General features: G+C 72.1%; 52 protein-coding genes and 1 pseudogene (1 of these 53 only partly in view). 30 read left to right on the forward strand and 23 right to left on the reverse strand.

All coding sequences use genetic code 11. The annotated features are described in order from the left end of the window. Positions 1 to 458: 458 nt before the first annotated feature. Complete coding sequence (locus tag ACZ4WQ_RS16185; RefSeq protein WP_398370783.1) at positions 459 to 2,555, reverse strand: WD40 repeat domain-containing protein; 2,097 nt, start codon at positions 2,553 to 2,555, stop codon at positions 459 to 461. 401 nt (positions 2,556 to 2,956) lie between these two features. On the opposite strand from ACZ4WQ_RS16185, the gene ACZ4WQ_RS16190 reads away from it, so the two are divergent. After that, the gene (locus ACZ4WQ_RS16190; protein WP_398370785.1) at positions 2,957 to 5,716 is read left to right on the forward strand and encodes a hypothetical protein; all 2,760 of its coding nucleotides are present in this window, start codon (positions 2,957 to 2,959) and stop codon (positions 5,714 to 5,716) included. 175 nt (positions 5,717 to 5,891) lie between these two features. On the opposite strand, the gene ACZ4WQ_RS16195 is transcribed toward ACZ4WQ_RS16190, so the two are convergent. Together ACZ4WQ_RS16195 and ACZ4WQ_RS16200 are read right to left on the reverse strand one after the other, a co-directional pair. Next, complete coding sequence (locus ACZ4WQ_RS16195; protein ID WP_398370787.1) at positions 5,892 to 6,161, reverse strand: hypothetical protein; 270 nt, start codon at positions 6,159 to 6,161, stop codon at positions 5,892 to 5,894. Between the two features lie 362 nt (positions 6,162 to 6,523). Continuing rightward, the gene (locus ACZ4WQ_RS16200) at positions 6,524 to 7,216 is read right to left on the reverse strand and encodes a TetR/AcrR family transcriptional regulator (RefSeq protein WP_398370789.1); all 693 of its coding nucleotides are present in this window, start codon (positions 7,214 to 7,216) and stop codon (positions 6,524 to 6,526) included. 53 nt (positions 7,217 to 7,269) lie between these two features. Here ACZ4WQ_RS16200 and ACZ4WQ_RS16205 point away from each other — a divergent pair, with 53 nt between their 5' ends. Beyond that, complete coding sequence (locus ACZ4WQ_RS16205) at positions 7,270 to 8,388, forward strand: FAD-dependent oxidoreductase (protein WP_398370791.1); 1,119 nt, start codon at positions 7,270 to 7,272, stop codon at positions 8,386 to 8,388. Positions 8,389 to 8,431: 43 nt separating this feature from the next. Here the strand turns inward: ACZ4WQ_RS16205 and ACZ4WQ_RS16210 are convergent, their stop codons facing one another. The 4 genes from ACZ4WQ_RS16210 to ACZ4WQ_RS16225 all read right to left on the reverse strand — a co-directional run bounded on the left by ACZ4WQ_RS16210 (position 8,432) and on the right by ACZ4WQ_RS16225 (position 10,065). Beyond that, positions 8,432 to 8,785, reverse strand: a complete 354-nt coding sequence (locus ACZ4WQ_RS16210; protein WP_311726426.1) for an antibiotic biosynthesis monooxygenase family protein — start codon at positions 8,783 to 8,785, stop codon at positions 8,432 to 8,434. Positions 8,786 to 8,880: 95 nt separating this feature from the next. Next, positions 8,881 to 9,354, reverse strand: coding sequence for an HD domain-containing protein (locus ACZ4WQ_RS16215; RefSeq protein ID WP_398370794.1), 474 nt, complete (start codon positions 9,352 to 9,354; stop codon positions 8,881 to 8,883). A gap of 1 nt (position 9,355) precedes the next feature. Beyond that, positions 9,356 to 9,604, reverse strand: coding sequence for a hypothetical protein (locus ACZ4WQ_RS16220; protein ID WP_398371794.1), 249 nt, complete (start codon positions 9,602 to 9,604; stop codon positions 9,356 to 9,358). A gap of 5 nt (positions 9,605 to 9,609) precedes the next feature. Then, positions 9,610 to 10,065, reverse strand: coding sequence for a hypothetical protein (locus tag ACZ4WQ_RS16225; RefSeq protein ID WP_398370796.1), 456 nt, complete (start codon positions 10,063 to 10,065; stop codon positions 9,610 to 9,612). Between the two features lie 83 nt (positions 10,066 to 10,148). On the opposite strand from ACZ4WQ_RS16225, the gene ACZ4WQ_RS16230 reads away from it, so the two are divergent. After that, positions 10,149 to 10,490 carry a PadR family transcriptional regulator gene (locus ACZ4WQ_RS16230; protein WP_352128115.1) on the forward strand — a complete coding sequence of 114 codons (342 nt, stop codon included), beginning with the start codon at positions 10,149 to 10,151 and terminating at the stop codon, positions 10,488 to 10,490. After that, complete coding sequence (locus tag ACZ4WQ_RS16235) at positions 10,487 to 11,200, forward strand: hypothetical protein (RefSeq protein ID WP_398370798.1); 714 nt, start codon at positions 10,487 to 10,489, stop codon at positions 11,198 to 11,200. Before ACZ4WQ_RS16230 ends, ACZ4WQ_RS16235 begins: the two co-directional genes overlap by 4 nt. Positions 11,201 to 11,215: 15 nt before the next feature. On the opposite strand, the gene ACZ4WQ_RS16240 is transcribed toward ACZ4WQ_RS16235, so the two are convergent. Then, on the reverse strand, positions 11,216 to 11,878 hold the full coding sequence (locus ACZ4WQ_RS16240; RefSeq protein WP_311726421.1) for a hypothetical protein: 663 nt from the start codon (positions 11,876 to 11,878) through the stop codon (positions 11,216 to 11,218). Between the two features lie 111 nt (positions 11,879 to 11,989). Beyond that, on the reverse strand, positions 11,990 to 13,237 hold the full coding sequence (locus ACZ4WQ_RS16245; protein ID WP_468022239.1) for a hypothetical protein: 1,248 nt from the start codon (positions 13,235 to 13,237) through the stop codon (positions 11,990 to 11,992). A 52-nt stretch (positions 13,238 to 13,289) separates the two neighbouring features. Between ACZ4WQ_RS16245 and ACZ4WQ_RS16250 the strand changes: the two genes are divergently transcribed. Genes ACZ4WQ_RS16250 through ACZ4WQ_RS16260 form a run of 3 tightly spaced genes read left to right on the forward strand, consistent with a single transcriptional unit; the run spans position 13,290 to position 14,961 of the window. Then, positions 13,290 to 13,814, forward strand: a complete 525-nt coding sequence (locus ACZ4WQ_RS16250; RefSeq protein ID WP_385342620.1) for a S1 RNA-binding domain-containing protein — start codon at positions 13,290 to 13,292, stop codon at positions 13,812 to 13,814. A gap of 57 nt (positions 13,815 to 13,871) precedes the next feature. After that, complete coding sequence (locus ACZ4WQ_RS16255; RefSeq protein ID WP_311726418.1) at positions 13,872 to 14,297, forward strand: DUF6210 family protein; 426 nt, start codon at positions 13,872 to 13,874, stop codon at positions 14,295 to 14,297. Between the two features lie 25 nt (positions 14,298 to 14,322). Then, entirely contained in the window at positions 14,323 to 14,961 is a 639-nt protein-coding gene (locus tag ACZ4WQ_RS16260) for a hypothetical protein (RefSeq protein ID WP_468022240.1), read from the forward strand. Here the strand turns inward: ACZ4WQ_RS16260 and ACZ4WQ_RS16265 are convergent. The 3 genes from ACZ4WQ_RS16265 to ACZ4WQ_RS16275 all read right to left on the reverse strand — a co-directional run bounded on the left by ACZ4WQ_RS16265 (position 14,939) and on the right by ACZ4WQ_RS16275 (position 17,119). Next, on the reverse strand, positions 14,939 to 15,967 hold the full coding sequence (locus ACZ4WQ_RS16265; RefSeq protein ID WP_468022241.1) for a hypothetical protein: 1,029 nt from the start codon (positions 15,965 to 15,967) through the stop codon (positions 14,939 to 14,941). The two genes, ACZ4WQ_RS16260 and ACZ4WQ_RS16265, sit on opposite strands and share 23 nt — an antisense overlap. A gap of 163 nt (positions 15,968 to 16,130) precedes the next feature. Then, positions 16,131 to 16,505 (reverse strand): VOC family protein, encoded by a 375-nt coding sequence (locus tag ACZ4WQ_RS16270; RefSeq protein ID WP_311726416.1) that lies wholly within the window; start codon positions 16,503 to 16,505, stop codon positions 16,131 to 16,133. After that, a complete protein-coding gene (locus ACZ4WQ_RS16275) occupies positions 16,502 to 17,119 on the reverse strand; it encodes a TetR/AcrR family transcriptional regulator (RefSeq protein WP_394816793.1) in 618 nt (205 codons plus the stop codon). Before ACZ4WQ_RS16275 ends, ACZ4WQ_RS16270 begins: the two co-directional genes overlap by 4 nt. A 243-nt stretch (positions 17,120 to 17,362) precedes the next feature. Here ACZ4WQ_RS16275 and ACZ4WQ_RS16280 point away from each other — a divergent pair, with 243 nt between their 5' ends. Next, positions 17,363 to 18,532 (forward strand): trypsin-like serine peptidase, encoded by a 1,170-nt coding sequence (locus ACZ4WQ_RS16280; protein ID WP_468022242.1) that lies wholly within the window; start codon positions 17,363 to 17,365, stop codon positions 18,530 to 18,532. 65 nt (positions 18,533 to 18,597) lie between these two features. Further along, positions 18,598 to 19,113, forward strand: a complete 516-nt coding sequence (locus ACZ4WQ_RS16285; protein ID WP_311726414.1) for a DUF1269 domain-containing protein — start codon at positions 18,598 to 18,600, stop codon at positions 19,111 to 19,113. Between the two features lie 204 nt (positions 19,114 to 19,317). Here the strand turns inward: ACZ4WQ_RS16285 and ACZ4WQ_RS16290 are convergent, their stop codons facing one another. After that, positions 19,318 to 19,794 (reverse strand): GNAT family N-acetyltransferase, encoded by a 477-nt coding sequence (locus ACZ4WQ_RS16290; RefSeq protein WP_398370807.1) that lies wholly within the window; start codon positions 19,792 to 19,794, stop codon positions 19,318 to 19,320. Positions 19,795 to 19,860: 66 nt separating this feature from the next. Between ACZ4WQ_RS16290 and ACZ4WQ_RS16295 the strand changes: the two genes are divergently transcribed. From ACZ4WQ_RS16295 to ACZ4WQ_RS16305, 3 genes are all read left to right on the forward strand, one after another. After that, on the forward strand, positions 19,861 to 20,658 hold the full coding sequence (locus tag ACZ4WQ_RS16295; RefSeq protein WP_352128103.1) for an exodeoxyribonuclease III: 798 nt from the start codon (positions 19,861 to 19,863) through the stop codon (positions 20,656 to 20,658). A gap of 32 nt (positions 20,659 to 20,690) precedes the next feature. Beyond that, positions 20,691 to 21,194, forward strand: a complete 504-nt coding sequence (locus ACZ4WQ_RS16300; RefSeq protein WP_358843285.1) for a tetratricopeptide repeat protein — start codon at positions 20,691 to 20,693, stop codon at positions 21,192 to 21,194. A gap of 365 nt (positions 21,195 to 21,559) precedes the next feature. Continuing rightward, complete coding sequence (locus tag ACZ4WQ_RS16305; protein WP_468022243.1) at positions 21,560 to 22,390, forward strand: barstar family protein; 831 nt, start codon at positions 21,560 to 21,562, stop codon at positions 22,388 to 22,390. A gap of 7 nt (positions 22,391 to 22,397) precedes the next feature. Here ACZ4WQ_RS16305 and ACZ4WQ_RS16310 read toward each other — a convergent pair whose 3' ends face one another. From ACZ4WQ_RS16310 to ACZ4WQ_RS16325, 4 genes are all read right to left on the reverse strand, one after another. Continuing rightward, positions 22,398 to 23,312, reverse strand: coding sequence for a helix-turn-helix domain-containing protein (locus tag ACZ4WQ_RS16310; RefSeq protein WP_468022244.1), 915 nt, complete (start codon positions 23,310 to 23,312; stop codon positions 22,398 to 22,400). A 78-nt stretch (positions 23,313 to 23,390) separates the two neighbouring features. After that, on the reverse strand, positions 23,391 to 23,621 hold the full coding sequence (locus tag ACZ4WQ_RS16315) for a hypothetical protein (protein WP_311726408.1): 231 nt from the start codon (positions 23,619 to 23,621) through the stop codon (positions 23,391 to 23,393). Beyond that, on the reverse strand, positions 23,618 to 24,073 hold the full coding sequence (locus tag ACZ4WQ_RS16320) for a winged helix-turn-helix transcriptional regulator (protein WP_468022245.1): 456 nt from the start codon (positions 24,071 to 24,073) through the stop codon (positions 23,618 to 23,620). Before ACZ4WQ_RS16320 ends, ACZ4WQ_RS16315 begins: the two co-directional genes overlap by 4 nt. Positions 24,074 to 24,143: 70 nt before the next feature. Further along, positions 24,144 to 26,282 carry an amylo-alpha-1,6-glucosidase gene (locus tag ACZ4WQ_RS16325; RefSeq protein ID WP_311726406.1) on the reverse strand — a complete coding sequence of 713 codons (2,139 nt, stop codon included), beginning with the start codon at positions 26,280 to 26,282 and terminating at the stop codon, positions 24,144 to 24,146. Positions 26,283 to 26,420: 138 nt separating this feature from the next. Here ACZ4WQ_RS16325 and ACZ4WQ_RS16330 point away from each other — a divergent pair, with 138 nt between their 5' ends. The 7 genes and pseudogenes from ACZ4WQ_RS16330 to ACZ4WQ_RS16360 all read left to right on the forward strand — a co-directional run bounded on the left by ACZ4WQ_RS16330 (position 26,421) and on the right by ACZ4WQ_RS16360 (position 35,795). After that, complete coding sequence (locus ACZ4WQ_RS16330; protein WP_311726405.1) at positions 26,421 to 27,545, forward strand: LacI family DNA-binding transcriptional regulator; 1,125 nt, start codon at positions 26,421 to 26,423, stop codon at positions 27,543 to 27,545. Positions 27,546 to 27,624: 79 nt separating this feature from the next. Further along, a complete protein-coding gene (locus ACZ4WQ_RS16335) occupies positions 27,625 to 28,869 on the forward strand; it encodes a sugar ABC transporter substrate-binding protein (protein WP_311726404.1) in 1,245 nt (414 codons plus the stop codon). Between the two features lie 237 nt (positions 28,870 to 29,106). Further along, a complete protein-coding gene (locus ACZ4WQ_RS16340) occupies positions 29,107 to 30,093 on the forward strand; it encodes a carbohydrate ABC transporter permease (RefSeq protein WP_394816797.1) in 987 nt (328 codons plus the stop codon). Next, positions 30,090 to 30,992: a carbohydrate ABC transporter permease gene (locus tag ACZ4WQ_RS16345; RefSeq protein WP_311726402.1), complete on the forward strand. Its 903-nt coding sequence runs from the start codon at positions 30,090 to 30,092 to the stop codon at positions 30,990 to 30,992. Before ACZ4WQ_RS16340 ends, ACZ4WQ_RS16345 begins: the two co-directional genes overlap by 4 nt. Before the next feature lie 61 nt (positions 30,993 to 31,053). Continuing rightward, positions 31,054 to 33,252, forward strand: a complete 2,199-nt coding sequence (locus tag ACZ4WQ_RS16350; RefSeq protein WP_468022246.1) for a glycoside hydrolase family 9 protein — start codon at positions 31,054 to 31,056, stop codon at positions 33,250 to 33,252. A 115-nt stretch (positions 33,253 to 33,367) separates the two neighbouring features. After that, positions 33,368 to 33,553 (forward strand): annotated as a pseudogene (locus ACZ4WQ_RS16355) (NAD(P)-binding domain-containing protein); the annotation flags it as partial. 499 nt (positions 33,554 to 34,052) lie between these two features. Next, positions 34,053 to 35,795, forward strand: coding sequence for an immunity 49 family protein (locus ACZ4WQ_RS16360; protein ID WP_468022247.1), 1,743 nt, complete (start codon positions 34,053 to 34,055; stop codon positions 35,793 to 35,795). 14 nt (positions 35,796 to 35,809) lie between these two features. On the opposite strand, the gene ACZ4WQ_RS16365 is transcribed toward ACZ4WQ_RS16360, so the two are convergent. Next, a complete protein-coding gene (locus ACZ4WQ_RS16365) occupies positions 35,810 to 36,559 on the reverse strand; it encodes a MerR family transcriptional regulator (protein WP_468022248.1) in 750 nt (249 codons plus the stop codon). Positions 36,560 to 36,705: 146 nt separating this feature from the next. Between ACZ4WQ_RS16365 and ACZ4WQ_RS16370 the strand changes: the two genes are divergently transcribed. The 4 genes from ACZ4WQ_RS16370 (at position 36,706) to ACZ4WQ_RS16385 (ending at position 40,429) form a co-directional block, all read left to right on the forward strand. Continuing rightward, the gene (locus ACZ4WQ_RS16370; protein WP_468022249.1) at positions 36,706 to 38,247 is read left to right on the forward strand and encodes a flavin-containing monooxygenase; all 1,542 of its coding nucleotides are present in this window, start codon (positions 36,706 to 36,708) and stop codon (positions 38,245 to 38,247) included. Continuing rightward, entirely contained in the window at positions 38,244 to 39,215 is a 972-nt protein-coding gene (locus tag ACZ4WQ_RS16375; RefSeq protein ID WP_398370826.1) for an alpha/beta fold hydrolase, read from the forward strand. The genes ACZ4WQ_RS16370 and ACZ4WQ_RS16375 overlap by 4 nt, the downstream gene beginning before the upstream one ends. Next, positions 39,212 to 40,120, forward strand: coding sequence for an SDR family oxidoreductase (locus tag ACZ4WQ_RS16380; protein WP_398370828.1), 909 nt, complete (start codon positions 39,212 to 39,214; stop codon positions 40,118 to 40,120). Before ACZ4WQ_RS16375 ends, ACZ4WQ_RS16380 begins: the two co-directional genes overlap by 4 nt. A 102-nt stretch (positions 40,121 to 40,222) precedes the next feature. Next, positions 40,223 to 40,429: a hypothetical protein gene (locus tag ACZ4WQ_RS16385; RefSeq protein WP_398370830.1), complete on the forward strand. Its 207-nt coding sequence runs from the start codon at positions 40,223 to 40,225 to the stop codon at positions 40,427 to 40,429. A 63-nt stretch (positions 40,430 to 40,492) separates the two neighbouring features. Here ACZ4WQ_RS16385 and ACZ4WQ_RS16390 read toward each other — a convergent pair whose 3' ends face one another. Continuing rightward, the gene (locus ACZ4WQ_RS16390) at positions 40,493 to 43,930 is read right to left on the reverse strand and encodes a S41 family peptidase (protein ID WP_398370832.1); all 3,438 of its coding nucleotides are present in this window, start codon (positions 43,928 to 43,930) and stop codon (positions 40,493 to 40,495) included. A 163-nt stretch (positions 43,931 to 44,093) separates the two neighbouring features. Between ACZ4WQ_RS16390 and ACZ4WQ_RS16395 the strand changes: the two genes are divergently transcribed. From ACZ4WQ_RS16395 to ACZ4WQ_RS16420, 6 genes are all read left to right on the forward strand, one after another. Next, entirely contained in the window at positions 44,094 to 44,699 is a 606-nt protein-coding gene (locus ACZ4WQ_RS16395; RefSeq protein ID WP_311726383.1) for a TetR/AcrR family transcriptional regulator, read from the forward strand. 149 nt (positions 44,700 to 44,848) lie between these two features. Continuing rightward, positions 44,849 to 47,095, forward strand: a complete 2,247-nt coding sequence (locus tag ACZ4WQ_RS16400) for an MMPL family transporter (RefSeq protein WP_361183054.1) — start codon at positions 44,849 to 44,851, stop codon at positions 47,093 to 47,095. 196 nt (positions 47,096 to 47,291) lie between these two features. Next, positions 47,292 to 48,479, forward strand: coding sequence for an energy-coupling factor ABC transporter permease (locus tag ACZ4WQ_RS16405; protein ID WP_398370835.1), 1,188 nt, complete (start codon positions 47,292 to 47,294; stop codon positions 48,477 to 48,479). Position 48,480: 1 nt separating this feature from the next. Further along, entirely contained in the window at positions 48,481 to 49,245 is a 765-nt protein-coding gene (cbiQ, locus tag ACZ4WQ_RS16410; protein ID WP_311726380.1) for a cobalt ECF transporter T component CbiQ, read from the forward strand. After that, positions 49,242 to 49,997, forward strand: coding sequence for an energy-coupling factor ABC transporter ATP-binding protein (locus ACZ4WQ_RS16415; protein ID WP_311726379.1), 756 nt, complete (start codon positions 49,242 to 49,244; stop codon positions 49,995 to 49,997). Before cbiQ ends, ACZ4WQ_RS16415 begins: the two co-directional genes overlap by 4 nt. A gap of 73 nt (positions 49,998 to 50,070) precedes the next feature. Next, on the forward strand, positions 50,071 to 51,279 hold the full coding sequence (locus ACZ4WQ_RS16420; RefSeq protein ID WP_311726378.1) for a serine hydrolase domain-containing protein: 1,209 nt from the start codon (positions 50,071 to 50,073) through the stop codon (positions 51,277 to 51,279). A gap of 34 nt (positions 51,280 to 51,313) precedes the next feature. Here the strand turns inward: ACZ4WQ_RS16420 and ACZ4WQ_RS16425 are convergent, their stop codons facing one another. Continuing rightward, entirely contained in the window at positions 51,314 to 52,225 is a 912-nt protein-coding gene (locus tag ACZ4WQ_RS16425) for an RNA polymerase sigma-70 factor (RefSeq protein WP_311726377.1), read from the reverse strand. Positions 52,226 to 52,423: 198 nt separating this feature from the next. Here ACZ4WQ_RS16425 and ACZ4WQ_RS16430 point away from each other — a divergent pair, with 198 nt between their 5' ends. Continuing rightward, complete coding sequence (locus tag ACZ4WQ_RS16430) at positions 52,424 to 52,909, forward strand: carboxymuconolactone decarboxylase family protein (protein ID WP_361183047.1); 486 nt, start codon at positions 52,424 to 52,426, stop codon at positions 52,907 to 52,909. Positions 52,910 to 53,020: 111 nt separating this feature from the next. Here ACZ4WQ_RS16430 and ACZ4WQ_RS16435 read toward each other — a convergent pair whose 3' ends face one another. The 3 genes from ACZ4WQ_RS16435 to ACZ4WQ_RS16445 form a co-directional block, all read right to left on the reverse strand. Then, entirely contained in the window at positions 53,021 to 53,443 is a 423-nt protein-coding gene (locus ACZ4WQ_RS16435; RefSeq protein ID WP_385348656.1) for a PIN domain nuclease, read from the reverse strand. Then, positions 53,440 to 53,655 (reverse strand): type II toxin-antitoxin system VapB family antitoxin, encoded by a 216-nt coding sequence (locus tag ACZ4WQ_RS16440; RefSeq protein ID WP_311726374.1) that lies wholly within the window; start codon positions 53,653 to 53,655, stop codon positions 53,440 to 53,442. The genes ACZ4WQ_RS16435 and ACZ4WQ_RS16440 overlap by 4 nt, the downstream gene beginning before the upstream one ends. A 230-nt stretch (positions 53,656 to 53,885) precedes the next feature. Beyond that, on the reverse strand, positions 53,886 to 54,537 hold the 3' portion of the coding sequence (locus ACZ4WQ_RS16445; protein WP_398370840.1) for a hypothetical protein. 53 nt of this gene lie beyond the right edge of the window; 652 of the gene's 705 nt are visible here — the last part of the coding sequence; its start codon lies beyond the right edge, outside the window; its stop codon occupies positions 53,886 to 53,888.

A 54,537-nucleotide genomic window follows, 5' to 3' on the forward strand; every position in this document is an offset into this window, starting at 1 on the left:
GGTGGCTGGCTTTGCGGGAAGCGATCAGTTGGCAGATGGGAAGCGATCTTTAAAGGAACGCGAAGCCGCTGGCAGAGGACACTCGTGAACAGCCCACACAGCTGGCTGTTCTTGAGTTAGCTCGAGAGCGGTTCACGAGATCCCGTCCGATCTGATTGATCGGGCGGGATCTTGGCGTTTCTGGGGTCTGTTCGAGGTGCTGTCCGAGCTTGTGACGCTGCACTCTGAAGATCACCTATGCAGGTGATGAAGATCGCCGGAAACCACGGGGCACAGGACTCAAGCGGCGCCCGGACAAGAGAAGTCGAAGACGACCGGTTTTTCTGCCCCACTGGTCGACACGTGGGGGCCGAAGGAGTCGGAGGGCCAGTCGCAGTGGGTGATTTTCGCGCCGAGCCAGGTGACAGCCACGCATTTCCAGGTCGCGGTGTCCCAGATACCGAGCGTGTACGGGCGTTCTACGAGGGCGACCCACCGCCCGTCCGGGGCTGCGCTGAGCAGCGTTGGGTGGCGTGCGTGCCACGCCAGGCCAGCCATGCCCCATTGGGGCCGGCGACGAGTTCGGAGATCTGCCCGTAGAACCTGCCGGTGTGCAGGAGATGGCCCGTGGCGGAATCCCACAGCCGGATGACGGCGTCGTCGCCGTCCCTGCTGTCGGTTGCCAGCCATGCCCCGTCCGGATCGACGGCACAAAGCTGGGTGCTCTCCTGCCCGGTGAGCAGGGTGCGCACCGTGCGGGTGGCCGTGTCCCAGAGGCGGAGGACGCCATCGGCACAGATCGTCACCACGTGGCTGCCGCCGGGTGTGGGCACGCACTTGTCGACGGCCGTGGCATGCCCGCTGAGCGATGCCCAGACCTGGCCGGTGGCCGGATCCCGGAGGTGCACTGTGTGGCCGTCGTCGGCCACGGTGGGCGACCAGCCTGGATCGGCGGCGGCGGTGTGACGCGCGCGGTCCACACGCTTGGGCGGTTGTGGCGGTTCAGCTGCCACCGAGCTGTCATGCCGAGCAGGGATGTCCCACACGCGCAGGACGGCCTCGAACCGGTCCAGGGTGGCGAACCAGCTGCCGTCGGAGGCTCCGGCGAACGCTCCGAACGCGGGAACGCGGGTGCGCATGCTGCCGGTTGCCGCGTCCCGGATTCGTGTCGAGTCCCCGTCTCCGGCGGCGAGCCACGTCCCGTCGGGCGACGAGAGGAGAGCCGTGCCGCTCTCGGGCAGCACGTGGCGGGTCCGCCAGGTGGCGGTGTCCCACACCCGTACGGTGCCGTCACGCCCGGCTGTAACGAGCCACGTCCCGTCCGGCGACACGGCGCGGCCGTGGATGGCGTCCGTGTGCCCGGCCAGCACTGCCAGCAAAGTGCCCTCACGGGTGTCCAACACCCGTACCGTGCGGTCCCGGTCGTCAGTGATGGCCAGCCAGGAGCCGTCAGCGAGCAGGGCGCGGCAGCCGGGAGTGAGTGGAACGGCGAACCGCAGCGTTCCCGTGGCGGTGTCCCACGCCTGGGCTTCGTCGTTCGCGCTGATCAATGCCAGCCACGATCCGTCCGGCTCCGCCACCGCCGCGGGTATCGGCGAGCTGTCGCCGTCGGCGAGTACACGGCCGGTGCCGATCTCCCACACTGTGACGCGCTCACCGATCCCGGCAAGCGATGAACTGTCGTGGGCCACGACACAAGCGGCCTCGGCGCTGCCCCGGGCCAGAATCGTCCGCCGGGGCACCGGATCGGTCCCGGGCGGCCACGAGTGCGCGAAGAGGCGCGGCCGGGGTGGCAGGCTTCGCACGAACGTGTGCAGAAGTGGTGCGAGTTCGGGGACGCCGCGCAACTGGTTCACCAGCTCCGACGGCAGGCTGTCGCGGGCCTCTGCGGCGCGCAGTTCGGCTTGGTCCGGTATCAGTACCGCCTTCGGGTCGGCGTCCCACTGCCTGGCCCGGTCGAGCACGTGTGCCGACCGCGCGAGCGACCGGGCCAGCGCCCGTGCCCCGTCCGTGTCCACGAGCGCCGCGTCCGCCTCCGCCGCGGCGGTGCCGCAGGCCCGGATCGTTGCCGTCAGCCAGCGCAGGTCGCCCAGCAACCCGGCGAGTTCCGTCACTCGGCCGGACTCCAGAAGATGGCCGGGCAGATGTTCCCACAGGTACCCCTCGCTGCACGGCAGCAGCCACCAGGCGGCCCCCTCGCCGTCGGGGGGAAGGCGCCGGCGAGCGACCCGCACCAGGGCCGCGTGCACCCCGGTGAGCGTGGCCGCGGCGATCCGAGCCCGCAGAAAGGCCCGCACGTCCGGGTCCAGACGCACCGTGAGGCCGTGGTCGGCGAGTATCGACAGGTCGACGAGATCGGCGCACAACCGCTCGCCGGCACGGTGGTCGAGTGCGCCTCGCTCGCGCCACAGGGCCAGGAGCACCGTACGTTCGACGCGAGCGCCTGTGGCGAACACCGCCAGTTCGCCCCATAGCCGCCCGTGGTCGGGGGCCGGCAACTCCATGGCCGATGTGACGTCTTCAGGCTTGGTCTTCCCCCGCCCCCACGTGAACGCGCAGTCCCTACCGTTCGTCACGCCGCCATTGATAGCGCGCAATGCCGAGGCGGCCTCCACGCCCGGCAGCGGCGCCCGATTCAGCATTCCGTAAACAAGCGTGATTGAGCGGGTAGTTGGGTCGGGAATCGGGAAAACGGGAATCGGGAACCATCACGCCAGGGCCCGGTGGCATCGCCCGGGCCCCGGAACGGGGGGCAGACATGGATGCAAGGGACAGGGAGGGCGCATCAGTACCCTCCGAGCAACCGCCCCCACGACCACCGCTGCCCCCGCTGCCCCCGTACCCCCCACGCCCGCCGCAGGCGCCGCACCCCTCTCAATCGCCGCCGGACAGTCAGGCGTCCCGGACAAACAGAGCGCGCACCTGGCTCAAGAACGCGCCTCACCCGTATGGGCGTTGGGGCGCCCTGGCGCTGGTCGTGGTGCTCATCGCCGGTCTGACGACCTTTGTGCTCTGGCCGCGCGAGGAGGAGAAGACGCCCCCGCAGCTGGCCTCGGCGGCCACGAAGAGCCTGCGCGCCTGGCGTGGGGTCACCTATGCGGGGACCACGGTGGACGGCAACGGCGCGATCGTCGGCTTCCGGCTGACGGTCGCCCGCGACGGCACCGCGTACGGAACCCTGAGCCGTGACTCGGGGGCGCTCGCGGAACTCGCCGTGAGCCCGGAGCGAACCCTTCTGCGCGGCAACCAGCAGTGGTGGTTCGGGCACGAGCCGGGCAGCGCCGACGCGCTGGCGAACACCTGGGTGGCCGACCCGCCGCACGGTGTGACCGGCCTGGCCGAGCTGTCCCGGCTGACTCCGGCGGCGCTTGCCGATGCCCTCCTTGATGAGGACTCCGACGGTTCGTCCGGGGCTGACAAGTGGCGCCAGAGCGGGTCCACGTCGGTGAACGGCCGCCCGGCGAAGGTACTGACCGATGGCACCCTGCGCATCGTGGTGACCGCGTCCGCTCCGTACCGGCCGCTGTCGGTCGGCCTGCCGGGTTCCGCCGAGCCTCAAGGCTCCACCACGCCCGAACCCCTGCCGGACATCGGGGATGCGCGCACCGCTGCCTTCCGCTCCGGCCCGCCGGGCGGCGCCGTACGGTCCGCGGGCCACGCGAGCGCGGCGGCCGGTGAGCCCGCGCCGGACCCGGGCCTGTCGTCCGCGGTCAGTGAGCCCGACAAGGCTCAGGTGCAGCGCACAACGGAGGCAGTACGCCGGGTCGACGCAAAGCAGGAGCAGGCCGAGCCGCTGAGCGAACGCGTGGCGGCGCAGCCGGACGTGGCGGTGCAGGCCACCCCGACCCCGCCGCTCTGCACCACTCCGAGCTGCACGGCCGCCGTGACCGTGACCAATCGGGGTACGGCTCCGGCCAGTGGCACGGTGATGGTGACCGTAGCGGGCCAGACGGCGCTGAACAGTCCCGTTTCGGTGCCTCCCGGTGGGAACCGTGCGCTGACGGCGACGGCGAGGAATGTGGCACCGCCCGGCCAGACGATTCCGGTGACCTGGTCCGTCGTCTTCTACGCACCGGATGTCATGGGCGACGACCCGGCGCTCGTCAAACGGCTGGCGGACCGGGGCTTCCGGCTCAACGAGCCGATGGGCGACCAGCGTGTCAACAGCGGCCCGCCCAACGGCAAGGCCGTGCTCGAGCTCCTCGACGCCATGACGCCTGGCATCGGTCCGCGGACCAGCCCCCTGCTCCGCAAGCAACGGATCAGCGATGTCGGCCAGACGGTGGCCAATCTGGTGCAGCAGGGCGCGTTCGAGCCGTTCTACGAACTGGTCGTGAACTCCGACAACCTGAAGCTCTCCGACGAGAGCGGATTTGGGGAACTACGGGAGAAGACAGCCCAGTTCAGCGACTCTGACCGGCGGACGCTCCAGCACGCGAGCGATCTGGCGCGAGCGGGGCACGAGGTCGTCTGGGGCACCACCTTCAAACCCGCGGGCTCTACGGACGGGTACAAGGCCGACCTCCAGGACCTGACCCGTAAGCAGACCATCCAGCGCAAGGCGGTGTCCGGGAGCACGGACGCGGTCGTGAACGACTTCGCGAAGGCGATCGGCGAACTGTCCGGTGACGGGGTGACCCCGCCCGGCTTCAGCAAGGTCGCCTGGGTCGACATCGCCCCGAACGCCACCACGGCCCTGGTCGGCATGGACCGGCAGGCGCTGGTGAAGGAGTTGAAGAGGCTCAAGCTCGACAAGCACTGCCGGGGCGCGGGCGGGCCCGCCTTCGACGCGGCCGTGTTCACCACCTATCCGCCCGGCCCCGACGGCACCCCGCAGCGTACGAACAGTGTGTTCACCTGCAACGAGCTGTTGAGCCGGGCCGCCGACCACCGTAAGTACATCCAGAACGAAATGATCTGGAAGACCAACAACGACCCGGTCTGGTTCTCTGACAACTACGACAGCATCGGCCGCCGTCAGAGCAAGGCCACGGCGGAGAACGGCGTCGGGCTGCCTCAGCTCGCCAAGGACAACGAGAACAACTGGATCTCCAGGCACGAGCTGCCCTCGGCACCCGGCGCGAGGCTGTCCCCCGCGAAGTCCGTCGGCCCGGGCTCGGTCGGCGACAGGAAACGGAGCAGCCTGCTCGACAAGGTCGCCGACCACCGCAAAGCCTCCGTGGATCTCACCAACGCGGAGCGGAAGTTCCGGGAGAGTCGCACTGCGGCCAGTCAAGTGGCCAGTCAACGGGCACTCGACAAGGCACGGCAGACATACCGAAAGGAACTCGGCGTCAAGCCCAACAACAGCTCCATATCCGAGCGGCTCGGCGAGAGCGCGGCCCGCTATCACGTCGTTCCGAAGGAGTTCCCGGGCGCCGAGTGGATCTCACTGCCCAAGACCCCCAACGGCGCGGATATGTTCGACCAGTTGTACCGGCTCAAGGACGGCGAGCTGCTCATCGTCGAGGCCAAGGCGCCGTCCAGCGGTCTCGGCTGGCGTCAGGGGAAGGGTCGCCACAAGGGCAAGCTGGTCCAGCAGGGGACCAGGGAGTACGTGGAGACGATCATCGAGCTGATGAAGGAGCGTGCGGAGAAGTCCCCGCGGGACGGCAAGCTGGCGCGGGACCTGGAGGAGGCGCTGAAGCAAGGCAAGCTCCGCTATGTCCTCGTGAAGGCGAAGGAGGGCGGCGGCTCCTACGCGGGTGCCACTCTGCGGGACTGTGACATCTCCTAGTGTGCTGCGCCCGTAGTTGTTCGTCAGCTGTGCTGCCGACGTGCGCGGCACCGGGCAGCGTCCCTCACCCAGGCACCGGTTCAGGCTGTTGGCGAAGGCGGCAGGTCGTCGAGTCCTGACAGCGCCCGCCATTGGTCCTGGGTCACCTCCAGGTACCGCAATCCCTTCAGCTCGGTCACCGTGGCGATGTCGGCGACGGGCGCCGCCGCGATGTCCAGCGCCCACCGTCGCTGTACCTGGTGTGCCTGCCGGACAGGTTCGGCAGGTCCGCGTCGATCCACAGGCTCTTGTCGTGATGGCGGTAGTCACCGCGTTCCAGCGCTTCCACCAGACGGCGCAGGAATGTGGTCACCGAGTCAGCGACGTACGTCGGCCCCTGCGTGTAGTCGACTCCTACCGCGATGACCTGCCCGGGACGACCGTTCGGCCCGGGATCCATGTCCACGGCGAGCCAGTTGTCCGGCGGTGTCGAAGGCGAACCGGAGCCAGCCCGCACGCAGCGGCGACCTCCGGACGGTGTTCGGGGGCTGGGCATCGAACACTGTCCGGCGCCAGGGTTCGAGCTCCCATTCCTGCGCGATGAGCCGCCGGTAGTGGTGGAAGAGCCGCACCGCCTCGTCCGGATCACCAGCGGGAACCGCTGACTCAGGCCCTGCCCGGTCGTCACCCCGGTCGGGTGGAATGAAGTCTTCATCGATGGCATAAAGGAACGGCGACTTCTGCGGGGAGGACGTCGTCACGCCGCCGCAACCTAGCACCCGCCCTCGAGATCACGGGGAACGATCTTCGAGACGTCGCAACAGCCCGTCACGCCTGCGGCTGGGTGAGTTTGGCGGCCACGGCGTCGAGGACCCAGTCCAGGCCGGTCGCGAAGGATGCCTCGGCGTCCACGTCCGTGCCGTCGTACACGGCCTTGGCCAGCGCCGGGAAGCGGCCCGTGGCCAACATTCTCGTCACATGCGGGCCGGAGGCGCGCTGCCAGTCGCGCTTGGACAGGCCCGTGGCGCGCTCGGCTCGCAGGTTCGCGATCTCGCGCCTGATCGCGCCGGTGAAGTAGGCGCTGACAGTCTCCACGGCGCGCATGACGGTGTCGATGTCGGCGAGGCCGTCGAGGGCGGCCAGCGTGGCCTCGGTCACGGCGAGGCCGTTCGGGCCCAGGCTCGGGCGGCCGCCGAGCAGATCGGCCAGCCATTCGTGACGGAGAGCGGCCTGCCTGGTGCGGTGGGCGAGGATGCGCAGCGCCTCCCGCCAGTCACCGGGCTGCTCCTCGGGGAGGATCTCGGCCTGGACCTCGTCCACCATGAGGTCGAACAGCTCTTCCTTGGTGGAGATGTATCCGTACAGCCGCATCGGGCCGGCGTCCAGCCGGGCGGCGACCTTGCGCAGCGACACCGCCTGTAGCCCGCCCTCGTCGGCCAGCGCGACGGCGGCGGCGACGATCCGCTCCCGGTCGAGCGGCACGGGGCGAGTCGGCGGCTCCGGCCGGTCCCACACAGTCATGGTCACACCATACTGTTGCGATGCATTGTAAGGGTCCAATACAGTGTATCGACATGAGACACCGAATCGCCGTGGTCGGAAGCGGCCCTGGCGGCCTTGCCTTCGCCCGCGTCCTGCACCGCCATGACCACCCCGTCACCGTCCTCGAACGCGATCCCGCCCCCGACGCCCGCCCCCCGGGCGGCACGCTGGATCTGCACGAAGGGCTGGGTCAGCTCGCGCTGGACAAGGCGGGGCTGCTGGCGGAGTTCCAGGCGCTGTCCCGTCCCGAGGGGCAGGCCATGCGCATCCTGGACGCGGACGGGACCGTCCTGCGCGACTGGCGACCCGGTCCAGATGACCAGGCCAATCCCGAGATCGACCGCGGGCAACTCCGTGACCTGCTGCTCGGCCCTCTCGACGTCCGGTGGGGGCGGGGTGTGACGCAGGTGGTGCCGGGGACCCCGGATGGCGTGCTGGTCCATTTCGCGGACGGGCGACAGGAGACGTTCGACCTCGTGGTCGGCGCGGACGGCGCCTGGTCCCGGATCCGCCCGGCGGTCTCATCGGTGACGCCGCACTACACCGGCGTCACCACGGTCGAGACCTCCCTGGACGACGTCGACACCCGCCACCCTGACCTCGCCCGGTTGATCGGCGACGGTTCCCTGGCTGTGTACGGCGTGAACCGAGCGCTCGTCGCCCAGCGCAACAGCGGCGGAAACGTCAAGGTGTACGCCCAGTTCCGCGCGTCCCTGGACTGGCACACGGACCTGGACCTGGCCGATGTCGAGCCCGTGCGATCGAGCCTGCTGGCTCTGTTCGACGGCTGGGCCGCTCCCGTGCTCGACCTCCTCCGCCACGGCACCGCTTTCGTCCACCGCCCCCTCTACGTCCTGCCCGTGTCCCACACCTGGACCCACGTCTCCGGGGTGACGCTCCTGGGCGACGCCGCCCATCTGATGCCCCCCTTGGGGGCGGGCGCGAACCTCGCGATGCTGGACGGCGCCGAACTCGCCGAGTCCATCGCCACCGGCTCCGGAGATCTGGACGAGGCCGTCCGCGCCTTCGAGGAACGGATGTGGGCACGGGCCGGCAGGTGGGCGAAGATCACGATGGCCGGTCTGGAACGCCTTGTGAGCCCGGACCCCGCGGAAGCCCTCGCCCTCTTCGACCAGGTCCAGCCATCCTGACCGCCGAGCGCGCCAGCACTCCGATCCTCCTCGTGGCCCGCGCCTACGCTCGCGTGAACCCGTGGCTCCGCTCCACTTTCGCCACGTGCAGCGTGTAGTTCTGGTACCACTCGGCCTGCCCGCGCTTCTGCGCCGCGCGGTGCTCGGCGTTGCTCCGCCACTCCGTGAGGGCGTCGGCGTCGCGGAAGTACCCGACGGTGATGGACAGCCCGCCAGGGGTGTGGGCTTGGTCCATCCCCAGGAACCCAGGGACGTCCTTCACCAGGTCTTCCATGTGTGCGGCGGTCTCGCTGTAGCCGCTCTGGTCCTGGGTGCGCACCGCAGTGAAGACAGCGACGTAGTAGGGGGGTTCATAGGCCTCGACGGGCGTGACAGGTGCTTCGGAGTGATTGCTCATGGCGCCACTGTGGGGCGGGACGCGCCCAACGATCAAGGGTCTTTACCGAGCGGGATACATAACGGATCCGGCTCTTGGCCAAAGCTCTCCGAGCTTCAGTCGTGCCAGCTCGGCTCTTGGGCCATCAGCTGTTGCCAGGTGGGCCAGGGCGCGCCGGTTTTCTGGCGGAGGAGCTCGCCGGGCATGGTGAACACCGGGGCTTTGTGGGGTTTGGCGAGTGCCTGGTCGACGATCGTGTCGTCCCAGACGATGTCGACGCGGTCGGCGGCCATCCCCTGGTCGGTGAGAAAGCGGGCGGCCAGGTCGGCGCCGTCGAGGTTGAAGGTCTGGTCGCGGTCGCCTTCACGGCTGAGTCCGGCGTCGTGCAGTAAGCAGCCGAGGAACAGCAGCTCGTCGTCGTCGTCGTGGTCGGGCCGCAGTCCTCGACACTCGCCGAGGAAACGGCCGTAGAGATAGGTGCGCAGGCTGTGGTTGAAGATCGCCGGCGCTTCGATGCCGCGGGTGTGGTGCAGGGCCTTCAGGGCCAGGGCGGTGCGAGGGAACGGTAAGCCGGCGTACGGGTCGGTCATCTCAGGCCTCTCGGGGGTGGATTCGGCGGAGGACGAGCAGGCCGCCGATGCCGGGGATGACGGCGAGCCGGCGGGCTGCGGGGGTGGCGCCGGGGGTCATGAAGGTGCAGACGATGACGGTGAGGTAGCACAGGCCGTGCACGGGGCCGCCGAGGGCGGTGATGGCCTTGGTGTGGATGGTGACCAGGTTGATCAGCAGGGCCGCCAGGGAGGCCGCCTCGACAGCGGCCGCGATCCGCAGGGTGCGCATGGTGGTCACGCTCCGGTGGTGGAGCCGGGGCGGACGATCATCAGGACGACCACGATCGCCCACAGCAGATTGAAGATCCCGGTGAGCATGCCAAGCCGGGTGGCCGCCGCGCCGTCCGGCGTGGCCAGCAGGCGTTGTTGGGCGGGGAGGATGGTCAGCGCCAGCAGGGCGGCGGCGATCGCGGTCAGGGTGATCGAGATGATGAGCCAGGCGTCGCCCAGGACGCCGAGCTGGGCGCCGGTGGCGAGGCCGAAGACCGGGACGGCCAGGCCGAAGACGGCGTAGCCGCGGCAGACGCGATGCAGAAGCGCGGCTGTCGCGGGGCCTCGCCGCGCGCCCGGCTCCTGGTCGGCGTCGCCCGGGGTGCGGGCGAAGCGGGGGAACATCGAGGCGGCCACGGCGATCGGGCCGATGGCCAGGATCGCGGCCAGGACGTGTACGGACAACAGCAGCTTGGTCACTGCGACTCCGCTTGAGTGAGTAGCCTACATATTGGCTGCCAATATATAGCGCACCTACAGGTGGATGGGTAGGCTGCTCCCTCATGAAGGGCGATGCGGTGCGCGGGCACCTGGACGCGCTGCTGCTGGCCGCGCTGGAGCAGGGGCCGCTGCACGGCTACGCGATCATCACGGCCGTGCAGAAGCGCAGCGGCGGCGCCCTGGAACTGCGCACGGGCACCATGTATCCGGCGCTCAACCGGCTGGAGCGGCTCGGGCTGCTGCGCAGCGACTGGCAGTCGGCCGGGGAGCGCCGCCGCCGTTGCTACGAGCTGACGGACGCCGGACGGCGGAGCCTGGCCGAGGAGCGCACGGCCTGGCGCGAGCTCACCGCGGCGATCGGCGCCGTCCTGGACCCCTCGCCGGCGCCGAGGCCGGCCACGTGACGGCCCTCGGCCCCGACCCGATCGACGACCCGATCGACGGGCATGTCGCCGCTCTGGCGGCCGCGCTGCACGGCCCGACGCGGGTCAAGGAGCGGATGCTGACCGAGGCGCGCGACGCGCTCGTCGACGCCGCGGCGGACATCGGCGACGGGGGAAGCCCCGACGGCCGGGGAGCCGAGCGCGCCGCCCGCCAGGCGGTGGACGACTTCGGGAGCGTCGAGGACGTCGCGCCCGCCTTCCAGCGGGAACTCACCATCGCCCAGGCCCGTCAGACCGCGCGCGTCGTCGCGCTCACCGTCCCGTTCCTGATCGTCTGCTGGTACCTGACGGCAATCGTGGGCCATGGCCGGCAGCTGCCCCACTCCGCTCAGATCCTGGCCGCCCATGTGGGCGGCGTCGCGGCCGCCGCCGCGCTGCTGGCGGGGGTGGCGCTGGCCGCCACCGGCGCGCCGGCCCGCCGGCTGCCCACCCCGCCCCGGCTCCCGCTGATGGTCGCCTGGACCGGCACCACCGCCGGTACGGCCCTGGCGGTCAGCGCGCTGACCCTCACCACCGCGTCGGTCCTCGCCGGGAACTGGCCGCTGAGCGCGCTCATGGGCGCCGTCACCATCGCCTCGCACATCAGGGTCGCGGCCTCCGCCCGCGCCTGCCGCGAGTGCGCCCGGCTGCCCGTCGTCGCCCCGCGCGCGATCTCCCCCCAGCGGGGCTGACGGGCGTACGGGCCCCTAGCCGACGCGCTCGATGACGGCTCGTCGGATGAGGAACTTCCCGGGCTCGCGCACCTGCTCGAACGCGGCGTTGTTCAGCAGGGCGCAGCTGCCCGAGGTCGAGGTCACGCTGACCGTGGTGGACTTGTTGTTGTCCAGATTGGTGACCTTGAGCCGGGTGCCGACCGGGAACTGGTTGCTGGAGGCGGCGGGCGCGCCCTCCTCGCCGGAGAGGGTGACCGTGGAGCCGGCGCAGACCACCTCGCCTTCGCCGGAGGCGCCGCCGGTGGGCTGGGCGGTGGGCGGGGCGGTGGTCTCGGGGGCCGCCGTCGCCGGGGCTGAGTCCGTCGGGGCTGAGTCCGCCGGGGCTGAGGGCGTGACGGTCTCGGTGCAGCCCGCCACCTGGCGGCGCTGCTGAATCTGTTTCACCACCTCTTCGCGGTTGGCGATCCTGGCCTCGGACTGGGCGTCGGGGCTGGCCTGTTGGGCGGCGATGAAGTTCAGATTGTTCCGCAGCGCGGTGTCGAGCCCGGCGCAGTTCTCCGTGGGCGCCTTGGCCTGGGTGGTCTCCGAGGCCTGGCTGACCCCGACGCCGACGGCGAGGCCGCCGCCCACGAGACCTGCCGCGCCGATGGTCAGGGCGATCTTCTGGGGCCGGGTCACACGACGCTTCCGGGACATGCGGAACTCCTCGCTCGATCGGTCCGTGCTGTGCGGTGCCTTTCGCAGCCCAGATACGGTCTCGCGCGACGGACCGTTCAATGAGGTCCAGACCTTTGACGTCGGTGCAGGTCAGAGCCTCGGCGTAGGAGGGGCGGCGAGCGGCCCCGGCCGGTCGGCCGGACCGGCGTCCTCCATGACCAGGTCCGGGAGGACGGCCAGGGCCAGCTGCCGGGGAGCGGCGTGGGGCGTGGCCGTCCGCTCCGCGATGGCGGGGCGCCAGGAGGTCAGCCGGCGCAGGGCGGTGGCGAGACCGGGCTCGTCGTCGGCCAGGAGCGCGGCGATCAGGGCGACGGTGTCGGCGCGGGGTGAGCCGGCCGGGGCGGGGAGATCCTTCAGACGGGGGACGAGCCCGGCCGCGGCGCCGTCCGAGGCCGCGGCGGCCAGCGCGGCGAGTACGAACCGGGCCGCGTCGCCCTCCTCGTCCCAGCGGGCCAGGAGGCGCGGCAGCGCGCGGCCGATCGCCCGCCGCGTCATGTGTACGTCGGCGCGCTCCTGCCAGACGTCGCCGAGCGCGGCGACGCGGTCGGCCGCGAGGACGGCGAGCGAGGCGCCGGTCGCGGCGAGCCGGAGGAGGTCGCCGAGCACGGCCACCCGGACCGCGGGCGGAACGCCGCCGTCGCGCGCCAACTCGGCCAGGAAGGGGACGGCATCGACGGTGTCGTCGGTGCAGTCGCCCTGGTGGGCCACGGCATCGGCCAGGTCGCCCAGGAACTCGCCCGTCGACTCGTACGGCTCCCTGAACGCGAAGTCCTCCTCCAGCAGCCACCCGACGGCGTCGGGCGCGTCGTCCGCGCCGCCGTACATCCGCTCCGCCACGGCCACCACCGCCCGGACGACGTCCTCGGGCCGGATGGGCAGGGGGGACGCCGGGCCGGGCCACCGCGGCCCCCAGCCGGGCGGCGGGGCCGGGTCGGTGGGCAGCGGGGCGGGCGGGGCGACCTCGGCCGAGGCGCGCTCGTGCACCAGGCCGTCCCGGGTGAAGATCGCCTGGAGGGTGGAGGCGTGACCCTCGGCGCAGCCCTGGTGGAATCCGCCGTGGGACCGGGCGAGCCCGGCCATCCGTATGCGCTCGTGTCTGAGGAACGGCTCCAGCGCCAAGCGGTCATGACCGGTGTGGACCGCGAGCGAGAACACCTGCCACCAGCCGGTCAGCGCGGGGTCCGGCGCGTGGCCATGGGCCCGTATCGCGGCCAGCCGGTGCCCGGCCGCGGCCAGCTCCGCCGCGGCCCGCCGCGCCGCGTCCTCGGTGGGCAGACACAGCGTGTACTGGACGCCCCACGGGGGTGGGGAGGAGCCGATCGAGCCGGTGCGTGCCATGCGATCGATGATGCACCGGGCCACTGACACTGAGAGCTGAGATGCTTGCCCCGTGGCGAGCGGGGCGATACGGGACTTCCTCGGCGGGCTTCGGCCGGGCGGGATCGTGACCGGTGCAGTGGAGAGCATCCACACCTTCGGTGTGTTCGTGCGCATCGACGGCGAGCCGGACGGCCGGTGCACCGGATTCATCCGGATCCCCGAACTGGCCTGGACGCGCTACGAACACCCCTCCGACATCGTCCGGGTGGGAGAGCGGCTCTCCCTCGAAGTCCTTCACGCGGACCTCGACCGCGGACAGGCGTCGCTGTCATTGCGGGCGCTGCGGGAGGACCCGATGGTGGCGTTCGCGGACACGGTCGGGCAGGTGGTCACAGGACCGGTCACCAAACTGGTCCCGTTCGGCCTCTTCGTCCGGGTCGCCGACGGCATCGAGGGGCTCGTGCCGCTCCCCGAACCGCAGCAGGTGGTGGGCGAGGGCGATGAGCTCACAGTGCAGATCGTCGAGGTGGACCTGGAACGCCGCCGCGTCCTGCTGTCCGCCGTGTCCGCCGGGTCCGCCGGGTCCGCGCGCTGAAGCGGGCGGCGTCGAAATCCTGTTGAGGCGGCGGGCGCGAGGCCGCAGACTGCGGGCATGGCCGGTCAGCGATTTGTCTTCCTCGACCCCGACGGGTCGTCGGAGGAATGGCTCTATGTGGTGGTCCAGGCGGCCACCGGGGTGTTTTACCAGCAGCAGTACGGGGGGACGGCCTGTCGGCAGGGGAAGGTCGAGGGATATCTGGTGCCGTTGTTCGGGCCCGATGCGCTCGACGGGCTGTGCGAGCTGTTCGAGGGGCACTTCCGGGGGGCCGGTACCCGGAATCATCCGTGGACGGCCGACGAGTCGGCCAAGCTGCGGGAGATCGTCGAGGGCGTGCCTTTCTGGGTCTGCGACGGTGACAACGAGGAGCCGCATCAGCTGCGACTCGACGAGGACCGGCTCGCCGAGGCCGACGAGGCGTGGATCCCCGTGACCACGCCGGACGGGCCGGGCGTGCTGCTGTGGTGCAACTCCGACTGAGCCGACCGAGCCGACGGACCCCGTTGTGATCGTCATGGACGCCGCCCTGGAGACGTACCAGGCCCGCGACTTCGCCCTGTGGCCCGTGGCCGCCCCGTCGGCCGACGGCGTGCTGCTCCTCTCCGGCGGGCTGTCGCCGCTGGAGGTCGGCACGGCGATGGCGGTCTGGGTCGGCTACAACCACGACCTCGACCCCGGCGACCCCCTCGCGGCCGACGGCCTCGAGCTGGTGCGGCGGACGGTCGAGGCCGAGTGCACCATCGCCCCGGGCGGGCTGTGCGTCGGGGACACGGTCAGCGGCGCCCTCGTACGCTCCGGGTGCTGCTGCGGTCTGGAGACCTGGCGCGAGTGGCTGGACCTGGCGGACGGGGCGGAGCCGTGGCTGGGCCATGACCCGTCCCCGCGGGTGGAGCACCTGGGGCCGGTCGTAGGGATCTGGCCGGATGGGCGTGACGGGCGTGACGGGTGTGAGGGGCGTGACGGGCGGCCCGTCGAGCTGGCCGTCGCCGAGCTGGACGGGTTGCTGGAGGACGTACGGGGCAAGCTGCGCGGGTTTCTGGGGCTCGCCGGACAGTGGGCCGAGCGCTACGCGCCGTCCCTGGCCCGGGCCCTGGTCGAGCGGCTCGACACGGATTGGGAGATCAGCGCGCCGTTGCGCGGATGATCGCCTCGGCGGTCTGCCAGAGGCGGGGGAGGAACCGGGTGACCTCCTGTGCGCGGAGGCGGAGGTCGGCGGGCCCGGTGATGCCGAGGTCGGCGACGGCGGCGCGGAAGGGCGGGGTGAGCGCCCGGTGGGTCTCGGCGGCGTCGGCGGCCAGGATGGTGTGACAGCGGGCGAAGGTCGCGATGATCCAGAAGACCGCCTCGTGGTGGCGGCCGCGGTCGATGAGGTCCCGACTGCCGTCGATCGCGATGGGCCGCGCTGCCGGGGTGATGTCGCTGGAGAAGAAGAACGGGGTCCTCGCCACGGCGGCGGTGGCGTCGAACGTCGCGGCGAGCGCGTCCAGATGGTGCCGGACGCGCTCGGCGGGCAGGTCGGCGCAGCCGAGGAGGCAGAGGAGTTCGGGGTAGAGGCCGAGATGGCCGTGGTCGGCGAGGACATCGCGGGCGGCCAGATAGCGCAGCCGTACGGTGGGGTTGCGCAGGGCGGCGGCGAGCAGCACGTGGGTGGTCACGCCGGTGGGGAACAGCCAGGACGTGACCTGCTGGTGGAACGGCGCCGAGGCGTCGATCGCCGCCAGCCCGCTCTCGATCCTGTGGCGGGCGTCCTCGCATCTGCGGCGCACCCAGGGCCGGGCGGCGAAGTCGCGCGAGACGCGGGCGTGCAGGGCGCGCAGCCCGCCGGTGGGGTCGTCGATGACCGTGTCGGTACGGAAGCTGCCGGCCAGGTGGTACGAGGCGAGCACGGCGTCGGGCGAGGCGAGCCCCGCCCAGGGCAGATAGCTGATCTCCAGCAGGGCGCCGTGGTGGCGGAGTTTGCCGGGCTTGGCGGGCGGGTTGTCCTCGGCGGTCACGACCACGACGTCGACGTCGGAGGTCGGCGGCAGCTCGGCGTCGTCGGGCAGGCCGACCGTCGAGCCGCTGAAGTACGCCCCGCGGAAGCCGGGTTCGGGGCGGGCGTACCTCTCCACCCACCCGGCCGCGGCGGCACGTGCCGAGCCGACCTTCATCTCGCGTCCTCCTGTTGTTGTCGGACCCACGTGGCACAGTCGACCACATGGACACGGATCGTTTCCGGAGCCTCATCGAATCCGCGCGGGCGGGCGGCGGCCGCTGCCGCGCCTGGCCGCGCTGTATCTGGACGAGCTGGTGGCCTGAGTCCGTCGAGGTCCGTCACGCCGGGGACATCACCTCGTACAGATTCCCCGCCGTGTCCTGGAAGAACAGGCCCCGGGGGCACAGGGGGTGGTCGATCCGGCCGTTGTCGGGCTCGGTGGGGTCGCTGCCGTAGGAGATGTCCGCGGCGCGGATCCGGGACAGGATCGCGTCGAAGGTGGCCGGGTCCACGTCGAAGGCCAGATGGTGCCCTTCGGGGTCGGCCACCGTCATGAAGTCAAGGGTGAGCGTGTCGTTCACCCGCACGGGGGCGAAGTGGCCGTTGCGGCCCGCGGGCGGAAGCTCCTCCAGGCCCATCACGGAGGCGAAGAACCGGGCCGCCTCGCGGTGGTCCACGGCGGGGACGATGGTGTGGTTCAGCGTGATGGTCATGTGCCGCTCCCTGGTTGGTTGAGGGTGCCGTGCAGGAGGACGTCGACGAACTCGACCGGATCGGCGTCGGCGCCCTCGGCGCCGAAGTGCAGCTGGGTGAAGAGCATGCCGAGGAAGATCGAGGCGACTCTTTCGGGGGGCAGGCGGAGGGCCGCCCGGTCGGGCTCGACGAGTTCGGTCAGGGCGTCGCGGGTCGCCCGCATCGATGTCTCCCGCGAGTCGGAGGTCCGGGCGGCGGGGGAGCGTTCGCGGCGGTGGCCCGAGGCATGCAGGGCCCCGGCCACCGCGCCCATCCGCGCCAGGTGGGCCCGCATCGCCTCGGCCGCCTCGGTGAGCCGGTCGGCGAGCGGCTGGTCGACGGAGATCGAGGCCAGCTCGCGCAGCACATGACTCGGGTCCATGGCCTCGGCCGTGCACGCGCCCAGCACCTCCTCCTTGTCCTTGAAGGCGCGGAAGATCGTCGCCTCGCCGATGCCGGCGGCGCGCGCGATCTGCGCCGTGGTCACCGCGGCGCCGTACTCGGCGACCAGTGGCAGCGCCGCCGCGACGATCATCGCCCGGCGCTGTTCGGTGCTCATGCCCGGCGCACGCCGCCGGGCCGGTGGTTCCGCCATGCCTTCCACCGTACGGAGTGAGTACTCACTCCGTCAATGTCGGCAGCGCAGCCCGGCGATGTCATGGATTCGTGCTGACGCGGTTCGTGTTGTGTGCGGGCTGTGGGCCGGGCAGGGGGCTGTGGACGGGGGCGCGGGCATAGTGGGTGCCTGTTCCGGAAGGGGCGCGCGCTACGCGTGGGGAAGTGCCACACGGCGCAGCAGCACACAGCACCACACAGCACCACTCAGGGGGCAAGCTCCATGCCATCGATACGCCGCTCCGCCGTGGCTGCCGCGGCCCTGGCCGCGCTGCTCACGGTCTCCGCCACGGCCTGCGGGCCGAGCGACGACAACGCCGGGTCCGAGCCGAGCGCTTCGGCCACCGCCGGGGACAAGGCCAAGGCCAAGGACGGGCTGAGGATTCCGGACGGGGTGCCGACCAGCCTTGACGACCTGAAGAAGTGGAAGGACGGCGCCTGGAGGGACTGGGACAACTGGGCCCGCAAGGCCTCCGACTTCGCCAACCCCGTCATCAAGGGCTTCTGGCAGCCGTCCAGGATGGCCAAGGCCAAGGACGCGCCGAACACCGTCAGCACGCAGAGCGCCGGTGAGGGCCGGCCGGCCACCGACCCCGAGCCGCCCGCGACCCGCGCCAAGCAGGTCTCGCGGCCGTACCACCTGAACATGGCGCCGGTGGGCAAGGTCTTCTTCGACAGCCCCGAGGGGCCGATGGTGTGCTCGGGCACGGTCGTCGACGACCCGGCCCACCCGGGCAAGTCCAACCTGGTGTGGACGGCGGGCCACTGTGTGCACTCCGGCAAGAAGGGCGGCTGGATGCGGAACATCGTCTTCGTGCCGTCGTACAACGACAACGGGCTGCCGGCCGACCGGACCCAGACCGCCGCGAGCCGGGAGGTCGCCCCGTACGGCGTGTGGTGGGCGGACTGGTCGCAGACCTCCTCGCAGTGGATCGACGAGGGCGCCCACACCGGCAACGTCGGCTCGGCGTACGACTTCGCGGTGTTGCATGTGAAGCCGGAGAACGGTGGCGGCAAGTCGCTGGAGGAGACCGTGGGGGCCTCGGTGCCGGTCTGGTTCGGGGCGCCGTCGGCGGACCGGGTCAGCTCGATCAGCGCTTACGGCTACCCGGCCGCGTCGCCGTACGACGGGGCGCTGATGTTCAACTGCCTGGACCGGCCCGGCCGGCTGTCGTTCTCGCCCTCCGCGCCGACCATGTACCGGATCGGGTGCACGATGACCGGCGGTTCCTCCGGCGGCGGGTGGTTTGTGAACCGTGGCGGCAAGACCGTGCTGGTGTCCAACAGCTCCATCGGCTCCAACGCGCACACCTGGCTCGCGGGGCCGCGTCTGGGCAGCGAGGCCAAGGGTGTGTTCGACGCGATCAGCCGGAAGTTCGCGGCTGGCGGCTGAGCGTGAGCGTGAGCGCATGGGGGCTACGGGGTGCGCGGGGGGCCGGCTGCGGCAAGAGTGGGGGTATGGGTGAGAGTGTTCTGTTCATGGACCTCGCCGGGCCGGAGGCGGGCCCCCGGGCGCTTGACGCGCTGCTCCGCGCCGACGACGAGGGCGCGCTGTCGCTGTGCGAAGGCGCGGTGATCGCGCGGGCCATGGACGGGACGATCGATCTGCCGGACTGCGTGGACGGCGCCGGGGCCCGCTGCTTCACCGTCGACGGCCTGATGGGCGGGCTCGTGGGGCTTCTGGGCGGGCCGCTGGGGATCATGATCGGCTTTGGTGAGGGCGGCTTCATCGGTGCGGCGCGGGATGCGCGGGAGGGTACGGGTGCGGCGGAGAGGTCTACGGGGGTGGGCGCGGTCCTGGAGATGCTGGCCGCCGAGGTGCCGCCGGGTACGACGGTGCTGTTCGCGGATGTGCGGGAGCCGTCGCCCGGGGCGGCCGACCGGGCCCTGGCGCCGTACGGGCGCCCGGTGGCCCGGTATCCGGCGGACCAGGTGCGCAAGGAGATCGCTTCTGCGGTCGCGGATGCGTTCTAGTCCCGCGGCGGGCCCACGCGGCGGAGCCGCATATCGGACACTGCCCCTCCCCGCCCCTTCCCGGCCCCTGTCCATATGCGGCTCCGCCGCGTGGGGGGCTCCGCCCCAGACCCCGCATCGGGGGCTGTCTCGGGCCCAGGGGGCCCGCCCCTCGTCCCCGCCGGGGCCCGGACCCTGCCGCGGAGCCGCGTGTCGGGCCGTGGCCTACGTCAGCGGCTTGGCGTAGCAGCGGCTGGACTCCTCGAAGCGGTACAGGCCGAACTTGGGGACCGGTGCGTAGCCGGAGGAGGTGTACAGCGCGATGGCCTCCGGCTGCTCGGTGCCCGTCTCCAGGACCATCCGGACCCGCCCCGCCGCGCGGGCGCTGTCCTCCAGGGCGGCCAGGATCCGGCGGGCCAGGCCCTGCCCCCGGGCGTCCCGGATCACGAACATCCGCTTGATCTCGGCATCCCCGTCCGAGTAGCCCGTCTCGCTCTGCTTCTGGCTGCGCCAGCCGCCGCTGGCCACCGGGCGGCCCTGGGCGTTGTACGCGAGGAGGTACAGGCCGTGGGGCGGCTCGAAGTGGGCCGGGTCCATGGTGGTCAGGTCGCCCTCGCCGTAGCGCTCGACGTATTCGGCCTGCACCTCGTCGTTGAGCTTGACGGCGTCCGGGTGGTCATAGGGGATGGGGCGAATATCCATGCGAAGGATCGTACATTCATGCGGGATCGTTGGGGTACTCGGTTTTTTCTGGCGTATCGTGCCGGAATGCTCACCGTGACCTCCGTGAATGTAAACGGGCTGCGCGCTGCGGCCAAGAAGGGCTTTCTGCCCTGGCTCGAGGGAACCGCCGCCGACGTGGTGTGCCTCCAGGAGGTGCGCGCCGAGCCCGGTGAGCTGACCGCGCCGGTCCGCGAGCCCGACGGCTGGCACACCGTGCACGCCTCGGCGGCGGCCAAGGGCCGGGCCGGGGTCGCCGTCTACACCCGGCGCGAGCCGGAGGGCGTACGGGTCGGATTCGGCTCCGCGGAGTTCGACGACAGCGGCCGCTATCTGGAGGTCGACCTGCCCGGGGTCACGGTCGCCAGCCTCTATCTGCCGTCGGGGGAGGTCGGCACGGAGCGGCAGGAGGAGAAGGAGCGCTTCATGGGGGAGTTCCTGCCGTATCTGAAGGAGCTGCGGGAGCGGGCCGCGGCCGGTGGGCGCGAGGTGCTGGTGTGCGGCGACTGGAACATCGCGCACCGGGAGGCCGACCTCAAGAACTGGAAGGCCAACCGCAAGAAGGCCGGGTTCCTCCCCGAGGAGCGCGCGTGGCTGAGCCAGGTGTACGACGAGGCGGCGTACGTGGACGTGATGCGCAAGCTGCACCCGGACGTCGAGGGGCCGTACTCGTGGTGGTCGTACCGGGGGAAGGCGTTCGACAACGACGCGGGGTGGCGCATCGACCTGCTGGTCGCCACGAAGGGGCTGGCCGAGCGGGCTGCGAAGGCGTACGTGGAGCGCGCGGCGAGCTATGACCAGCGGTGGAGCGACCACGCCCCGGTGACCGCGGTCTTCAGCGGGTGACACCGGCGGTCCCGGGCTGAGATGCTGCGCCGATGAGCACGGTGGCAACTGACTGGGAAGAGCGCGTCGCGGACCTGTGGACCGCCTTCGACGACCACGCCCCCGCCGACTTCCTGGCGGCCATGACGGCGCTGACGGCCGAACTCCCCGACGGCGACCCGGTCGCGTCCTTCGAGCTGGCCTCCGCGTACGACGCCACCGACCGCGAGGAGGACGCCGCCCCGCTGTACCGCGCGGCCCTGGACGCCGGTCTGGCCGGCCCGCGCCGCCGCCAGGCGGTGATCCAGCTGGCCAGCACGGTGCGCAACCTCGGCCGGCCCGAGGAGGGCATCGCGCTGCTCACCGCGGAGCGGGACGCGGGGTCCGATGAACTCGACGACGCCGTGGCCGCGTTTCTCGCACTCGCGCTGGTCGACGCCGGGCGGGAGCGGGAGGCGGTGGCCCTCGCGCTGTCCGCGCTGTCCCGCCACCTGCCGATGTACAGCCGCTCGCTGACGCACTACGCCGACGAACTCGCGAGCGGAGCCGGTCGCTGAGCGCGGCGGCGCACGGGCCGCGCGTCCACCGCTGGCCGGAGGGGTCCGGCCGGGCCGGCGCCCCCGCGTTCGCCCTGGCCGACTCCGACGACGCGAGTGTCTGGGGCGTCTGCGCCGATGTCTCGGGCCTGTTCGTCGCGCCGCCCCTCCACCCCTACCAGCTCCTGGGCTGCGCCCCCGCGGGCCCGCTGCGCGACATCCTGCGTGAGCGCGGCACTGCGCCGTACGAGCTGGGCCACCTTTGGCTGCGGCCGATCGGCGACGACCGGTGCCCCGAGGACTCGGAGCGGCTCGACGCCTGGCGGCTGGAGGACGTACGGGTCACCGGCCATCGCCCGCACCCCGGCGACCCCTCCCTGATCGACGTGTTCATCGAGGGCGCCGACGGCTACCCGGACCCGCCCGACGATCCGTACCTCGCGGCGGGCCTGCTGCTGCACAACGGCCGTGAACACCTCGGCACCTGCGCGGACTTCTCCGACGTCGTCGCGCCCGACGACGAGTCGCCGGACACTTCGCTGCACCTCCTCGGCTGTGCACCCGGCGACCGGCTCCAGTCGGCCCTCGCGGCCGGGACCCGCCGCCGGCTGGGGCTGGGGGAGGCCCTGCTGCTGGTCCTCGACCGGAACGGCGCGGAGTCCACGGACCTGTATGTGACCGCCGAGATCGCCGACTGGAAGCCGTCGTCCCTCGGCCCCGGCCTCCTCGACATCCGCCTCACCGACCGCCTCTGGGACCCGCCGCCCCCGCGGGCCCGCCCCTTCTGGCAGCGGTGGTACGACGGTCCGCCGACGGCCCCGAACCTATGGGCCGGGTACGGGACCCGCGACCGCGAGATCTGGCTCGACTGTGTGCGCGAGCGGGGGACCCGCCGGTCCGTCCCGGCCGCGCCGCCGGGGCGCGTGTACGAGCTGGACGGGCGGTACGTCACGGATGAGCCCGGTCTCTGTCTCGCGCTCGGCGAGGCCATGCGCGGCCCCGGCGGCTACTTCGGCGGCAACGCCGACGCGCTGGCCGACTGCCTCTGCGGAGGCTTCGGGGTGACCACACCGTGCACGCTGATCTGGCACGACGCACGGATCGCGCGGCAGAGCCTCGGGCGGGTCCTCGACTGGAAGGGGGAGCCGTACAGCTATTTCGACCTGGTACTCGAGGTCTTGAGGGAGCGCCGGGTCGAGGTGCGGCTGCGGGACTGAGCGCCCCTCAGCACTCTTCGGTGACGTCCCAGCAGGTCTCCTCCGGGAAGGGGTCGCCACCACCGGACGGCGGCGGGGTGTCCGTCGAGGGCGGCGGATCGTCGGGGACCGCCGGCGGGTCGTACGTCCACTCCGGCGTCGGCGAACTCCGCGTGGGCTTCGTCTTCTTGGGCGTCGTCGTCTGCTGGGACGGGGTCGGTGACGAGGTCTCCCGCGTCGCGCCGCGCGAGGGTTCGTCGCTGACGGGTTCGGCGTCGGCGGCGTCGGTGGTGGCGTCGTCCGCGGGACGGCTCTTCGTGCTGGACGGGGTGGTGGCCGCCGGTGCCTCCGTCCGGCTGCTCTCACGCGGCTTATCGGGTTTGTCGCCGGGGTGCAGAATCGCCGTGGCCGCGGCCGTCAGGATCACGATCGCCGCGGTGGCCGTGATGACCACGCCCGGCCGCCGAAGCCGACCCCCGGCCGCCTTCAGTCTCTTCCTCTTCGGCCGCTTGGGCTCTTTTGGTACCTGGTCCGGATCCGGGTCCGGGGTCTCGGCCACCGGCTCGGTGGCCGGCACCGCCGGGCTCTCGGGGGCGTCTTCGCCCTCCGGCTCCACCGGCTCGGAGGAGTCCTGCCCCTGCTCCTGTTCCTGTTCCTGTCCGAGCTCGACGGCCAGGCGCTTGCGGGCCCCCACCCACGCCTCGACCGCGGCTTTGTCGCCGCCGCAGGCGCGGACAAAGGCCGCCACCAGCTCCTCCCGGGGCAGCTCCTGTCTGTTCAGTGCCCCGGCGAGCGTGGCGCGCGGGAGTACGTCCCCCACCGCACCGGCCCGGCGTTCCAACTCGCGATAACTCAGATCCGACCATTGCCGCAACCGGCGCATCTCCGCCACGAACTGCGTGGAGTCCTTGACGTCATGCGGCAGTGGAATAGTTCCGTCCACCTCGGTCCCCGTCCCCCGTATGTTCTGTTTGGAGCTCAGTCCTCCCCGGGCAGCTTAAGGGCTCGCGGGTGATCAGGGTCACTCGCCGCGCATGTGCCGTTCGACGACGTCTCGGACCCTGGGCCGCAGCCCGGATTCGGCCGGGTCCAGCCCCTCCGCCCTGAAGACGGCATCGGTGAACTCGTCCGCGTCGGCGGGCGGCGCCTCGCGCAGCCGGCGCTGCTCGTGCGGCGGAAGGCAGAAACCGAGGTCGACGCACAGCTCGTAGAGGAGCTCGTGGACCGCGCTCGGCGACAGCTGATTCGTCATGCCTGGTGACGGTACCGGCGATTCCCTGCCCGGGCGCCCGGGTTCTCGAACCGCTCCTGCGCGGCCAGCACGTCGTCCGTGTGGCGCTTCGCCCACGCGCCCATCGCGCGCATGGGAACGAGCAGGGCGGTGCCGGCCTCGGTGAGCGCGTAGTCGACGCGCGGCGGCGCCTCCGCGTACGTACGGCGCTCGACGAGGCCGTTGTACTCCAGGCGCCGCAGCGCGTCGTTGAGGACCTTGGCGCTGATCCCGCCGATGCTCGCGATCAGCGCCCGGGGCCGCATCGGGCCGCCCGCGCCGAGGGTGTAGACCACGACGCTGTCCCAGCGGTTCGCGAGCACCTCGAACGCGAGGCGGGCGTGGCAGTCCGCGGTGTACACGTCCGACGTGGCGTCCGATACGGCCCTGGTGTTTTCGCGCGCGGCGGCTCGCGGGCAGGTCGGCTGCTCCATGTCCGCATCCTGCCCGATCCGATGCACACCGTGCGGTGTGCATCGGATCCGTCGGCCCTCGAGTGCCGCGTCAGGCCATGACCACCGTCAGTCCCTCCGGTGCCGCCACGCTCACCGTCCCGTCCGCCGCCACCGCGACGTCCAGCTGGTCCCCGCCGACCTGGAGCCCCGTCACCGTCAGCGGGGCGTACGTCCGGGCGAAGGTGGGGGCGACGGTGACCGTGCCGCCGGGGACGTCCGCGTCCAGGCCCAGGGACGCGCCGAGCACCGAGACCGCGGAGGCGGCCGCCCACGCCTGGGGGCGGCAGGACGCCGGGTACGGGGCGGGGTGCGGGCCCGCCTCGGCGCCGTGGCCCGCGAACAGCTCGGGCAGCCGGGCCGCGAACCCCGCCGACGCCGTCAGCAGGCCCGCCGCCAGCGGCGCGGCCGCGTCCGGGAACCCGGCCTTGACCAGGCCGTGCACGGCGATCGCGGTGTCGTGCGGCCAGATCGAACCGATGTGGTAGCCGAACGGGTTGAAGCCCACCGAGTCGCTGCTCAGCGTGCGCAGGCCGTGGCCCGAGTCGAGGTCGGGGCCGGTCAGCCGGGCCGCCAGCGCCGCGCTCTCCTCCCGGTTCAGCAGGCCCGTGCCGAGGAGGTGGCCGAAGCCCGAGGTGACGGAGTCCACCGGCCGGCCGTCGCGGTCCAGCGCGACCGCCGGGTACGGGCCCCGCTCGTCCTCCACCCAGAAGCGGTTCCGGAAGCGGGTGGCGAGCCCGTCGGCCCACTCCTCCCAACCGTCCGCGCCCGGCCGCCCGAACTCGCGCAGCAGCGCCGCTCCGCCCCGCGCGGCCTCGTACGCGTACGCCTGTACCTCGCACAGCGCGATCGGCGCGTCGGCGAGGCGGCCGTCGCGGTGGCGGATGGAGTCGCCGGAGTCCTTCCAGCCCTGGTTGGCCAGGCCGCGGCCGGTCCGGTCGACGTACTTGAGGAAGCCGTCGCCGCCCGCCTCCGCCTGGTCGCGCAGCCACCCGAGCGCCGACTCGGCGTGCGGCAGCAGCTGTTCCACCTGCTCCGGGGCCATGCCCCAGCGCCAGGCGTCGTGGAGCAGGGTGAGCCACAGGGGCGTGGCGTCCACCGTGCCGTAGTAGACCGGCGGGAGGGAGAACGTCTCCGCGAAGTTCTGGGTGCCGCGCCGCACTTCGTGCAGGATCTTGCCCGGCTGCTCCTCCGTGGTCGGGTCGACCACCCCGCCCTGGCGGCGGGCGAGGGTGCGCAGGGTGCCGGCCGCGAGGTCGGTGCCGAGCGGGAGCAGCATGCGGGCGGCCCAGAGCGAGTCGCGGCCGAAGAGGGTCAGGAACCAGGGGGCGCCCGCGGCCAGGAACTGATCCACGCCGCCCACCCCGACCCTGAGCCCTTCGTCGGACTGCGGGTCCACCAGGCGCAGCCGGTCCGCGTCGGCGACCGACTGGTCCAGCCACTGGTCGAAGCGGCGGTCCGCGCTGCGCAGGGTCGGGGTGCGCCACGGCACGGAGTCCGCGGGGCCCGCGGGGAACTGGTCGCCGTCCGCGTACCCCGCCGTGCAGCGCAGGGTCACCGTCCACGAGGTGCCGGGGTCCAGTTCGACGTCGTACGACAGCCGGCCCTCGGACGCGTCCAGCGCGTCCGGCGCGGGCTCGCTGACCAGGCGTACGGCGAACTCGTCGCGGGACCAGGCGAGACCTGCGGCGCCTTCGGCCTGCGCCGGTACCTCGTCCACGGTGTGGCCCGACTTCACCCGCTCCATCAGGGCGAGGTCGGTGGCGGCCGTGATCGTCAGCCGGAAGCCGACCCGCTGGGTGCCCGCGTTGCTGACCTCGAAGTTCTCCTCCAGCCGGCCGGACGCGACGGTCCGGCGGCGCTCCAGGGCGACCGCCGGGTCGGGCGTCACCTCGCCGAGCCCCCGCAGGATCGCCCGGAAGTCCGCCCGGTCGGCCCCCCTGAGCCCGCCGACGACCGGGGCCAGCGGGATGGACCCGGTGGTGACGGTCAGCCGGGACAGCGCCCTGCTGTCGCCGTGGTAGAAGCCGTCCGCACCCCCGTCGAGCTGCCCGTCCGCACGCGAGATCACAAAGCTCGGCGCGTACAGCGTGACAACCGCGTCGTGCAGGAACGGCTGTAGGTCCTGGGCCACGGAGGTGGGGGCCGTGACCGAGCTGTTGGTGTCCTGGGCCTTGACAGTGGTGTCCAAAAGAGTAGAACCTCTCAACGTTTGATCGTTCCAAAGACAGTAACGACCTCTTCAGAGGACTGACAATGCCTTTGGAACGCTCAAATCAAGCTTGTGAGAATCTGCTAGGACCCCAGGACCTCGTACGTCGGAGGCCGTATGCCCCGCTCCACCAGCAGTCCCTCGTCGAAGGGCGGCCCCGTGACCCTTGCCATGGTCGCCCGCAGGGCCGGAGTCTCGACGCAGACGGTGTCCAACGCGATCAACTCGCCGGACCTGCTGCGCGCCGAGACCCTGGAGCGGGTCCGCCAGGCGATCGACGAGATGGGCTACCGCCCGAGCCGCGCCGCGCAGACGCTGCGCACGCGCTCCAGCAAGCTCATCGGCTACGGCATCCAGCCCACCCCGCCCGGGGTCACGGCCCCGGTCATGGACCGTTTTCTGCACGCCCTGTCCGAGGCCGCCGACGAGGCCGGCTACCGGATGCTGCTGTTCGCCAGCGCGCCCGGCGGCCCGAGCCTGGCGGGGTACGAGGAGCTGCTCGACCAGTACGACGTCGACGGCTTCGTGCTCAGCGACACCGGCCGCCAGGACCCGCGCCAGGCGTGGCTCGCCAAGCGGGGCGTGCCGTTCGTCGGCTTCGGCCGGATGTGGTCGGGGCGGCAGATCGGCGACTGGGTCGACGTCGACGGCGCCTCGGGCACGGACGCCGCCGTGCAGCACCTGATCGCCCTCGGGCACCGCAGGATCGCCTTCCTGGGCTGGCCGCGCGGCTCCGGCGTCGGTGACGACCGTGCCGACGGCTGGCGGCGGGCCATGCGCTGGCACGGGCTGCCGACGCGCGGTCTGCGCGCGCAGAGCCTGGGGGACATCGAGGCGGCCAGGATCGCCGTGAAGCCCTTACTGGACGCGGGTGCCACGGCCGTGGTCGCGGCCAGCGACGTCCTGGCGCTCGGCTGCTACCACGCGCTGCGCGACCGGGGCGCCGTCCCGGGCCGGGATGTCGCGGTGGTCGGCTTCGACGACTCGCCGACCGCCGGGATTCTCTCGCCCTCCCTGGCCACGGTCGCCCAGCCGCTGGAGGCGGTCGGGCGGGAGTGCGTACGGCTGCTGCTGGCGCGGATAGCCGCCCCGGCCGGGCCGCCGGAGCGCGTCCTGCTGGAGCCGTCCCTCGTCGTCCGCGACAGCGCCTCCAGGCCCGGCCCGGAGGCGCCGGGTCCGGAGGAGCCGGGCCCCGACACGACAAGTCCCGACGCGCCGGGCCCCGACACCGCGGCGCTCTGACGCGTCGCGCCCCCAAACCTCACCCTCTCCTCCACCCCCCATAGAGCCGCCCGTACCATCCCGAATCCACGGAGGAATCATGGTCCCCCGCACGGCCGCCGCCGCCCTCGTCACCTGCGCGGCACTCCTGGCAGCCACCGGCTGTTCGTCGAGTTTCAGCGACGACAAGGAGACGAAGCAGGACACCAGCGCCAAGCAGAACCTCAAGGTGTTGATCGCCACCTCGGGTGACGCCGAGACCAAGGCAGTCAAGGACGCTGCGGCCGCGTACGAGAAGCAGTCCGGCAACAAGGTCACCGTAGAGACCGCCAAGGACATGAACCAGCAGCTGGCCCAGGGCTTCGCCGGGCACAAGGCGCCGGACGTCTTCTACGTCAACTCCGACATGTTCGCCAACTACGCCAAGGCCGGCTCCCTGTACGCCTACGGCGACAAGATCAAGGACAAGGACGACTTCGCCGAGCAGCTGCGCGCCTCCTTCTCCTACGACGGCAAGCTGGTGTGTCTGCCGAAGGACACCTCCACCCTTGCCCTCGCCATCAACACCGACCTGTGGAAGAAGGCCGGGCTGACCGAGAAGGACTACCCGACCTCCTGGGAGGAGCTGCGGAAGGTCGCGGGCAAGCTGACCGGGGACGGCGTCACCGGCCTGGTCACCAGCGACGAGTACCAGCGGCTCGGCGTCTTCATGAAGCAGGCGGGCGGCTGGATAACCGACGCCGGGCAGACCAAGATGACCGCCGACGGCGCGAAGAACGCCGAGGGGCTCGGCTTTGTGAAGTCCCTGCTGAAGTCCGGCTCGATGAAGTACGCCAAGCAGGTCGACACCAGCTGGGGCGGCGAGGCCCTCGGCAAGGGCAAGGCCGCCATGACCATCGAGGGCAACTGGCTGACCGGCGCCATGAAGCTCGACTACCCGGACGTCAAGTACAAGGTGGTCGAGCTGCCCGCGGGCCCGGCCGGGAAGGGCACGCTGGCCTTCAGCAACTGCTGGGGCGTGGCCGCCGAGAGCGCCCACCGGTCGGCCGCGGTGGACCTGGTGAAGTACCTGAGCTCCGGTGAGCAGCAGCTGAAGTTCGCCGAGGGCTTCGGCGTGATGCCCTCGCGCACCAGCGCCCTCGCCGAGTACGCGAAGCAGGAGCCGGACTCCAAGGCCTGGGTCGACGCCAACGCCTACGCGCAGGGCCCGGTGACCATCGCCGGATTCGACAAGGTGCTCAGCCAGTTCAACACCGAACTCCAGTCGCTGCCCACCACCGACCCGAAGAAGATCCTCGCCGACCTCCAGCGCAACGGCGAACAGGCCCTCGCGAAGGGCAACTGAGCCGTCATGCCGTTCCGTACCACCCCCCGCACGGCGCGCCGCACCTCCGGCGGCGCGTCGACCGGCCCCCGCCCGGCCCCCGCGGCCGGCGGCGGGGGTCCCCGTACGGCCGGTTCGCCGGGCGCGCCTGACGCGCCCGGCGGGTCCGGCCCCGCGCCGGCGCCCCGCACCCCAAACACCCCGTCCGCGGGGCGCCGCCGCGGTGAAGGCGCCTGGGGCTGGCTGTTCGTCAGCCCCATGGTGCTGATCCTCGGCCTGTTCCTGGTGCTGCCGATCCTGATGGCCGCGTGGGTCTCGCTGCTCGACTGGAACGGTCAGTCCAACCCGTTCAGCGGGCAGGCGAAGTTCGTCGGCCTGGACAACTACCGGGCGCTGCTCACCGAGGACGGCCTCGACCGCACCCTGTTCGCGACCTCGCTGCGCAACAACGTCTACTACGTGGCGCTGACCGTGCCGCTCCAGACGGGGCTGGCGCTGGTGCTGGCGCTGATCGTCAACCAGAAGCTGCTGCGCGCGCGGGGCGCCCTGCGCACCACGTTCTTCTTCCCGTCGGTCACCAGCTCGATCGCGGTCTCCACCGTCTTTCTCTTCCTCTTCCAGGGCAGCGGGGCGGTCAACACGCTGCTGTCCTGGATCGGGGTGAAGGGCCCGAACTGGTTCTCCGACTCGCGCGGGGTGCTCTCGCTGCTGCTCGGCGCCCTGGGGATCGTCGACCCCGAGCACGCCACGGGTGTGCTGGCCGACCACTCCTTCATGGGTCTTTCCTGGTACGAGTGGCTGTCCGGGCCGTCCGTCGCGATGTGCACGATCATCCTGCTCGCCGTGTGGACGACCTCCGGCACCTTCATGCTGATCTTCCTCGCGGCCCTCCAGGACATCCCGCGCGAGCTGGAGGAGGCGGCCGCCATCGAGGGCGTGAACCGCCGCCAGATGCTGCGCTATGTCACGCTGCCCGCGCTGCGGCCGGTGTTCTTCCTCGTCCTCACCCTGGGCACGATCTCCACCTGGCAGGTCTTCGACCAGGTGTATGTGATGGGCCAGGGCGCCCCGGGCAACACCACGCTGACGCCGGCCTTCCTGTCGTACTCGGCCGCCTTCGACGGCTCCGACTTCGGGCAGGGCGCGGCCATCGCCTTCATCCTGCTCGCGCTGATCCTGTGCATCACCGCCCTCCAGCGCTGGGCGCTGCGGGAGCGCGGCCCCCGCCCCGGGAGGAATCGATGAACGCCAAGTCCGCGGCCGCCCGGGCGCAGGCGCGCCCGGTGCTCGGCCGGTTCCCGCTGCCGCTGCGGGTGCTGGGGTACTCGCTGGTGGTGGGGGTCGGGCTGCTGTATCTGCTGCCGTTCGTACTCCAGCTGGTGACCGGGTTCAAGACGGACCCGGACGCGGCGGCGAACCCCCTCGGGCTGGTGCCCACCACCCCGACGACCGCCGCCTACCAGCGGCTGTTCGGGCTGAGCCAGGCGGCCGGGGACGGGGTGCCGTTCCTGCGCTGGCTGGGCAACTCGGCCTTCGTCGCGGTCGTGGTTACCGCCGGGCGGGTGCTGTTCGACTCGATGGCGGGGTACGCGCTGGCGCGGCTGCGCTTCCGGGGCCGTTCGCTGCTCTTCGGCTTCGTCCTCGCGGTGATGGCGGTGCCCGGAGTGGCGCTGCTGATCCCGAAGTTCCTGGTGCTGAACACCTTCGGGCTGTTCGACTCCTACACCGGCATGATCCTTCCGCTGATGGTGGACGCGGCCGGGATCTTCATCATGAAGCAGTTCTTCGAGTCGATCCCCCGGGAGGTCGAGGAGGCCGCGCGGGTGGACGGCGCCGGGGTGATCCGGACGTTCTGGTCGGTGGTGCTGCCGATGGCCCGGCCCGCGCTGATCACCCTGACGATCCTGTCCTTCCAGGGCTCGTGGAACGAGTTCACGCACTTCCTGGTGTCCACTCAGTCCGGCCAGTACGAGACGCTGACGACCGGGCTCGCGCGGTTCATCTCCGGCGGCCTCGGCGGCGGTACGCAGTACCCGCTGAAGCTGGCGGCGGCCCTGCTGGCGACGCTGCCGGTGGCGGCGCTGTTCTTCTGCTTCCAGCGCTACTTCGTGCAGGGGGCGAACTCGGGGGCGGTCAAGGAATAGCGCGCGGACTTCGGGGGCTGCCTGAGTGGCATAAGGGGTGAATGCCGCGCACGCTGGAAATATGGCACAGGATCCACGGGAAAAGGTTTTCAACGGGGATTTCAGTGAAGGCACCAGCGGCTGGTTCACCGTGCAGGCGGCCCCCGTTTCCGTCGCGGGCGGGAAACTGTGCGTCGACGTACCGGGAGGCACCCAGCTCCCGGCCGACGTCATCGTGGGGCAGAGCGACATCTGGCTGCAACAGGGCAGGTCGTACACCTTCTCGTTCACCGCTTCGGCGAATCCGCCGTCGGCGGTGACGGCCCGGGTCCAGCTCGACCAGGCCCCGAATTACCCCGGTACGTTCTCACAGGACATCGCCCTCGGTCCGGAACAGCCGTACACGTTCACCTTCACGTCCTCCCTCGACACCGACCGTGGCCAGGTCCTCTTCCTGCTCGGCGGAGAGCCCGCGCCCTGGGTGTGCTGTGTGGGCGGGGTGTCCCTCATAGGCGGCGATCCGGTGCCCCGCTATGTGCCGGACACCGGCCCGAGGGTGCGGGTCAACCAGGTCGGCTACCTGCCGTTCGGACCGAAACACGCGACCGTCGTGACGGACGCGCCCGGACCGATCCCCTGGCAGGTGAACGACAGCGCCGGGGCCACCGTCGCGTCCGGCACCTCGACGCCGGCCGGGATGGACACCTCCTCCGGGCAGCAGGTGCACACGCTGGACTTCGGCGCGGTGACGCAGTCCGGCACCGGGTACACGCTGAGCGTCGACGGGCAGACCAGCTACCCGTTCGACATCACCGCCACCGCCTATGACCAGTTGCACTCCGACGCCCTGCGCTTCTTCTACGTCCAGCGCAGCGGCATCCCCATCACCGACGCGCTGGCGCCCGGATACGCGCGCCCGGCCGGACACATCGGCGTCACCCCCAACCAGGGCGACACCAGCGTGCCCTGCCAGCCGGGTGTCGGCGACTATCAGCTGGACGTGAGCGGCGGCTGGTACGACGCCGGGGACGAGGGCAAGTACGTGGTCAACGGCGGCATCGCCACCTACCAGCTCCTCAGCCTGTACGAGCGGACGCTGACCGTGCCCCGGGGGCGCCTGGGGCCGCCGGGCGACGGCGACCTGCACATTCCCGAGAGCGGCAACGGCGTACCTGACGTCCTCGACGAGGCGCGCTGGGAGCTTGAGTTCCTGCTGCGCATGCAGGTCCCCGCCGGAGCGCCCCTCGCGGGGATGGCCCACCACAAAGTGCACGACGACAACTGGACCGGGCTGCCGATGCCTCCGGACCAGGACCCGCAGCCACGCCATCTGCACCCGCCGTCCACGGCGGCGACGCTCAACCTGGTCGCGACCGCCGCGCAGGGCGCCCGGCTGTACGCGCCCTTCGACCAGGCCTTCGCCCAGCGCTGCCTGACCGCCGCCCGTACCGCCTGGGCCGCCGCGCAGGCGCACCAGAACCTCTACGCCAGCAAGGCCGACGCGACCGGGGGCGGCCCGTACGACGACACGGATGTCACCGACGAGTTCTACTGGGCGGCCGCCGAACTGTTCATCACCACCGGCGAGCAGCCGTTCCTCGACGCCCTGCGGGCCTCGCCCTATGCGACCGGTGATCCGTTCCCGCCGTCCGGGTTCGGCTGGCAGCAGGTCGCCGCGCTCGGCCGGCTCGACCTGGCGACCGTGCAAAGCCAACTGCCGGACGCCGACCGGAACGCCGCCCGCGCCTCGGTGGTGGCCGCCGCCGACCGGTACCTCCAGACGGCGCAGGGCCAGGCATACGGCGTGCCGCTCGCGGACAGCGAGTTCGTCTGGGGCTCCAACAGCATGGTGCTCGACAAGCTCGCCGTCATCGCGACCGCCTTCGACCTGACCGGCGACCAGCGCTACCGCGACGGCGTACTGGAAGGGCTGGACTACATCCTCGGCCGCAACGCCCTCAACGAGTCCTATGTGACCGGATACGGCCGGCACAACTCCCACAACCAGCACAGCCGCCTCTACAGCCACGAGCTCGATCCGACGCTGCCGGAACCCCCGGCCGGTGCGATCGCCGGCGGCGCGAACGTGAACCTTGAGGATCCGAAGGCGAGCAGGGTGCTGATCGACCGCACGGTCGATCCGCCCCAGCGGCCCGCGCCGCAGTTCTGCTACCTCGACGACATCCAGTCGTGGTCGACCAACGAGGTCGCCATCAACTGGAACGCGGCGCTGTCGTGGGTCGTCTCGTTCGCGGCCGACGACCAGAGCGTCGGCGCGTAGGCCCTGCGCGATACACACCGGGCGGTGTGCGTCGGCCTCCCTAAAGTCCCCGTCGTCACCACGGTTTCTCACGACGGGAGAACTCATGCGCATCGGCATTCTGGGCACGGGCGGGATGGCCACGACGCTGGGCGGGGCGTGGGTACGCGCCGGACACGACGTCCTGATCGGCGGGCGCGACCGCGCGGCGGCCGCGGCGACCGCCGCGCGGACCGGCGCCGCCGGGCACGGCACGCTCGCCGACGCGGCGGCGCACGGCGAGGCCGTCCTGGCGGCGGTCCCGGCGGAGGTGGCGCCCGAGCTGGTCAAGGGGCTCGCGGACACCCTCGCCGGCCGCACGGTGATCGACTGCTCGAACCCCCTGGTCCCGACCGACGACGGCCTGACGCTGTCCACCGGCGGCACGACCTCCATCGCCCGGCGGATGGCGGACGCCGCGCCCGGCGCCCATGTGGTCAAGGCGTTCAACCTCTGCCACGACAGCATCTGGACCCTGCCCCGTCCGGCGTTCGAGGGCGCCCCGCTGGCCGTCCCGTTCTGCGGCGACGACCCCGCCGCCCTCGACCGGACCGCCGAACTCATCACCTCCATGGGCTGCGCCCCCATCCCCTGCGGCGGGCTCGCCCGCGCGGTGTACATCGAGGCGGCGGCGGCCTTCGCGATCGGCGCGTGGCTGTCGGGCGCGGAGCCCCGGTTCGCGTTCCCGGTGCCCATGGCGGCGCCGGACGCGCCCGCCTCATAGGCCGCGAGCGCCCCCGCGTAGGCTGCTGCGCCGAGACTGGTGAACGGGGAGCGGAGCAGTGCGGATAGAGCGGCACCAGGTGGGCGAGGCGGCGGTTTCGGCGGCCCGTGACGACTTCGCCAACAGGATCGGTTCGACGGTCCACTCCATGTCGAAGGCCGGCCCGATCGCCACCTACGAGTGGCAGCTGATCTCGGAGGAGTTCCTCGACTACCTGGGGGCGCTCTCCGTCGAGACGCCCGACCTCGACACCCCGGAGGCCAAGGCCGTCCTCGACGACGCCACCGAGGCCGCCGCCGGTGCCGTGGCGTACGCCGCGTACTACCCGACCAACGACTTCCAGGTCTTCCTCAACTACGCGAACTTCGGGATCAACTACGACCGCGGGGCGGAGGGCGATCCGGAGTCCGTGACCCCGGGGGAGTGGCTCGACGCCTTCTGCCTGGCGGTCCTCTCCGACAAGGCCTCCTGGCACGGCGAGGCGTTCCACTTCGCCCGCAAGCCGTTCGACGAGGGCGGGGCCGGGCAGCCCGCCGTCGAGCTCACCCGCGGCTTCATGGCGTATGTCATCGGGGACACGGGAGACGACGACGCGGACTACCCGCCGACCAGGGAACAGAAGCTCGCCGCGCTCGACGCCGCGCTCGCCCGGATACGAACCCTCGACGCCGAGGGCGGCCTGCTCGACCGGCCGCAGTCCATCGGGCTGCACGCGCTGCGCGCCCTGACCACCGGGGACCAGGACTCCTTCCGCACCGCGCTGGCCAACCTGCTGCTCCCGCACAGCGCCATCCCCGGCCCCGGTGCCAGGCCCCGCACGCTACTGCCGCTCCTTCCGCTGGCGCTGGCCGCGCTCGCGTACCGCCGCGAGGGCTGGCAGCCGCCCATCGACACCGGGTATCTCCCGCGGGCGCTGGTGACCGGGTTCGAGACCGCGGGGCCACGGGTCCAGGCGTACGGCCGCGTCCGGCGCCCGGACGCGGTCGCCGCGCTGGCCGCCGGGCCGGTGGTGGTCGAACGGCCCGAAGCCCCTCGCGAGATGCACCCGGAGAGCGAGGCCCTGTTCGAGCAGTACACCAGGGAGGCCCTGACGTCGGAGGACGGAAAGCCGCTCTCCGCCTGGGACCTGTCGGATGCCGTGCGCTACCAGGACCTCCTCTTCAAGGCCCGCGCCTCGCTCACCGCCGACGTCACGGACCAGCAGCTGCAAAACCTGCGCCTCGCCGCCGAACTGGGCGCGGCGCTGTTCCGTACCACGCTCGCCGAGCCCGGTACGGACGTCGAGGTGACGATCGGCGGCAGCACGCTCGGCTACCCCGCCTACCACGGTGATCAGGCCGGGCCCGGCGCCTGGCACACCGCCCTGAACTTCGCCCTGATCGGCGGCCGGCGCGAGGACATCGCCGCGCTCGTCCTCAGCGGCTCCGCCCGCCTGGAGGGCGACGGCTCCGCGTTCGCCTCGTACCGCCGGGCGCTCCATGACTATTTCCGGGGCGTGGACCCGGAACCCGCCACGGACCGTGCGCTCGAGGACTGCGAGAAGGCCAGGAACTGGGGGTTCTTCCCGCCGCCCGGCGTTCTCTTCTCCCAGCTCGTCGAGGGCGACGAGGAGAGCTTCAACCTCGCCCTCATCGACGCCCTCGAAGCCCACCGCGACCACTACCGGGTCGCCGACCGCGCGGGCGACTCCGACGCCGCCATCAACCTCGACATCCTGGCCCTGGCCTGCCACGCCCGCCGCCGGGGCTGGAACATCCGGGTCAGCTCCGCCTACCTGCCGCCGCGCCTGCTCGCGGGCTGAAGCCGGCGATACCGTCACTCCGATGTCTCGGCCCAGGCCGCGAGTTCGGCGCGGATGCGGCGGTCCATGGCCATCGACAGCTCCGCGTCCACCACGCCCTTGGCGATCGGCCGCAGCTGCTCAACCGTTTCGCCAATGCGCGATGTGGGCTCGGCCAGGACCGTGGTGCGCAGGAGGGCCGCGAAGATCTCGGCGATCGCGTCCACATGGCGGCGCATCTCACGGGCCGCTTCCAGGACGGCGTCGAGCGGGACGCCCCGGTCGACCAGCTCGCTGGAGGTGTCCAGGAGACGGCGGCTGACGTGGACCAACTGGTCGCCGTCGACCGCGAGATAGCCGAGGTCGAGGGAGGTGGCGAGGTTTTCCGCGGTCACCTGGCCCTTGAAGTAGTCGGCCAGGGCTTCGGGCGCCAGCCGGACCGGTGTCTCCTGTGACCAGGCCGGGACGGAGACGGGGGCCGGGTGCAGGCCGAGGAGGTCGGCGACGTCGCGGCGGCCGCTCTCGAAGGCGGCGAAGAGTTCGGCGATACCGCCGAGGGTGTGGCCGCGCTCCAGCAGCGCCGCGATCGTCCGGAGCCGGGCGAGATGGTGGTCGTCGTACCAGGCTATGCGGCCCTCGCGGCGCGGCGGCGGGAGGAGCTTGCGCTCCCGGTAGAAGCGCAGGGTGCGCACGGTGATCCCGGCCTTCTCGGCCAGCTCCGCGACGCGGTATTCGCGGATCTCCTCCGGGCCGTCCGGAGCCTGGGGTGCTTCGCTCGTCGCCACGTCAGCACCCTATGCCCGCACCCGGGAGGGCGAACCGCCGGTAACTTCCCTTCGCCCGGCCCCTACCGCCCGGTAGCCCGCTGTCCTACGCTCAAACCGTGCCAGTAATCGCTGGCGCGGTTCCGAGTGTTGCGGGAGGCGGCCCCATGACCGGTGCTGAAGTGACGCGGGAACACGTACGGGTGGCGGTGATCGGGGCCGGATTCGGCGGGCTGGGGGCGGCCGTGCGGCTGCGCCGGGCGGGGATCACCGACGTCGTCGTCCTGGAGCGGGCCGGGGCGGTCGGGGGCACCTGGCGGGACAACACCTATCCGGGCTGCGCCTGTGACGTACCGTCCCATCTGTACTCCTTCTCCTTCGCGCCCAACCCCGAGTGGCCGCGCAACTTCTCCGGGCAGCCGCATATCCGGGCGTATCTGGAGCGGGTCACCGACACGTTCGGGCTGCGGCCGCACCTGCGCTTCGACGCCGAGGTGCGGGCCATGCGCTGGGACCCGCGCGCGCTGCACTGGGAGATCGACACCGCGGCCGGTCCGCTGACCGCCGATGTCGTGGTCAGCGCCACCGGACCGCTGTCGGACCCGAAGATCCCGGACATCCCCGGCCTGGCCGGCTTCCCCGGCGAGGTCTTCCACTCCTCGCGCTGGGACCACGGCTACGACCTGCGCGGCAAGCGCGTCGCGGTGATCGGCACCGGCGCCTCGGCCGTCCAGATCGTGCCCGCCATCCACCGCGAGGTGGACCGGCTCACCCTCTTCCAGCGCACCCCGGCCTGGGTGCTGCCGCGCATGGACCGCCGTATCTCGGCCGCCGAGCACTGGCTGCACACCAAGGTCCCGGCGACCCGCGCGCTGCGGCGGGCGGTGCTGTGGGGGGTGCGGGAGCTACAGACCGGCTCGTTCACCCGGTGGCCCGACTCGCTGCGGCTGGTGGAGCGGGTCGCCCTCGGCCATATGCGGCGGGCCATCGGAGACCCAGCCCTGCGGGCCCGGCTGACGCCCGACTACCGCATCGGCTGCAAGCGCATCCTGCTGTCCAGCGAGTACTACCCGGCCCTCGCCCAGCCCCATGTCGATGTCGTCGCCGGGCTGAAGGAGGTGCGCGGCGCCACGCTCGTCGCCGCCGACGGCACCGAGGCCGAGGCCGACGCGATCATCTTCGGGACGGGCTTCCAGGTGACCGACATGCCGATCGCGCACCGGGTGACCGGGGCGTACGGGACGACGCTCGCGGAGGAGTGGCGGGACGGCATGGAGGCGCTGCGCGGCACCAGCGCGGCGGGCTTCCCCAACCTCCTGACGATCATCGGGCCCAACACCGGGGTCGGGACCACCTCGATGATCCTCATCATCGAGGCCCAGCTTGCGTATCTGGTCGACTTCATGCGGCAGTTGGACGTGCTGGGCGGCGCCGCGGGCCGAAAGGTGGCGCTGGACGCCCGGCCCTCGGCGGTGCGGGCGTGGACCGACCGGGTGCAGGAGCGGCTGAGCCGTACGGTGTGGAACGTGGGCGGCTGCGACAGCTGGTACTTGCAGAACGGGCGCAACACGACCGTGTGGCCCGGGTCGACGTCGGAGTTCCGCTGGGTGACGCGGAAGGTGGACGCCACGGAGTACCGGGTGCTGCGACCGGAGCGGGGCGCCGACCCGGACGTGGTGGGCGCGGGCGCGGGGCGGGGGGAGCGGTGAGCCGCCGTCCGGCGCGGCTCGCCGCGGGGCCGTACGCGCCGCCCGTCGCCGTGAGCGAACTGTCCGTCATCTCCGCCGACGGCTCCCGCCTCCACGCAGAGCTGCACGGGCCCGAGGGCGCCCCCGCCGTGGTGCTGGCGCACGGCTGGACATGCTCGACCGCCTTCTGGGCGCCGATCGTGCGCGAACTGGCCGCCGACCACCGCGTCGTGCTGTACGACCAGCGCGGCCACGGCCGCAGCCCCGCCGCCGGCCCCGGCGGCTACAGCACCCACGCGCTCGCCGACGACCTCGCGGCGGTGCTCCAGCAGACCCTCGTGCCCGGGGAACGGGCCGTCGTGGTGGGCCACTCCATGGGCGGCATGACGCTCATGGCGGCCGCCGACCGGCCGCAGCTGCGCGAGCGCGCGGCGGCCGTGCTGCTGTGCAACACCGGCTCCTCGCGGCTGATCGAGCGGGGCCGCGTCGTACCGCTGCGCGGGGAGCGCCTGCGGGTGCGGGTGCAGCGCGCGCTGCTGTGCTCGAGGGCGCCGCTCGGGCCGGTGACGCCGCTCTCCAGACGCCTGCTGAAGTACGTGACGATGGGCCCGGAGGCGGGCCCCGCCGTGGTGGACGCGTGCGCGAGCATCGTGCACGACTGCCCGCGGGCGGTGCGGGCCGCGTGGGCGCGGGTCATCGGCGACCTCGACCTCGACGCGGAGGTCGGCCGGCTGGCCGTCCCCACCGCCGTCCTCGCCGGCACGGCCGACCGGCTGACCCCCCTGGAGCACGCCCGGGCGCTGGCCGACCGGCTCCCCCGGTGCGTCGGCGTGACCGAGCTGGACGGGCTCGGGCACATGGCGCCGGTGGAGGATCCGGCGGCGGTGAGCGGGGTGATCCGCGGGCTGGTGGCGACCTACGGAGCCGTGGGCGGGGCGAGGGCGGCGGTTCCCGAGAGCGGACGAGTACGAGGAGCGGAGGAGTCATGAGCGGTCTGCGCGGAAGTCTGGAGGGCCGGGTCGCCGTGGTGACCGGGGCGGCCCGGGGCGTGGGGGAGTTGCTGGCCCGGAAGCTGTCGGCGCGGGGCGCCAGGGTGGCGCTGGTGGGGCTTGAGCCCGAGGGGCTGCGGCGGGTGGCGGAGGGGCTGCTGACGGACGCCGCCTCCTGGCACGCCGATGTCAGCGACCACGAGGCGATGGCCCGGGTGGCCGGGGAGGTCGCGACGCGCTTCGGGCGGGTGGACATCGTCGTGGCCAACGCCGGTGTGGCCCAGGGCGGTCCGTTCCTCGACACCGACGAGACGGCCTGGCGGCGGGTCATCGAGGTCAATCTGCTGGGCAGCGTCACCACGGCCCGCGCGTTCCTGCCCGCGCTCGTCGCGAGCCGCGGCTATCTGCTCCAGATCTCCTCGCTCGCCGCGCTCTCACCGGCGCCGATGATGACCGCGTACTGCGCGTCCAAGTCCGGGGTCGAGGCGTTCGCGCACTGTCTGCGTGCTGAGGTGGGCCATCGCGGCGTACGGGTCGGGGTGGCCTATCTCAGCTGGACCGACACGGACATGGTGCGCGGCGCCGACCAGGACGACGTGGCGCGGGAGCTGCGGCGGCGGCTGCCCTGGCCCGCGAACCGCACCAATCCGCTCGGCCCGGCCGTGGACCGGCTGGTGGACGGGATCGAGCGGCGCTCGGCGCATGTGTACGGACAGTGGTGGCTGCGCGGCATGCAGTCCGTACGGGGTGTGCTGCCTGCGCTGGTCGGGACCGTCGGCCCGCGCGAGATGCGCCGCGTCGAGCCCCGGCTCGCGGCGACGCGCGGGCTGCGGGGCGGGCTGGTGGGCGCGGGAGGCGAGGCGGACGAGAAGGCGCGGGCGGAGGGCGACCGGCGGAAACCGTGACGCCCGACATGCGGGGCGTGTTTCCGCATGTGACGCTGGTTGCGACATCGACATGCGGCCACGCCGCGTGGCACCTCTGCCACCCCTTGAGGAGTGACATCGATGGCCAGCAAGGACCAGTTCAACGAGAAGGCCCGGCAGACCAAGCGCAAAGCGCAGGGCGAACAGAGCCAGCAGCAGCGGCGCGAGCAGCCGCCGCGCGAGAGCCGCGAGAGCCGCGAGAGCCGCGAGAGCCGCGAGAGCCGTGGGCCTGCGATGCGGGACCGGGAGGAAGGCGTCGAGGACCAGGAGCCCTTCGAGGAGATGTGACCTCGAAGGCGTGATCTCGGTACCTCGGTGGGGCGCATCCGAGCCCGGGTGCGCCCCACCACCTCAGCCGCTTCTCGGCGGCAGCTCCGGGCGCCGCAGGTCCGGCACGTCCGAGTAGTCCGGGGGAGTCGCCGCCGAGTGGCGTTCCAGCAGGTCGAGCGCGGTGCGCACCGCGACGCCCAGTTGCGGATGGCGGCCCTCGGCCCAGTCGAGCGGCGAGCGCGGCGCCTCGATGTCCGGCTCCACGCCGTAGTTCTCGACCCCCCACCCGTACGCGTCGAACCACGCGGCGTTCATCGGCACGGTGATGGCCGTGCCGTCCCCGAGCCGGTGGCGGCCGGTCATGCCGACCACCCCGCCCCAGGTGCGCAGCCCCACCACCGGGCCGATGCCCTGGATCTTGAACGCGGCCGTGATCATGTCGCCGTCGGAGGAGGTCATCTCGTCGGCGACCGCGACGATCGGGCCGCGCGGCGCGTTGCTGGTGTACGAGACGGGCTCGGCGTGGCGGGTCAGGTCCCAGCCCATGATGGTGCGGGTGAGCTTCTCGACGACCAGCTCGCTGATGTTGCCGCCCGCGTTGCCCCGTACGTCCACGATCAGCGCGGGCAGCGACACCTCGCTGCGCACATCGCGGTTGAACTGGGCCCAGCCGGAGCCGCCCATGTCGGGGATGTGCAGATAGCCGCACCGCCCGTCGCTCAACTCGCGCACCACCGCGCGCCGTTTGGCCACCCAGTCCTGGTAGCGCAGCGGCCGGTCGTCGATGAGCGGCTGGACCGCGACGCGGCGCGGCGGGGGACTCTCCCCATCGGCACTGCCGGCGGGCTGGAAGGTGAGCTCGACGGTCGTGCCCCCGGCGGCGGTGAGCAGCGGGTAGGGGCCGGCGACCGGGTCCACGGGGCGGCCGTCGACATGGGTGAGCGTGGCGCCGTCGCGGATGCCGGTGCCGGCGAGCGGCGAACGCGCCCGGGAGTCGGAGGACTCGCCCGGCAGGATGCGGGAGACGGTCCAGCGCCCGTCCTTGGCGCGCGTGAAGTTGGCGCCGAGCAGGCCGATGGGCCGCTGGTAGTGGGCCGGGCCCTCGTTGCGGCGGGCCGGGATGACATACGCGTGCGAGGTGCCGAGCTCGCCCTGCACCTCGCGCAGCAGGTCGGCGAACTCGTCGGGGGAGGCGACCCGTTCGACCAGCGGACGGTACTGGGCGAGCGCCCCGTCCCAGTCGACGCCGCACATCCGCGGCTCCCAGTAGTAGGCGCGGGTGATCCGGCCCGCCTCGTCGTACGCCTGCCGCCACTCGGCGGCCGGGTCGACGGTGTGCTGGATCCGCCGCATGTCGATGTGGACGGTGGCGTCGCTGTCGGCGGTCTCCGTGGCGGGCACCGCCCGCAGATCGCCGTCGTCGTTGACGACCAGCCGGGTGCCGTCGCCGCTGACCGCGAACCAGTCCAGGTCGTCGGTGAGTTCGGTGCGCTTGGCCTTGACCAGGTCGAAGTGTTCGAGGGTGGGGCGGGAGGAGGTCTCGGCCGGGTTGGCGAAGGTCTCGCCGAGCGCGCCGGAGATCGGCCAGCGCAGCCACACCAGGCCCCCGCCGCTGACCGGGTAGAGCGCCGAGTACTTCGAGGCGGCCACCGGGAAGGCGGTGACCCGGCTGGGCAGCCCCTCCACCTCGATCGTGACCGTGCCCTCGGCCTCGCCGTCGCCGCCTCCCGCCTGCGCGCCGTCCCGGTCGAGGCCGCCCGCCGCCGGGCGGCCCTCGGGGGAGAGCGCGAAGGGGGAGGGGGTCGCCGAGGACAGCGGTACGAGGTAGGGGCGGCAGCCGAGCGGGAACGACAGATCGCCGGTGTGCACGTCGTAGACGGGGTCGAAGCCGCGCCAGGACAGGAACGCCAGATACCGGCCGTCGCGGGTGAACACCGGCTCCTCGTCCTCGAATCGGCCGCTGGTCACGTCCACGACCGTGCGGTCCGCGAGCCGCGCGATCTTTATCTGGCGCAGCGAGCGGCCGATGCCGGGGTGCGACCAGGCCAGCCAGGCGGAGTCGGGGGAGAAGGCGAGGTCGCGTACCGGGCCGTTCGTCGACCGGATCAACTCGCCGACCTCGTCGACGGGGTCGGTGTCGGGTGAGGCGGCGGGGTTCGGCTCCGCGCCGTCCGGCTCCGTCGCCGGTGCGGCGTCGGGCGACGCGTCCGGCGGGGTGTCGGGCGACGCGTCCGGCGACGCGTCCGTCGATGTGTCGAGCAGCAGCAGCCGCCCGTCGTGCGCGGCCACCGCGAGCCGCTTGCCGTCCGGCGACGCCACCATCTCGCGCACCCGCCCGAGCCGGCCGGCCGCCAGCCGCCGCCGCTCCTCCGGGCCCGTCGCGCGCGGCAGATACGCGATCTCGATGGCGTCCTCGCCCTCGGCGTCCGTCACATACGCCACCCGCCCGGTGTCGCCCAGCATCTCCGGCAGCCGGACCCGGACGCCGGGGGTGTCGGCGAGGGTGCGGGCGGGGCCGTCGCGGTGGGTCAGCCAGTACAGGCTGCCCCGTACGCAGACCGCGCTGGCCCGGCCCGTGGTGTCCACGGACAGCGAGTTGACGTGCGAGGCGGCCGGGACCTGGTACGGCCGCCGCCCGGTGCGCGCCCCGCCGAGACGTACGTCCAGCCGGCGCGGCTCGGCGCGCGGGCTCAGGTCGTCGACGAGCCACAGGTCGCCGGCGCACTGGTAGACGACGCGCGAGCCGTCGGTCGAGGCGTGGCGGGCGTAGAAGTCGGCGTGGTCGGTGTGGCGCCGCAGATCGGTGCCGTCGGGCAGACAGGAGTAGAGGTTGCCGATGCCCTCGTGGTCGGAGAGGAAGGCGATCCGGCCCGCGACGAACATCGCCGAGTCCAGGTGTCCGTTCAACTCCGGCACCAGGCGGGTGCCGTGCAGCCACAGCCGGCCCGTCGCGCCGCCCCGGTAGCGCTTCCAGGAGGCGGGCTCGTGCGGGGGCTTGCCGGTCAGCAGGAGGGTGCGGCGCTCGCCGTCGGTGTCGGCGACCGCGATGTCGGAGACCGGGCCCCAGGGCAGCCGCCCGCCGGGGCTGCCGTCGGTGGGCAGGCTGTAGGCCCAGGAGAAGTAGGAGAAGGGCTGGTCGTGGGAGGAGACGGCCAGGATGTGGGAGGTGCCGTCCTGGTCGGGGGGCGTCCAGCCGCAGACGCGGGCGTCCGTGCCGCCCCAGTACGTCAGCCGGCGCGCCGGGCCGCCGTCGACCGGGGCGAGATGGATCTCGGGGTCGAGGCTGCGCCAGGTCGTGAACGCGATGTGCGAGCCGTCGGGGGAGAAGCGGGGGTGTCCCACGCGGGTGCGGTCGACCGTCAGCCGCCAGGCCCGGCCGGGGGGCTCGCCGGCCGCGGCCAGGGGTGCGACCCATAGGTCGTCCTCGGCGGCGAAGCAGAGCAAGTCGTCGTGCAGGTGCGGAAACCGGAGGTACGCGCGGCCGCCCGGGCCCGGCGCGTTCGACAGACCATCGCTCACCCGACCATCCTTCCGGGGCGGCCCCTTCAGGGCAACTCGGTCTTGTGACGCATACCACGAGCGATACGGGGTGGTTTCGTGAAGCGCCGGGCGGATCTGGGCTTACTCTGGAGGTGTACGAAACCGTTTCGTTCGCAGCGCTCGAATGCGTCGGAAGGAGGGCATGGTGCAGGCATTGGATAAACGCCGCAGCAGGCTGTCCCCCGAGCGGGAGAGCGAGCTGTACCAGGCCGTCATGGAACTGCTGACGGAGGTCGGCTACGACGCGCTGACCATGGACGCGATCGCGGCCCGCACCCACTCCAGCAAGGCCACGCTCTACCGGCAGTGGAAGAGCAAGCCGGCGCTGGTCGCCACCGCCCTGCGGCACACCAAGCCCGTCTCGCTCGAGGACATCGACACCGGCTCGCTGCGCGGCGATCTGCGCGAGATGGTGCAGTGCGGCGACGAGGCCCGGGAGCGGGACGCGGCGCTGATGCGGGGGCTGGCTCTGGCCGCCCACCAGAACCCGGATCTGCTCGAGGCGCTGCGCGAACTCCTGATCACCCATGAGCTCGGCGCGTTCGACATGCTGCTCAAGCGCGCCGTCGACCGCGGTGAGGTCGCCCCGGACCGCCCCGCCCTCAAATACACCGTGCACCTGCTGCTCGGCGCCTTCACCACCCGGTCTCTGGTCGAGGCCAAGGAGCCGGACGCCGACTACCTCTTCGACTACATCGACGCCGTGATCCTCCCCGCCCTCGGTGTTCTGTCCCCCGCCTCCCCCTGAGGCAGCCCTCTCCCCCCTCCCCAGAACCCGGCACCCGCAACGCCGCACCCCCACAACCCCATAGAGCTCCAGCCGGCGCGCCGCTCTCGTCGCCGTCTGGTTCCCCATCCCTGCCCAGTCACGCCTACTCGACGGGAGCACCTCTCCTCGTGGCCACGTTCCTCTATAAACTCGGCCGATTCGCCTTCCGGCGACGTCGGTTCGTCGCCCTGATCTGGGTGGCGCTCCTGGCGGTCGCCGGGGTCGGCGCCGCCACCGCCTCGCAACCCACCAACGACAGCTTCTCCATCCCGGGGACGGAGGCCCAGAAGGCCTTCGACGTACTGGAGCAGCGCTTCCCGGGCGGCAACGCGCAGGGCGCCACCGCCCGCGTGGTCTTCCGGGCACCGGCCGGCGAGAAGATGACCGACGCGGCCAACAAGGCCACCGTCGAGAAGACCGTTCGCGAGCTCCAGTCGGGCTCGGACGAGGTCGCCTCGGTCACCGACCCGTACAAGGCGGGCGGGGTCAGCAAGGACGGCACCACGGCGTACGTCTCGACCTCGTACAAGGTCAGCGCCATGGAGCTGGAGGACAAGACGCGGGACGCGCTGAAGGAGGCGGGCCAGGACGCCCGCGCCTCGGGGCTGACGGTCGAGATCGGCGGTGACGCGCTGGAGCAGATGCCGGAGACCGGCGCCACCGAGATCATCGGCATCGCGATCTCGGCGGTCGTTCTGCTGATCACTTTCGGCTCGCTGGTCGCCGCCGGACTGCCGCTGCTCACCGCGATCATCGGGGTCGGCATCGGCATCTCCGGGATCACCGCGCTGGCCACCACGCTGGGGCTGTCCAGCACGACCTCGACGCTGGCGATGATGATCGGCCTCGCGGTCGGCATCGACTACGCGCTGTTCATCGTCTCCCGCTACCGGGCCGAACTGGCCGAGGGACGGGAGCGGGAGGAGGCCGCCGGGCGCGCGGTGGGCACCGCGGGGTCCGCGGTCGTCTTCGCCGGGCTCACGGTCGTCATCGCCCTCGCCGGCCTCGCGGTCGTCAACATCCCGATGCTGTCCAAGATGGGCTTCGCCGCGGCGGGCACGGTGGTCATCGCCGTTCTGATCGCGATCAGCCTCATCCCGGCGCTGCTGGGGTTCGCGGGCGCCAGGGTGCTGCCCCGCAAGGTCCGCAAGGCCGCCAAGAAGGGCGAGGAGGGCCAGGCACAGGGCGAGGAGAAGCCCAACGCGGGCACCCGCTGGGCCCGCTTCGTGCTGCGCCGCCCGGTGGCGGTGCTGCTGCTGGGCGTGCTCGGCCTGGGCGCCGCCGCCGTCCCCGTGGCCAGCCTGGAGCTCGGCCTGCCCGACGACGGCTCGCAGCCGACCGACACCACCAAGCGCAAGGCGTACGACCTGATGTCCGACGGCTTCGGCCCGGGCTTCAACGGGCCGCTGATGGTGGTCATCGACGCCAAGGGCAGCGACGACCCCGAGGGCGCCGCGGAGCAGGCCCGCCAGACCATCCACGACGTCAAGGGCGTCGCGTCGGTCAGCAAGCCCATGTTCAACAAGGACAAAGACACCGCCACGCTGACGGTCATCTCCAAGTACAAGCCGAGCAGCGTGGACACCGAGCATGTGGTGAACGACATCCGGGACGAGGCCAAGTCCCTCAAGTCCGGGACCGGCGCCGAGGTGCTGGTGACCGGGCAGACGGCGATGAACATCGACATCTCGAAGAAGCTGAACGACGCGCTCGTGCCCTACCTGGGCCTCGTCGTCGGGCTGGCCTTCCTGCTGCTGATGGTGGTCTTCCGGTCGCTGCTGGTGCCGCTCAAGGCGGCCCTCGGCTTCCTGCTGTCCGTCGTGGCGGCGCTGGGCGCGGTCGTCGCGGTCTTCCAGTGGGGCTGGGGCGGGAGCCTGTTCAACGTCGAGGAGCCCGGCCCGATCATGAGCATGATGCCGATCTTCATGATCGGTGTCGTCTTCGGCCTGGCGATGGACTACGAGGTCTTCCTCGTGACCCGGATGCGCGAGGCGTTCGTCCACGGCGAGCGGCCGGGCCAGGCCGTGGTCACCGGCTTCAAGCACGGCGCCCGGGTGGTGACCGCGGCCGCGGTCATCATGATCAGCGTCTTCGCCGGGTTCATCGGCTCGTCCGAGTCGATGGTGAAGATGATCGGCTTCGGTCTCGCCATCGCGGTGTTCTTCGACGCGTTCATCGTGCGTATGGCCATCGTTCCGGCGGTGCTCGCCCTGCTCGGCAAGTCTGCGTGGTGGCTGCCGCGCTGGCTGGACAAGGCGCTGCCCAACGTGGACGTGGAGGGCGAGGGGCTGCGCAAGCAGCTCGACCCCGGCCCCGCGGCGCGCGAGGCGCGGGACGAAGAGCGGGATCCCGACGCGGATCTGACCCGGGTTTAAGCAGCCCCGTTGTGCAGTGCGGCGGCCCTTCGCGAGTGCGCGGAGGGCCGCCGCCGTTGTGTGGGCGGGGGTTTTCGCGGGTACAGCGCTCTTGCGAATAGGTTGCAATAGCGGGTTACCATCATCGGGCGGATAACCGGATTGGCGGATTCCGTGGATGTATCGGACACCCCCGGCGCAGAAGCGGAGCCCCGCCATGCATGTCCCCGACGGATTCATCGACGCCCCGGTGTCCGTGGCGACCGGCGTGGTCGCCGCCGCCGCGGTCGGCGTCAGCCTGCGCGGCGCCCGGCGGGAGCTGGGGGAGGGCGGGGGCTCGGGTGGCCTGGGCGGCTCGGGCGGTGAGCGCACCGCTCCGCTGGCCGGGCTCGTCGCCGCGTTCATCTTCGCCGTACAGATGCTGAACTTCCCGGTCGCGGCCGGGACCAGCGGGCATCTGCTCGGCGGGGCGCTGGCCGCGATACTCGTCGGCCCGTACACGGGGGTGCTGTGCGTCTCCGTGGTGCTGCTCATGCAGGGCGTGCTCTTCGCCGACGGCGGCCTCACCGCGCTCGGCGTCAACATCACGGACATGGCGGTGGTCACCACGGTGGTGGCGTACGCCGTCTTCCGCGGCCTGCTCAAACTGGCGCCCAAGCGGCGCCGTTCGGTGACCGTCGCCTCCTTCGTCGCGGCCCTGGTGTCCGTACCGGCCGCGGCCGTCGCCTTCACCGGGATCTACGCGCTCGGCGGCACGGCCCATGTCTCGCTCGACAAGGTGTTCACCGCGATGGTCGGGGTGCATGTGCTGATCGGCATCGGCGAGGCCGCGATCACGGCCCTGACCGTCGGCGCGGTGGTGGCCGTACGCCCCGACCTGGTGTACGGCGCGCGGGGGCTGACCCGAACCCTGGAGATCCGCACGGTCGCCGTGGCCGCCCCGGGCGCCCCGGCGCGGGCCGGTGCGGCCGCACCGGCAGGGGGTGCGGCGTCGGGGGGCGCCGCAGCTCCGGTGGCCGCCGCGGCCGCGGCCCCGGCGGCGGCGCCCGCCGCGCGGCGGTCCGCGCGCCGGGTGTGGGCGGTCGGCGTCGCGGCCGCGCTGCTGTGCGCCGGTGTGGTCAGCTTCTACGCGTCCGCCAACCCCGACGGCCTGGAGAAGGTCGCCGCCGACAACGGCATCGACAAGAAGACCGAGGACCACGCCGCCCAGGACTCCCCGCTCGCCGACTACGGCGTCAAGGACGTCACCGACGCCCGGCTCTCCGGCGGCCTGGCCGGGGTGATCGGGGTCGGGGCGACCCTCGCCGTCGGCTCCGGGCTGTTCGTGGTCGTACGCCGCCGCACCAGGAAGGCCGCCGCCGGGCCCGCCGCCGTACCCGCCGCCCACCACCCGGAAGGGGTCTGACATGGGCGCGGGCCACGCCCACAAGCTCTACCGGGAGGGCCACTCGCCGCTGCACGCCCTCCCGCCGCAGTGCAAGCTCGCCGCGGTGCTCTGCTTCGTCCTGGTCGTCGTCTCCACCCCGCGCGAGGCGGTGTGGGCCTTCGGGGCGTACGCGGCGGTGCTGGCGGCGGTCGCGGCGGTGGCGCGGATCCCGGCGGGGTTTCTCCTCCGGCGGCTGCTGATCGAGATCCCCTTCGTGGCCTTCGCCGTGCTGATGCCGTTCGTCGCGGACGGCGAGCGCGTGGCGGTGCTCGGGATGGAGCTCAGCCGCCCCGGCCTGTGGGGCGCCTGGAACATCCTGGCCAAGGGCACGCTCGGGGTCGCCGCGTCCGTGCTGCTGGCCTCCACCACCGAGCTGCGCGCCCTGCTGCTGGGGCTTCAGCGGCTGCGGATGCCGCCGCTGCTGGTCCAGATCGCGTCGTTCATGATCCGCTACGGGGACGTCATCACGGACGAGATGCGCCGCATGCGCATCGCCCGCCAGTCGCGCGGCTTCGAGGCGCGCGGGGTGCGTCAGTGGGGCGTGCTCGCCAAGTCGGCCGGGGCGCTGTTCATCCGCTCCTACGAGCGCGGCGAGCGCGTCCACCTGGCGATGATCAGCCGGGGCTACGCGGGCACGATGCCGGTGATCGACGACATGACCGCGACCCGGGCCCAGTGGCTGTCCGCCGCGACCCTCCCGCTGACCGCGCTGGTGGTCTGCCTGACCGGATGGATATCGATATGACCGTCCCGCCCTCCCTCCAGGTGTCCGGCCTGGCCTATGCCTACCCCGACGGCCACCAGGCCCTCTTCGGCGTCGAGCTGGCCGTCGCCCGCGGCGAGCGGGTCGCGCTGCTCGGGCCCAACGGCGCGGGCAAGACCACCCTGGTCCTGCACCTCAACGGCATCCTGGACGCGGGCGCCGGGACGGTCACGGTGGCCGGGCTGCCGGTCTCCAAGGCCAACCTGGCCGAGATCCGCCGCCGCGTCGGCATCGTCTTCCAGGACCCCGACGACCAGCTGTTCATGCCGACCGTGCGCGAGGACGTCGCCTTCGGCCCGGCCGCGGCCGGGCTGCGCGGCGCGGAGCTGGAGCGGCGGGTCGTGGACGCCCTGGAGCGGGTCGGCATGGCGGAGTTCGCCGACCGCCCGCCGCACCACCTCTCCTTCGGGCAGCGGCGGCGGGTGGCGGTCGCGACCGTCCTGGCCATGGAGCCGGAGATCCTGGTGCTGGACGAGCCCTCGTCCAACCTGGACCCCGCCTCGCGCCGCGAACTGGCCGATATCCTGCGCTCCTTGGACGTCACGGTGCTGATGGTCACGCACGACCTGCCGTACGCGCTGGAGCTGTGCCCGCGCTCCGTGGTGCTCAGCGGCGGGGTGATCGCCGCCGACGGCCGTACCCAGGACCTGCTGTGCGACGAGGCCCTGATGCGGGAACATCGACTGGAGTTGCCCTTCGGCTTCGACCCCCGCTCGGTGACCGCCCCGGTCTGAGGTATCCGGCGGGGGCGATGCACCATGGGGGGTGCACGCATCGCCCTCGGCATGGTGGGAGTACGGATCAGTGGTGGACGTCCAGGTCCAGGGCACGGTGGCCGACGGATTCGAACCGGTCCGGGACGCCTTCGTGGACAACTTCGCCCGGCGCGGCGAGCGGGGTGCGGCCGTGACCGTGTACCGGGACGGCGACAAGGTCGTCGATCTGTGGGGCGGCGTCAAAGATGTCGAGGGAGGTGTGGACGGCGAGCCGTGGGCCCAGGACACCGCGCAGGTCGTCCGGTCCGTCACCAAGGGTGTCGCCGCCGCCGTGCCGCTGCTGCTCCACCAGCGGGGCCAGCTCGACCTCGACGGCCGGGTCGGCACGTACTGGCCGGAGTTCAAGGCGAACGGCAAGGAGCGGGTCCTCGTACGGCATCTGCTCGCGCACCGCGCCGGGGTGCCCGTGCTGGACACCCCGCTGACCCCCGTCCAGGCCATCGACGGCTTCCACGGCCCGCGGGCGGTCGCCGCCCAGCAGCCCGTATGGGAGCCGGGCACCGCGCACGGCTACCACGCGCAGACCTACAGCTGGCTGCTGGGCGAGCTGGTGCGGCGGGTCAGCGGGCGCACCATCGGGCGCTGGATAGCCGAGGAGATAGCCCGGCCGCTCGGCCTCGACCTGTGGCTCGGGCTGCCGGACGGGCAGCGCGGCCGCGTGGGCCGGATCGGGCCCGTGGAGGCCCCGCCGGTGGCCGCCGCGCAGGGCCCGCGGCTGCGGCCCAAGCGGTCGGTGGCCGAGGCGTACCAGAACCCCGACTCGCTCACCCGGCGCGCCTTCGGGGCGATCAGCCCGATGCCCGACGAGAACGACCCGGCCTACCTCGCCGCCGAGCTGCCCGCCTCCGGCGGCGTCGCCACCGCCGACGCGCTGGCCCGCTTCTACGCGGCGCTGATCGGCGCGCTGCCCTCGGGCCCCGCCGCGCGCCCCCTGCGGTCCGGCGGCCGCCTCTTCGCCCCGGCGACGGTGACCCTGGCCCGTACGGAGGAGTCCGCGGGGCCGGATCAGGTGCTGGTCGTCGGCACCCGCTTCGGGCTCGGCTACATGCTGCACGGCCCGGCCTCCCCGCTCCTCACCCCCGGCTCCTTCGGCCACCCGGGCCGCGGCGGCTCCCTCGCCTTCGCCGACCCCGACGCGGGCATCGGCTTCGGCTATGTCACCAACGGCATGCAGCGCGGCGTCACGGCCGACCCGCGGGCCCAGGCGCTGGTGCGGGCGTTGCGGGCCGCTCTCCAGTGACGCCGCTCTCCAGTGACACCGGAAGCGGCCCGGTTCAGCGGCGCAGGGCGGTCTCCCGCTCCATGCGCGACAGCTTCTCGGGGTTGCGCACGGCGTAGAGCCCGGTGATGAGGCCGTCGTCGAGGCGTACCGCGATGACGGTGTCGATCCCGTCGCCGAGGCGGAGGATCAGCGCCGGGTAGCCGTTGACCTGTGCCGGTTCCAGCGCGGCCGAGGCGGCGACCCTGCCCAGCACACGGGCCACCTGGTCGGCCCCCACGACCGGCGCCAGCGCGGCCTGTACGACACCGCCACCGTCGCCCAGCAGGACGACGTCCGGCGCGAGAAGGTCGAGCAGGTGCCGCAGATCGCCGGTCCTGACCGCCTGCTGGAACGCCTGGAGCGCGTCACGCGTCTCGGCCGCGGACACCGCTCCGCGCGGTCGGCGGGCCGCGACGTGGCTCCGCGCCCGGTGGGCGATCTGGCGGACCGCGGCGGGGCTCTTGTCGACGGCTTCGGCGATCTCGTCATAGTCCACGTCGAACACCTCGCGCAGCACGAACACCGCCCGCTCGGTCGGGGTGAGCGTCTCCAGCACCAGCAGCATCGCCATCGAGACGCTGTCGGCCAACTCGACGTCCTCGGCCACATCCGGGGCGGTCAGCAGCGGCTCGGGCAGCCAGGGGCCGACGTAGGACTCCTTGCGCCGGCGGAGCGTACGCAGCCGGCCGAGCGCCTGGCGGGTGGTGATGCGAACCAGGAAGGCACGCTGATTCCGCACGGTGCCGAGGTCCACGTCCGCCCACCGCAGCCAGGTCTCCTGGAGGACGTCCTCGGTGTCGGCGACCGAGCCGAGCATCTCGTAGGCGATGGTGAACAGCAGGTTGCGGTGGGCGACGAACGCCTTGGTCGCCGACTCCACGGAGGAGTCCGCCGTGTCCGCCGTCGGCTCGCTGCGCTCGCTCAAGGTCGGCTCCCGCCTGTTCGTTCTCGACTGTTCCACACGCACGAGACGCCGGTCACCACCGTTTTGTGACACCCCGATGTGGTGGCACAGGTCACACGGCCGGGGCGTCACAGGGATGGGGGCGGCGGCATCTCGTTTGCGTCGGACGCCGCGCGAACGATCCGCGTGGCGAGCCATACAACAGATGAGGACCAAGCCATGGAACCCCGTTTCGACCTGATGGCCAACGAGCTCGGCGCCAAGATCAGCAAGCGGTTCTACAACGTGAGCCTGGCGATCCAGCAGTCGTCGCTGCCCCGGGCCACCCAGGAGCTGGTGATGATGCGCGCCAGCCAGATCAACGGCTGCGGCTTCTGCCTGGACTTCCACACCAAGGACGCCACGGCCGCCGGGGAGACCGCGGTGCGGCTCAACCTGGTCGCCGCCTGGCGCGAGTCCACCGTGTTCACCGAGGCCGAGCGCGCCGCGCTGGCCCTCGCCGAAGAGGGCACCCGCCTCGCCGACGCCCACCTCGGCGTCTCGGACCAGACCTGGGCCCAGGTGCGCGAGCACTACGACGACGACCAGACCGCGGCCCTGGTCTACCTGGTCGCCATGATCAACGCGGCCAACCGGCTCGGCGTGATCCTGCGCAACCCGGGCGGCTCCTACCAGCCCGGCGTGTTCGCCGACATGGCGAACTGACCGGCAGACGCATCACGGCCCGGCCCGGACCCTTCGCTCCGGGCCGGGGCCGACGCGGCACTGGGACCCGGCGGGCCGTTACCGGGAAGCCGCCGCCGCTCGGCTCCTGGCTCACTTGCCGGCTTCGGGGCCGTACCACTGGAGTGCCTGGCCGGTGACGGCGGCGATGCACTCGAAGTCCCGGTCACGGTGCAGGAGAGTCAGCCCCTGCAGCTCGGCCGTGGCGGCCACCACGAGGTCGACGGCTCCGGCGCTGCGGTGCTGTCCGCGCTGGGTGAGGATCTCCTGGACCTGCCAGGCGCGGTCGTAGGCGCGGTCGTCGACCGGTACCCAGCCGAAGAGCAGGCGCATGTCCTCGATGCCTTGTGTGCGGTCGGCGGCGGACCGCGCGCTGTAGAAGAACTCCAGCTCGGTGATGGGGCAGGTGGCGATGAGTCCGGCTGCTGCTGCCTGGTCCCATCCGTACTGATCAGCGTCGCCGCGTAGCAGGCGGGCGAGCGCGCTGGTGTCGATCAGGAATTGCGCGGCGTTCACCGGCGGTAATTCCCCTTGTCCTCGAAGAGATCGAGGTCGAAAGCGCCCTCCGTAGCGGCGGCCCGCAGGCGAGTGAGAGCCAGGGCGCGTCGTCGGTTCTCCAACACCTCGCGCAGGGCGGTGTTCACCGTCTCCTTCTTGGTGCTGGTACCGAGGGCCTTGGCTACGTCCGCGACCAGCTGGTCGTCGAGATCGATGACAGTTCGGCTCATGGACTACACCTCCGCGGATATCATGTGTGCCATTGATTATATCTGACTCATGCATGAGGGGTAACCGGCTCGCAACGCGGCGACACCGGGACGGCTGGTTGGATGGTGGTCACCTTGTCACCGGGATAGTCCACCGCGGCGGTGATCACCGTCGGGACCGTGTGCCGACGCGGCCATGGCGAACTGACCGACAGTACGACAAACGTCGCCGGCCAGGCGGTTGCGGCTGGTTACCACGACGAGGCTGTTTCCGCCGCCGGGGAGCAGCGGGCGCACTTGGCCGACCGTGGCGGCATTGTCGAGCAGGATGAGCATCCGGCGGTCGGCGAGAAGGGAACGGTAGAGGGCGGCCGCGTCGACCACGTCCTGCGGTATGTCGCCTGAGGCCACCCCGAGCGCGCCTCTTTGACCTGGTGAGCCCAGCGCAGGACCAGTGAGGTCTTGCCTGCCCCCGCCGTGCCGGCCACCACATGCACGGACACGAGTGCCTGGCCGCCGTCCCGGCTGGTCAGGATGGTGTGCAAGTGGGCTTGTTCGGCAGTCCGGTTGACGAATGTGTAGACGTCGGCAGGAAGCTGACGAGGGACGGTTCGCGGACGGTAGGACGCCTCCGGGGCCTGGTGGAAGTGGATGTCACCGGTGACATTCCCCGCCCGGACCACATCGCGGGACGAGCCGGATAGGTCATTGGCCGAGTCTCCGGGCGAACCGTTGGCGTCTGCCGACGTGCCGATGAGTGCGTCCTGGGCCTTCCGCACGTATTCCGTCCACGGCTCGACGATGTCCGGGTCGGTGAAGCGGATCGCGCCGTCCGGCACCCCGGTATCGGTGTACAGGACGCGGAAGAGCACCTTGCCGTCCTGAATGGTCAGTTCCGGGAGC

It is taken from the genome of Streptomyces sp. NPDC028305, assembly GCF_055569495.1.

Excerpts from the sequence above, each read along its gene's own strand:
- ACZ4WQ_RS16200 (WP_398370789.1), bottom strand. The coding sequence starts at position 7,216 with ATGACTGTGTGGGACCGGCCGGAGCCGCCGACTCGCCCCGTGCCGCTC.
- ACZ4WQ_RS16205 (WP_398370791.1), top strand. The coding sequence starts at position 7,270 with ATGAGACACCGAATCGCCGTGGTCGGAAGCGGCCCTGGCGGCCTTGCC.
- ACZ4WQ_RS16210 (WP_311726426.1), bottom strand. The coding sequence starts at position 8,785 with ATGAGCAATCACTCCGAAGCACCTGTCACGCCCGTCGAGGCCTATGAA.
- ACZ4WQ_RS16215 (WP_398370794.1), bottom strand. The coding sequence starts at position 9,354 with ATGACCGACCCGTACGCCGGCTTACCGTTCCCTCGCACCGCCCTGGCC.
- ACZ4WQ_RS16220 (WP_398371794.1), bottom strand. The coding sequence starts at position 9,604 with ATGCGCACCCTGCGGATCGCGGCCGCTGTCGAGGCGGCCTCCCTGGCG.
- ACZ4WQ_RS16230 (WP_352128115.1), top strand. The coding sequence starts at position 10,149 with ATGAAGGGCGATGCGGTGCGCGGGCACCTGGACGCGCTGCTGCTGGCC.
- ACZ4WQ_RS16240 (WP_311726421.1), bottom strand. The coding sequence starts at position 11,878 with ATGTCCCGGAAGCGTCGTGTGACCCGGCCCCAGAAGATCGCCCTGACC.
- ACZ4WQ_RS16245 (WP_468022239.1), bottom strand. The coding sequence starts at position 13,237 with ATGGCACGCACCGGCTCGATCGGCTCCTCCCCACCCCCGTGGGGCGTC.
- ACZ4WQ_RS16255 (WP_311726418.1), top strand. The coding sequence starts at position 13,872 with ATGGCCGGTCAGCGATTTGTCTTCCTCGACCCCGACGGGTCGTCGGAG.
- ACZ4WQ_RS16265 (WP_468022241.1), bottom strand. The coding sequence starts at position 15,967 with ATGAAGGTCGGCTCGGCACGTGCCGCCGCGGCCGGGTGGGTGGAGAGG.
- ACZ4WQ_RS16270 (WP_311726416.1), bottom strand. The coding sequence starts at position 16,505 with ATGACCATCACGCTGAACCACACCATCGTCCCCGCCGTGGACCACCGC.
- ACZ4WQ_RS16275 (WP_394816793.1), bottom strand. The coding sequence starts at position 17,119 with ATGGCGGAACCACCGGCCCGGCGGCGTGCGCCGGGCATGAGCACCGAA.
- ACZ4WQ_RS16280 (WP_468022242.1), top strand. The coding sequence starts at position 17,363 with ATGCCATCGATACGCCGCTCCGCCGTGGCTGCCGCGGCCCTGGCCGCG.
- ACZ4WQ_RS16285 (WP_311726414.1), top strand. The coding sequence starts at position 18,598 with ATGGGTGAGAGTGTTCTGTTCATGGACCTCGCCGGGCCGGAGGCGGGC.
- ACZ4WQ_RS16290 (WP_398370807.1), bottom strand. The coding sequence starts at position 19,794 with ATGGATATTCGCCCCATCCCCTATGACCACCCGGACGCCGTCAAGCTC.
- ACZ4WQ_RS16295 (WP_352128103.1), top strand. The coding sequence starts at position 19,861 with ATGCTCACCGTGACCTCCGTGAATGTAAACGGGCTGCGCGCTGCGGCC.
- ACZ4WQ_RS16300 (WP_358843285.1), top strand. The coding sequence starts at position 20,691 with ATGAGCACGGTGGCAACTGACTGGGAAGAGCGCGTCGCGGACCTGTGG.
- ACZ4WQ_RS16315 (WP_311726408.1), bottom strand. The coding sequence starts at position 23,621 with ATGACGAATCAGCTGTCGCCGAGCGCGGTCCACGAGCTCCTCTACGAG.
- ACZ4WQ_RS16320 (WP_468022245.1), bottom strand. The coding sequence starts at position 24,073 with ATGGAGCAGCCGACCTGCCCGCGAGCCGCCGCGCGCGAAAACACCAGG.
- ACZ4WQ_RS16330 (WP_311726405.1), top strand. The coding sequence starts at position 26,421 with ATGCCCCGCTCCACCAGCAGTCCCTCGTCGAAGGGCGGCCCCGTGACC.
- ACZ4WQ_RS16335 (WP_311726404.1), top strand. The coding sequence starts at position 27,625 with ATGGTCCCCCGCACGGCCGCCGCCGCCCTCGTCACCTGCGCGGCACTC.
- ACZ4WQ_RS16340 (WP_394816797.1), top strand. The coding sequence starts at position 29,107 with ATGGTGCTGATCCTCGGCCTGTTCCTGGTGCTGCCGATCCTGATGGCC.
- ACZ4WQ_RS16345 (WP_311726402.1), top strand. The coding sequence starts at position 30,090 with ATGAACGCCAAGTCCGCGGCCGCCCGGGCGCAGGCGCGCCCGGTGCTC.
- ACZ4WQ_RS16350 (WP_468022246.1), top strand. The coding sequence starts at position 31,054 with ATGGCACAGGATCCACGGGAAAAGGTTTTCAACGGGGATTTCAGTGAA.
- ACZ4WQ_RS16370 (WP_468022249.1), top strand. The coding sequence starts at position 36,706 with ATGACCGGTGCTGAAGTGACGCGGGAACACGTACGGGTGGCGGTGATC.
- ACZ4WQ_RS16380 (WP_398370828.1), top strand. The coding sequence starts at position 39,212 with ATGAGCGGTCTGCGCGGAAGTCTGGAGGGCCGGGTCGCCGTGGTGACC.
- ACZ4WQ_RS16385 (WP_398370830.1), top strand. The coding sequence starts at position 40,223 with ATGGCCAGCAAGGACCAGTTCAACGAGAAGGCCCGGCAGACCAAGCGC.
- ACZ4WQ_RS16395 (WP_311726383.1), top strand. The coding sequence starts at position 44,094 with ATGGTGCAGGCATTGGATAAACGCCGCAGCAGGCTGTCCCCCGAGCGG.
- ACZ4WQ_RS16405 (WP_398370835.1), top strand. The coding sequence starts at position 47,292 with ATGCATGTCCCCGACGGATTCATCGACGCCCCGGTGTCCGTGGCGACC.
- cbiQ (WP_311726380.1), top strand. The coding sequence starts at position 48,481 with ATGGGCGCGGGCCACGCCCACAAGCTCTACCGGGAGGGCCACTCGCCG.
- ACZ4WQ_RS16415 (WP_311726379.1), top strand. The coding sequence starts at position 49,242 with ATGACCGTCCCGCCCTCCCTCCAGGTGTCCGGCCTGGCCTATGCCTAC.
- ACZ4WQ_RS16430 (WP_361183047.1), top strand. The coding sequence starts at position 52,424 with ATGGAACCCCGTTTCGACCTGATGGCCAACGAGCTCGGCGCCAAGATC.
- ACZ4WQ_RS16440 (WP_311726374.1), bottom strand. The coding sequence starts at position 53,655 with ATGAGCCGAACTGTCATCGATCTCGACGACCAGCTGGTCGCGGACGTA.